The 55,308-nt window shown below is 69.6% G+C and carries 55 protein-coding genes (1 of these 55 cut by a window edge); 33 read left to right on the top strand and 22 right to left on the bottom strand.

All coding sequences use genetic code 11. The features are described from left to right. Positions 1-22: 22 nt before the first annotated feature. A complete protein-coding gene (gene fabG / locus ACFYVR_RS17235; protein WP_387475221.1) occupies positions 23-763 on the bottom strand; it encodes a 3-oxoacyl-ACP reductase FabG in 741 nt (246 codons plus the stop codon). Positions 764-987: 224 nt separating this feature from the next. On the opposite strand from fabG, the gene ACFYVR_RS17230 reads away from it, so the two are divergent. After that, positions 988-2,172, top strand: coding sequence for an acyl-CoA dehydrogenase family protein (locus ACFYVR_RS17230; protein WP_387475219.1), 1,185 nt, complete (start codon positions 988-990; stop codon positions 2,170-2,172). A gap of 119 nt (positions 2,173-2,291) precedes the next feature. On the opposite strand, the gene ACFYVR_RS17225 is transcribed toward ACFYVR_RS17230, so the two are convergent. Next, positions 2,292-2,873: a TetR/AcrR family transcriptional regulator gene (locus ACFYVR_RS17225; protein ID WP_387475217.1), complete on the bottom strand. Its 582-nt coding sequence runs from the start codon at positions 2,871-2,873 to the stop codon at positions 2,292-2,294. An 88-nt stretch (positions 2,874-2,961) separates the two neighbouring features. On the opposite strand from ACFYVR_RS17225, the gene ACFYVR_RS17220 reads away from it, so the two are divergent. From ACFYVR_RS17220 to ribA, 13 genes are all read left to right on the top strand, one after another. Then, a complete protein-coding gene (locus ACFYVR_RS17220; RefSeq protein ID WP_387475215.1) occupies positions 2,962-3,783 on the top strand; it encodes an acyl-CoA thioesterase in 822 nt (273 codons plus the stop codon). Between the two features lie 41 nt (positions 3,784-3,824). Then, the gene (locus tag ACFYVR_RS17215; RefSeq protein ID WP_387475213.1) at positions 3,825-4,850 is read left to right on the top strand and encodes a LacI family DNA-binding transcriptional regulator; all 1,026 of its coding nucleotides are present in this window, start codon (positions 3,825-3,827) and stop codon (positions 4,848-4,850) included. A 126-nt stretch (positions 4,851-4,976) separates the two neighbouring features. Then, positions 4,977-6,062, top strand: a complete 1,086-nt coding sequence (gene rutA, locus ACFYVR_RS17210; protein ID WP_387475211.1) for a pyrimidine utilization protein A — start codon at positions 4,977-4,979, stop codon at positions 6,060-6,062. A gap of 74 nt (positions 6,063-6,136) precedes the next feature. Continuing rightward, positions 6,137-7,099 carry a carbon-nitrogen hydrolase family protein gene (locus ACFYVR_RS17205; RefSeq protein ID WP_387475209.1) on the top strand — a complete coding sequence of 321 codons (963 nt, stop codon included), beginning with the start codon at positions 6,137-6,139 and terminating at the stop codon, positions 7,097-7,099. After that, on the top strand, positions 7,096-8,748 hold the full coding sequence (locus ACFYVR_RS17200) for an amidase (protein WP_387475207.1): 1,653 nt from the start codon (positions 7,096-7,098) through the stop codon (positions 8,746-8,748). Before ACFYVR_RS17205 ends, ACFYVR_RS17200 begins: the two co-directional genes overlap by 4 nt. Next, positions 8,741-10,231, top strand: a complete 1,491-nt coding sequence (locus ACFYVR_RS17195; RefSeq protein WP_387475205.1) for an MFS transporter — start codon at positions 8,741-8,743, stop codon at positions 10,229-10,231. Before ACFYVR_RS17200 ends, ACFYVR_RS17195 begins: the two co-directional genes overlap by 8 nt. Beyond that, entirely contained in the window at positions 10,228-10,866 is a 639-nt protein-coding gene (locus ACFYVR_RS17190) for an isochorismatase family protein (protein WP_387475203.1), read from the top strand. The genes ACFYVR_RS17195 and ACFYVR_RS17190 overlap by 4 nt, the downstream gene beginning before the upstream one ends. Before the next feature lie 169 nt (positions 10,867-11,035). Further along, on the top strand, positions 11,036-12,217 hold the full coding sequence (locus tag ACFYVR_RS17185; protein ID WP_387475201.1) for a sugar ABC transporter substrate-binding protein: 1,182 nt from the start codon (positions 11,036-11,038) through the stop codon (positions 12,215-12,217). Then, positions 12,204-13,742: a sugar ABC transporter ATP-binding protein gene (locus tag ACFYVR_RS17180; RefSeq protein ID WP_387475199.1), complete on the top strand. Its 1,539-nt coding sequence runs from the start codon at positions 12,204-12,206 to the stop codon at positions 13,740-13,742. Before ACFYVR_RS17185 ends, ACFYVR_RS17180 begins: the two co-directional genes overlap by 14 nt. After that, the gene (locus ACFYVR_RS17175) at positions 13,742-14,770 is read left to right on the top strand and encodes an ABC transporter permease (protein WP_387475197.1); all 1,029 of its coding nucleotides are present in this window, start codon (positions 13,742-13,744) and stop codon (positions 14,768-14,770) included. Before ACFYVR_RS17180 ends, ACFYVR_RS17175 begins: the two co-directional genes overlap by 1 nt. A 21-nt stretch (positions 14,771-14,791) precedes the next feature. Then, entirely contained in the window at positions 14,792-15,301 is a 510-nt protein-coding gene (locus tag ACFYVR_RS17170) for an NADPH-dependent FMN reductase (protein ID WP_387475195.1), read from the top strand. Next, positions 15,298-15,795, top strand: coding sequence for a flavin reductase family protein (locus ACFYVR_RS17165; RefSeq protein WP_387475193.1), 498 nt, complete (start codon positions 15,298-15,300; stop codon positions 15,793-15,795). The genes ACFYVR_RS17170 and ACFYVR_RS17165 overlap by 4 nt, the downstream gene beginning before the upstream one ends. Further along, positions 15,792-17,015: a GTP cyclohydrolase II gene (ribA, locus tag ACFYVR_RS17160; RefSeq protein ID WP_387475191.1), complete on the top strand. Its 1,224-nt coding sequence runs from the start codon at positions 15,792-15,794 to the stop codon at positions 17,013-17,015. Before ACFYVR_RS17165 ends, ribA begins: the two co-directional genes overlap by 4 nt. A gap of 75 nt (positions 17,016-17,090) precedes the next feature. On the opposite strand, the gene ACFYVR_RS17155 is transcribed toward ribA, so the two are convergent. From ACFYVR_RS17155 to ACFYVR_RS17125, 7 genes are all read right to left on the bottom strand, one after another. Beyond that, positions 17,091-17,837: a GTP pyrophosphokinase family protein gene (locus ACFYVR_RS17155; protein WP_387475189.1), complete on the bottom strand. Its 747-nt coding sequence runs from the start codon at positions 17,835-17,837 to the stop codon at positions 17,091-17,093. 9 nt (positions 17,838-17,846) lie between these two features. Next, a complete protein-coding gene (locus tag ACFYVR_RS17150) occupies positions 17,847-18,422 on the bottom strand; it encodes a DUF1990 family protein (RefSeq protein WP_387475187.1) in 576 nt (191 codons plus the stop codon). Between the two features lie 231 nt (positions 18,423-18,653). Beyond that, a complete protein-coding gene (gene dmpG / locus ACFYVR_RS17145; protein ID WP_387475185.1) occupies positions 18,654-19,685 on the bottom strand; it encodes a 4-hydroxy-2-oxovalerate aldolase in 1,032 nt (343 codons plus the stop codon). Beyond that, positions 19,682-20,632, bottom strand: a complete 951-nt coding sequence (locus ACFYVR_RS17140; RefSeq protein WP_387475183.1) for an acetaldehyde dehydrogenase (acetylating) — start codon at positions 20,630-20,632, stop codon at positions 19,682-19,684. Before ACFYVR_RS17140 ends, dmpG begins: the two co-directional genes overlap by 4 nt. Next, entirely contained in the window at positions 20,632-21,441 is an 810-nt protein-coding gene (locus ACFYVR_RS17135) for a 2-keto-4-pentenoate hydratase (protein WP_387475181.1), read from the bottom strand. Before ACFYVR_RS17135 ends, ACFYVR_RS17140 begins: the two co-directional genes overlap by 1 nt. A gap of 122 nt (positions 21,442-21,563) precedes the next feature. Continuing rightward, a complete protein-coding gene (locus tag ACFYVR_RS17130; protein ID WP_387475367.1) occupies positions 21,564-22,280 on the bottom strand; it encodes an IclR family transcriptional regulator in 717 nt (238 codons plus the stop codon). A gap of 49 nt (positions 22,281-22,329) precedes the next feature. Next, entirely contained in the window at positions 22,330-23,508 is a 1,179-nt protein-coding gene (locus tag ACFYVR_RS17125; protein WP_387475179.1) for a PucR family transcriptional regulator, read from the bottom strand. Between the two features lie 318 nt (positions 23,509-23,826). Between ACFYVR_RS17125 and ACFYVR_RS17120 the strand changes: the two genes are divergently transcribed. The 6 genes from ACFYVR_RS17120 to ACFYVR_RS17095 all read left to right on the top strand — a co-directional run bounded on the left by ACFYVR_RS17120 (position 23,827) and on the right by ACFYVR_RS17095 (position 33,128). Continuing rightward, positions 23,827-24,669 carry an alpha/beta fold hydrolase gene (locus ACFYVR_RS17120; RefSeq protein WP_387475177.1) on the top strand — a complete coding sequence of 281 codons (843 nt, stop codon included), beginning with the start codon at positions 23,827-23,829 and terminating at the stop codon, positions 24,667-24,669. A 41-nt stretch (positions 24,670-24,710) separates the two neighbouring features. Next, complete coding sequence (locus tag ACFYVR_RS17115; protein WP_387475175.1) at positions 24,711-25,571, top strand: VOC family protein; 861 nt, start codon at positions 24,711-24,713, stop codon at positions 25,569-25,571. 162 nt (positions 25,572-25,733) lie between these two features. Then, positions 25,734-27,545 carry an FAD-dependent oxidoreductase gene (locus ACFYVR_RS17110; RefSeq protein WP_387475173.1) on the top strand — a complete coding sequence of 604 codons (1,812 nt, stop codon included), beginning with the start codon at positions 25,734-25,736 and terminating at the stop codon, positions 27,543-27,545. Between the two features lie 128 nt (positions 27,546-27,673). Then, the gene (locus ACFYVR_RS17105) at positions 27,674-29,371 is read left to right on the top strand and encodes an FAD-dependent monooxygenase (RefSeq protein ID WP_387475171.1); all 1,698 of its coding nucleotides are present in this window, start codon (positions 27,674-27,676) and stop codon (positions 29,369-29,371) included. Beyond that, positions 29,368-31,467 (top strand): acetate--CoA ligase family protein, encoded by a 2,100-nt coding sequence (locus ACFYVR_RS17100; RefSeq protein WP_387475169.1) that lies wholly within the window; start codon positions 29,368-29,370, stop codon positions 31,465-31,467. The genes ACFYVR_RS17105 and ACFYVR_RS17100 overlap by 4 nt, the downstream gene beginning before the upstream one ends. Then, complete coding sequence (locus ACFYVR_RS17095) at positions 31,464-33,128, top strand: (2,3-dihydroxybenzoyl)adenylate synthase (RefSeq protein ID WP_387475167.1); 1,665 nt, start codon at positions 31,464-31,466, stop codon at positions 33,126-33,128. Before ACFYVR_RS17100 ends, ACFYVR_RS17095 begins: the two co-directional genes overlap by 4 nt. A gap of 62 nt (positions 33,129-33,190) precedes the next feature. Here the strand turns inward: ACFYVR_RS17095 and ACFYVR_RS17090 are convergent, their stop codons facing one another. The 3 genes from ACFYVR_RS17090 to ACFYVR_RS17080 all read right to left on the bottom strand — a co-directional run bounded on the left by ACFYVR_RS17090 (position 33,191) and on the right by ACFYVR_RS17080 (position 35,531). After that, positions 33,191-33,814: a hypothetical protein gene (locus ACFYVR_RS17090; RefSeq protein WP_387475165.1), complete on the bottom strand. Its 624-nt coding sequence runs from the start codon at positions 33,812-33,814 to the stop codon at positions 33,191-33,193. 202 nt (positions 33,815-34,016) lie between these two features. Continuing rightward, entirely contained in the window at positions 34,017-35,174 is a 1,158-nt protein-coding gene (locus tag ACFYVR_RS17085; protein WP_387475163.1) for an NADH:flavin oxidoreductase, read from the bottom strand. Positions 35,175-35,207: 33 nt separating this feature from the next. Beyond that, positions 35,208-35,531, bottom strand: a complete 324-nt coding sequence (locus ACFYVR_RS17080; RefSeq protein ID WP_387475161.1) for a transcriptional regulator — start codon at positions 35,529-35,531, stop codon at positions 35,208-35,210. A gap of 49 nt (positions 35,532-35,580) precedes the next feature. Here ACFYVR_RS17080 and ACFYVR_RS17075 point away from each other — a divergent pair, with 49 nt between their 5' ends. After that, a complete protein-coding gene (locus ACFYVR_RS17075) occupies positions 35,581-36,834 on the top strand; it encodes an MFS transporter (RefSeq protein WP_387475159.1) in 1,254 nt (417 codons plus the stop codon). 15 nt (positions 36,835-36,849) lie between these two features. Here the strand turns inward: ACFYVR_RS17075 and ACFYVR_RS17070 are convergent, their stop codons facing one another. Continuing rightward, entirely contained in the window at positions 36,850-37,686 is an 837-nt protein-coding gene (locus tag ACFYVR_RS17070) for an alpha/beta fold hydrolase (RefSeq protein WP_387475157.1), read from the bottom strand. 232 nt (positions 37,687-37,918) lie between these two features. Between ACFYVR_RS17070 and ACFYVR_RS17065 the strand changes: the two genes are divergently transcribed. Next, the gene (locus ACFYVR_RS17065; RefSeq protein ID WP_387475155.1) at positions 37,919-38,674 is read left to right on the top strand and encodes an SDR family NAD(P)-dependent oxidoreductase; all 756 of its coding nucleotides are present in this window, start codon (positions 37,919-37,921) and stop codon (positions 38,672-38,674) included. Positions 38,675-38,818: 144 nt separating this feature from the next. Here the strand turns inward: ACFYVR_RS17065 and ACFYVR_RS17060 are convergent, their stop codons facing one another. After that, positions 38,819-39,919 carry a CaiB/BaiF CoA transferase family protein gene (locus tag ACFYVR_RS17060; protein WP_387475153.1) on the bottom strand — a complete coding sequence of 367 codons (1,101 nt, stop codon included), beginning with the start codon at positions 39,917-39,919 and terminating at the stop codon, positions 38,819-38,821. Between the two features lie 213 nt (positions 39,920-40,132). On the opposite strand from ACFYVR_RS17060, the gene ACFYVR_RS17055 reads away from it, so the two are divergent. The 3 genes from ACFYVR_RS17055 to ACFYVR_RS17045 all read left to right on the top strand — a co-directional run bounded on the left by ACFYVR_RS17055 (position 40,133) and on the right by ACFYVR_RS17045 (position 41,644). Further along, on the top strand, positions 40,133-40,711 hold the full coding sequence (locus tag ACFYVR_RS17055; RefSeq protein WP_387475151.1) for a hypothetical protein: 579 nt from the start codon (positions 40,133-40,135) through the stop codon (positions 40,709-40,711). Positions 40,712-40,772: 61 nt separating this feature from the next. Beyond that, positions 40,773-41,210, top strand: a complete 438-nt coding sequence (locus ACFYVR_RS17050) for a MaoC family dehydratase N-terminal domain-containing protein (RefSeq protein WP_387475149.1) — start codon at positions 40,773-40,775, stop codon at positions 41,208-41,210. After that, the gene (locus ACFYVR_RS17045; RefSeq protein WP_387475147.1) at positions 41,207-41,644 is read left to right on the top strand and encodes a MaoC/PaaZ C-terminal domain-containing protein; all 438 of its coding nucleotides are present in this window, start codon (positions 41,207-41,209) and stop codon (positions 41,642-41,644) included. The genes ACFYVR_RS17050 and ACFYVR_RS17045 overlap by 4 nt, the downstream gene beginning before the upstream one ends. A gap of 69 nt (positions 41,645-41,713) precedes the next feature. On the opposite strand, the gene ACFYVR_RS17040 is transcribed toward ACFYVR_RS17045, so the two are convergent. After that, positions 41,714-42,100: a DUF1304 domain-containing protein gene (locus tag ACFYVR_RS17040; RefSeq protein WP_387475145.1), complete on the bottom strand. Its 387-nt coding sequence runs from the start codon at positions 42,098-42,100 to the stop codon at positions 41,714-41,716. Between the two features lie 199 nt (positions 42,101-42,299). Between ACFYVR_RS17040 and ACFYVR_RS17035 the strand changes: the two genes are divergently transcribed. Beyond that, the gene (locus ACFYVR_RS17035) at positions 42,300-43,097 is read left to right on the top strand and encodes an SDR family NAD(P)-dependent oxidoreductase (protein WP_387475143.1); all 798 of its coding nucleotides are present in this window, start codon (positions 42,300-42,302) and stop codon (positions 43,095-43,097) included. 97 nt (positions 43,098-43,194) lie between these two features. After that, positions 43,195-43,860: a class I SAM-dependent methyltransferase gene (locus tag ACFYVR_RS17030; protein WP_387475141.1), complete on the top strand. Its 666-nt coding sequence runs from the start codon at positions 43,195-43,197 to the stop codon at positions 43,858-43,860. 94 nt (positions 43,861-43,954) lie between these two features. Here ACFYVR_RS17030 and ACFYVR_RS17025 read toward each other — a convergent pair whose 3' ends face one another. After that, positions 43,955-44,128, bottom strand: a complete 174-nt coding sequence (locus tag ACFYVR_RS17025) for a CsbD family protein (RefSeq protein WP_387475139.1) — start codon at positions 44,126-44,128, stop codon at positions 43,955-43,957. 300 nt (positions 44,129-44,428) lie between these two features. Here ACFYVR_RS17025 and ACFYVR_RS17020 point away from each other — a divergent pair, with 300 nt between their 5' ends. The 3 genes from ACFYVR_RS17020 (at position 44,429) to ACFYVR_RS17010 (ending at position 46,958) form a co-directional block, all read left to right on the top strand. Then, on the top strand, positions 44,429-44,971 hold the full coding sequence (locus tag ACFYVR_RS17020; protein WP_387475137.1) for a hypothetical protein: 543 nt from the start codon (positions 44,429-44,431) through the stop codon (positions 44,969-44,971). Positions 44,972-45,047: 76 nt separating this feature from the next. Beyond that, a complete protein-coding gene (locus tag ACFYVR_RS17015) occupies positions 45,048-45,659 on the top strand; it encodes a vitamin K epoxide reductase family protein (protein WP_387475135.1) in 612 nt (203 codons plus the stop codon). Positions 45,660-45,683: 24 nt separating this feature from the next. After that, the gene (locus ACFYVR_RS17010) at positions 45,684-46,958 is read left to right on the top strand and encodes an APC family permease (protein WP_387475133.1); all 1,275 of its coding nucleotides are present in this window, start codon (positions 45,684-45,686) and stop codon (positions 46,956-46,958) included. A gap of 21 nt (positions 46,959-46,979) precedes the next feature. Here the strand turns inward: ACFYVR_RS17010 and ACFYVR_RS17005 are convergent, their stop codons facing one another. Then, entirely contained in the window at positions 46,980-47,642 is a 663-nt protein-coding gene (locus ACFYVR_RS17005; protein ID WP_387475131.1) for a TetR/AcrR family transcriptional regulator, read from the bottom strand. Positions 47,643-47,791: 149 nt separating this feature from the next. On the opposite strand from ACFYVR_RS17005, the gene ACFYVR_RS17000 reads away from it, so the two are divergent. Beyond that, positions 47,792-49,024, top strand: a complete 1,233-nt coding sequence (locus ACFYVR_RS17000; protein WP_387475129.1) for an oxygenase MpaB family protein — start codon at positions 47,792-47,794, stop codon at positions 49,022-49,024. Positions 49,025-49,174: 150 nt separating this feature from the next. Here the strand turns inward: ACFYVR_RS17000 and ACFYVR_RS16995 are convergent, their stop codons facing one another. Together ACFYVR_RS16995 and ACFYVR_RS16990 are read right to left on the bottom strand one after the other, a co-directional pair. Then, positions 49,175-50,065: a biotin-dependent carboxyltransferase family protein gene (locus ACFYVR_RS16995; protein WP_387475127.1), complete on the bottom strand. Its 891-nt coding sequence runs from the start codon at positions 50,063-50,065 to the stop codon at positions 49,175-49,177. Next, entirely contained in the window at positions 50,065-50,679 is a 615-nt protein-coding gene (locus tag ACFYVR_RS16990) for an allophanate hydrolase subunit 1 (RefSeq protein ID WP_387475125.1), read from the bottom strand. The genes ACFYVR_RS16995 and ACFYVR_RS16990 overlap by 1 nt, the downstream gene beginning before the upstream one ends. A gap of 315 nt (positions 50,680-50,994) precedes the next feature. On the opposite strand from ACFYVR_RS16990, the gene ACFYVR_RS16985 reads away from it, so the two are divergent. Next, positions 50,995-52,233, top strand: a complete 1,239-nt coding sequence (locus ACFYVR_RS16985; protein WP_387475123.1) for an MFS transporter — start codon at positions 50,995-50,997, stop codon at positions 52,231-52,233. A gap of 30 nt (positions 52,234-52,263) precedes the next feature. On the opposite strand, the gene ACFYVR_RS16980 is transcribed toward ACFYVR_RS16985, so the two are convergent. Continuing rightward, on the bottom strand, positions 52,264-53,133 hold the full coding sequence (locus ACFYVR_RS16980) for an oxygenase MpaB family protein (protein ID WP_387475121.1): 870 nt from the start codon (positions 53,131-53,133) through the stop codon (positions 52,264-52,266). 120 nt (positions 53,134-53,253) lie between these two features. On the opposite strand from ACFYVR_RS16980, the gene ACFYVR_RS16975 reads away from it, so the two are divergent. Then, the gene (locus ACFYVR_RS16975) at positions 53,254-53,841 is read left to right on the top strand and encodes a TetR/AcrR family transcriptional regulator (RefSeq protein ID WP_387475119.1); all 588 of its coding nucleotides are present in this window, start codon (positions 53,254-53,256) and stop codon (positions 53,839-53,841) included. Positions 53,842-53,854: 13 nt separating this feature from the next. Here the strand turns inward: ACFYVR_RS16975 and ACFYVR_RS16970 are convergent, their stop codons facing one another. After that, on the bottom strand, positions 53,855-54,604 hold the full coding sequence (locus ACFYVR_RS16970; RefSeq protein ID WP_387475117.1) for an MBL fold metallo-hydrolase: 750 nt from the start codon (positions 54,602-54,604) through the stop codon (positions 53,855-53,857). A gap of 127 nt (positions 54,605-54,731) precedes the next feature. Continuing rightward, positions 54,732-55,308 carry the 3' portion of a helix-turn-helix domain-containing protein gene (locus ACFYVR_RS16965; protein ID WP_387475365.1) on the bottom strand. Its footprint extends 158 nt past the window's final position, so only the last 577 of its 735 coding nucleotides appear in the window; its start codon lies off the right edge, out of view — the gene reads right to left on this strand; it ends in the stop codon at positions 54,732-54,734.

Genomic DNA, 55,308 nt, shown 5'->3' with positions numbered 1-55,308 from the left:
GCAGCTGAACAGGTTCAACGCGTCACATGAACCGTCCGCCGGTCACCTCGAGCAGCGTGCCGGTCATGTAGGACGACAGGTCGGACGCGAGGAACAGCGCGACACCGGCGACCTCGTCGACCTCACCGGCGCGGCCCATCGGGATCTCGGACATCTTCTGGTCCCACGCCTTCTGCGGCATCGCCTCGGTCATCGCGGACCGGATCAGGCCCGGCGCGATCGCGTTGACGCGGACGCCGTGGTGCGCAAGTTCCTTCGCGGCGGCCTTGCTCATGCCGACGATCCCGGCCTTCGCTGCGGAGTAGTTCGTCTGGCCGACCATGCCGACCTTCCCGGACAGCGAGGACAGGTTCACGATCGCGCCCGACTTGCGCTCACGCATGATCGGCGCGGCGAGGCGGATGCCGTTCCAGGTGCCCTTGAGGTGTACGGCGATGACCTGGTCGAACTGGTCCTCGGTCATGTTCCGCATGGTGGCGTCGCGGGTGATACCCGCGTTGTTGACGAGGACGTCGAGGCTGCCGAACGCTGCGAGGGCGGTGTCGAGCATCGCCTGCACCTCGTCGGCGGAGGTGACGTCGCACCGCACGCCGCGCGCGACGTCCTGCCCGCCGAGCTTCTCCGCCGCGTTCTGGACCGCGTCCTTGTCGACGTCGCCGAGCACGACACGGGCGCCTTCCGCGACGAACTTCTCGGCGATGGCGAAGCCGATTCCCTGTGCGGCACCGGTGATCACGGCAGTGCGGTCGGACAGCAGTGGCATGGAGAACTCCTCGTTCATCGTGGGTGTGGCGGGTGCGCGCAGGCGCGGGCGACCGGGTGGGCACGGGTGCCGACCGACTCCGGATCGCTGGGCGAATTCACCCTAACCAGAGGCCGCACCGGCGAGGAAGAGCTCACCGGCCCGATCCCGATTTGCTTTGACTAACGGAGGGGTAGGCGGATTCGTATTGGACGGGGCCGCGCACGCGGGTGAGGGTGGATGCCATGACGACCGTTATTCCCGCCGGCGCCGAGGTCGGTGCCGAGGACTTCGCCGAAATTCTTTCGCAGACCCGGCGCTTCATCCGCTCCGTCGTGGTCCCCCGCGAGCAGGAGATCGCCGACACCAACGCCATCCCCGACGACATCCGTGATGCCGCGAAGGAGATGGGCCTGTTCGGGTACGCGATCCCGCAGGAGTGGGGTGGACTCGGCCTGAACCTGATGCAGGACGCCGAGCTGGCGATGGAGTTCGGCTACACGACGCTGTCGCTGCGGTCGATGTTCGGCACCAACAACGGCATCGCCGGCCAGGTCCTGGTCGGGTTCGGCACCGACGAGCAGAAGCGGCGCTGGCTCGAGCCGATCGCCTCCGGCGAGGTGGTCGCGTCGTTCGCGCTCACCGAGCCCGGCGCCGGATCCAACCCGGCCGGCCTGCGCACCAAGGCTGTGCGCGACGGCGACGACTGGGTGATCAACGGCGACAAGTGCTTCATCACCAACGCCCCCGTCGCGAACCTGTTCGTCGTGTTCGCCCGCACCCGGCCCCGGGACGCGAACGGCGAGGGCATCGCGGTGTTCCTGGTGCCCGCGGAGACGCCGGGCGTCAACGTCGGAGAGAAGGACCGCAAGATGGGGCAGGAGGGTGCGTGGACGGCGAGCGTGAACCTCACCGACGTGCGGGTGCCCGCGGACGCGCTGATCGGTGGCAACGAGGACGCCGGATACAAGGCCGCGATGACCTCCCTCGCCCGCGGCCGCGTGCACATCGCGGCACTGTCGGTCGGCCAGGGGCAGCGTGCGCTCGACGAGTCCGTCGCCTACGCGGCGACCGCCACTCAGGGCGGCAAGCCGATCGGCGACTTCCAGCTGGTGCAGGCGATGATCGCGGATCAGCAGACCGGTGTGATGGCGGGTCGGGCGCTGGTGCGCGACGCCGCGCGGGCGTGGGTCGAGGGGACCGACCGTCGGATCGCGCCGTCGGTGGCGAAGCTGTACTGCACCGAGATGGTCGGCAAGGTCGCCGACCTGGCGGTGCAGATCCACGGTGGCACCGGCTACATGCGTGAGGTTCCGGTCGAGCGGATCTACCGTGACGTGCGGCTGCTGCGCCTGTACGAGGGGACCAGCGAGATCCAGCGCCTGATCATCGGCGGAGGTCTGGTCAAGGCCGCCAAGCAGGCCCTCTGATACTGCCGAGCCGGTGCATCCGGTAGCGGGGGGTCACCGAACGGTGGCCCCCCGCACCCCTTTCCCGCCCGTTCACCCGGGGTTGCGAATGGGTGTTGTACGGCAACAGGATTGGTGCGTCAGCGGGAGACGGCGGCGCGGCACACGAGTTCCAGCTCGGCGACCACGGTGTCCAGGGGAGTGGTGCTGCCCTGCGCCTGCGCGACGACGAGCGCGCCCTCGAGCGCGCTGACGATCAGCACGGACAGCGAGGACGCCCGCGCGGATCCGACGCCCTCCACGGTGAGTTTGGTGGCGATCAGCGAACACCAGGTGTCGAAGGTGGTTCCCGCGATCGACCGGGCGCCCGGTTCGGTGCCGAGCGCCGCCGCGACGATGGGGCATCCCGCCCGGTAACCGCTCGTCTCGAACCCGCGCCGCCACACGTCGGCGAGTGCACGCAGGGCGCCGACCGTGTCGGTGGCGTCGAGGACCCGCTCGACGCCGCGGCCCAGCCGGTCCGCAGCCGCCTGCGTCGCCTCCTCGACCAGTTGTGACTTGCCGCGCGGGAAGTGGTGGTAGATCGACCCGCGGGGCGCGCCGCTGTGCGCGAGGACGTCGGCGAACGACGTGGCCGCGACGCCGCGCTCCCGGATCAGATCGACCGCGCTGCCGATCATCGCGGCCCTCGGCCCGCTCGTCGGATCGTGCTTCGTCGCCATGTCGTCCTCGGTGTTCGTGGTCTTTCAGGATGCTGGTCAGGCTGCTATGTATATTGTCATACATAGTGTCGAGCTGCCAGGAGACGCCGTGACCACGACCATCACCCAGACGCACCCGTTCGACGACGCCGTCGACCTCGCTCCGCGGCCGGACGGCGGCGTCGACGGACGCACCACCGCGGCCTACGCGAACATGGTCGGACCGTTCGGCGGCATCACCGCCGCGACACTGCTTCGCGCGGTTCTCGACCACCCCGACCGGCTGGGCGACCCGGTCTCGCTGACGGTGAACTACGCGGGGCCGATCGCCGACGGACCGTTCGTCGTCTCCGCCCGTCCCGCCCGCACCAACCGCAGCACCCAGCACTGGACGATCGAGCTCGCGCAGGACGGTGGTGTCGCGACGACCGCCACCGCCGTGTTCGGCGTGCGCAGGCCGACCTGGTCGTCCACCGAACGGGTCCGCCCGGCTGCGCCCGCGGCCGAGGACGTCACGGCGACGCCGTTCCCCGACTTCATCGCGTGGGGGAAGAACTACGAGATGCGTTTCGTCGAAGGCGGATTCCCCGGTCCGGAGGCGGGGGAGTCGGACGACTCGACGACCACCCTGTGGGTCCGGGACACGCCGTCGCGGCCGCTCGACTTCCCGGCGCTGGCCGCGCTCTGCGACGTCTTCTATCCGCGAGTGTTCCTGCGGCGCGGGCAGTTCGCGCCCGCGGGCACCGTGTCGCTGACCGTGTACTTCCACGCCGGCGCCGAGGACCTGACCACCCAGGCGGACGAGGCCGTCCTCGCCACCGCGCGCGCCCAACGGTTCGGTGCCGGCTACTTCGACCAGTCCGCCGAGATCTGGGGCCGCGACGGCGTGCTGCTGGCGACCAGTCACCAGCTCGTCTACTTCAAGGCCTGAGCGAGGGGCGTTCGCGCGCCCGCTGCTCCTACAATCGCAGCGTGGGGAACAAGTCGGTCACCAGCTACGAGGTCGCGCGGCGGGCCGGCGTCTCGCAGTCCACGGTGTCGCGTGCCCTGCGCGGCGATCCCCGCGTCATCGAGTCGACCCGGGAGCGGATCCGGGAGCTGGCCCGGGAGATGGGCTACGTTCCGCACGTGACGGCGCGGAGCCTGATCACGCAGCGATCGTCGTCGATCGCGGTGGTCAGCGGCGACCTGCGCAACCCGTCGTATCCGACGCTGGTGAACACCCTGCAGGACAAGTTCGCCCAGCACGACTACCGGGTCCTGCTGATGAGCGACCGGACCGAGGGGACCCTGGAGAAGGACATCCTGGCGTTGCGGGGCGGCCTGGTCGACGGCGTCGTGTTCATCTCGTCGCGGCTGGACTCGCCGATGGTGTCGGAGATGATCGACTGGAAGATCCCCCTGGTGATCCTCAACCGGGACGTCGACGGCAGTCAGGCCGGTCGGGTGGACCGGGTGACCTCCGACAACGTGCGGGGTGGACGGCTCGTCGCCGATCACCTGGTCGAGATGGGTCATCGGCGGATCGGTCTGGTGTCGGGGCCGCTGGAGAACCCGAGTGTGAAGCTGCGCGAGTCGGGGCTCCGGGAACGCCTGGCCGAGCACGGCGTCACGATCGACGACTCCCTGGTGTACCGCGGAGCAGTCGATGCGAGCACCGGCTTCGAGGGCGGGATGGCACTGCTGGGCCGGTCCGAGCCGCCGACCGCGGTGTTCTGCGCGACCGACTTCATGGCGTACGGCACTCTCGATGCGGCCAAGCGGCTGGGCGTGCGGGTGCCCGAGGACGTGTCGGTCGTCGGCTACAACGACCTCGACGCGTCGGGATGGTCGATGTTCGACCTGACCACGGTCCGGCAGCCGCTCGAGGAGATGGCCGCGGCGGCGTCCGAACTGCTGCTCGCGCGCATCGACGGCGCCGCCGGTGCGCCGGTGCACCGAAACTTCGACGTGGAGTGGGTGCAGCGGGGCAGTGCGGGCCCCGTCAAAGATCGTTAACCGGCGCAACGAATCCGTTACCTCGGGGCACTTGCTCGGCAATAATGCCTGAATACATTCGAAGTCATAGCGCAAGGGCAACGGTGCCTCCGCTTCCCCATCCACCCGCAGTGTCAGGAGCGCGTCATGGAATTCGGTGTATTCATCCCGATCGGCAACAACGGCTGGCTCATCTCGAAGAGCGCCCCGCAGTACATGCCCTCGTTCGAGCTGAACAAGGCGGTCGTGCAGAAGGCGGAGGAGCACGGACTCGACTTCGCGCTGTCGATGATCAAGCTCAAGGGCTTCGGCGGGGAGACCGAGTTCTGGGACCACAACCTCGAGTCCTTCACGCTGATGGCCGGCCTCGCCGCCGCCACCGAGAAGATCAAGCTGTTCGCCTCCACCCCGATCCTCACGCTGCCGCCGGCGATGGTGGCCCGGATGGCCTCGACCATCGACTCCATCGCTCCCGGGCGCTTCGGGGTCAACATCGTGACGGGCTGGGCGCCGAACGAGTACACGCAGATGGGGCTGTGGCCGGGCGAGGAGTACTTCGGCTACCGCTACGAACAGGCCACCGAGTACGTCACCGTCATGCGCCAGCTGTGGGCGGACGGTGTCAGCAACTTCAAGGGCAAGCACTACACGATGGACGAGTGCGTGCTCTCTCCGAGCCCGACCGGCGGGGCGGTGCCGATCGTCGCCGCGGGCCAGTCCAAGAGCGGCATGAAGTTCGCGTCCGAGATGGCGGACTTCAACTTCATCATGGGCACCGGCATCAACACGCCGACAGCGATCTCCGACGCCACCGCGACCCTCGTCGACGCCGCCGAGAAGACCGGCCGCGACGTCGGTGCCCTGACCCTGTTCATGATCATTGCCGAGGAGACCGACGAAGCGGCGCAGGCGAAGTGGAAGGACTACCACGACAACGCGGACCTCGCGGCACTCGGCTACATGGCCGACCAGTCGGCGGCCGACGCCACCGCGGACGACGCCTCGACCGCCAAGACCATCTCCCTGCCCGAGGGCGCGGTGAACTTCAACATGGGCACCCTCGTCGGCTCCTACGAGACGGTCGCCACGATGCTCGACGAGGTCGCCGCGATTCAGGGCATCAAGGGCATCATGATGACCTTCGACGACTTCGTCGAGGGCATCGAGAAGTTCGGCACCCGCATCCAGCCGCTGCTCAAGTGCCGCGCCGACCTGGCCGCCGAAGCAGCCTGACCCGATCCGGCGGGTGAGGACGCGCGCTCCGCGCCGCGTCCCCACCCGCCTTCCATTCGCCCGCGGAGGTACCAGTGCAGCCCCGAACACTAGACGTCGCGATCATTCAGGCCGGCGAACTCACCGAGGACATCCCCGGGAACCTGGCACGCCTGGCCGGTCTCATTCGCGGCGCCGCCGAACCGGATTCGTCCGGAACCGGACCGGACCTGGTGGTCCTGCCCGAACTCGTCACCACGCCCTACTTCTGCACCAGCCACGAGGTCGACCGCACCGGCTGGGCCCAGACGATTCCAGGTCCGGCGACTGACCTGTTCGGGGACCTCGCCCGAGAGTTGGGGTGCGCCATCGCCTTCGGGATGTTCGAGCGCACCGGCCACGACCTCACCCACAACTCGGTGGTGCTGATCGACGGGGCCGGCGAGGTCGTCACATGGCGCACCCCCGACGGCGGTGCCGTCCCCGCGTACCGCAAACTCTCCCTGCCCGCCAGCATGGTCGGCGACGTGGACATCGACGAGAAGTACCACTTCGCCCCCGGTCAGTCGCCGGTGACCGCGGACCTGCTCGGCGCCCGGTTCGGCTGCGTCGTCTGCTACGACCGCACCTTCCCCGAGAACTGGGCCGTCGCCCGGGCACTCGGCGCCGACGTGGTGCTCGCGATCGTCTCCTCCCTCGGCAGCCGCGAGGACCTCTTCCTCTCCGAGCTGCAGACCCGTGCGCTGGAATCGCAGGTGTGGATCGTCGCCGCGAACCGAGCGGGGCCCGAGACACTGAACGGCACCACCGTCGACTACTTCGGTCTGTCCTGCGTGATCGCCCCGAACGGCGAGATCGTCGCACAGGCGCAGGCCCACACGGCGGGCGAGATCGTGCGGCTGACAATCGATCTCGACGCGGTTTCCGCGACCCGCGCATCCTTCCCACTGGCCCGGGACCGCCGGCCCGACGTGCTGCGGCTGCTGGCCGACCTCACGGCCGGCACAGTGCGCCCGGCGCCCCGTGCCACTGCCGCACCACTGCGGGTGGCCGGATGACCGCGACCGACTATCCCGACCTCACCGCCGCGGCGGCCACGACGGTCGAAGACCTGCTGGGGCAGGCCCGCGCCGACATGACGCCGCTGCTCGAGGCGTCCCGACTCGATCCCCTTCCCACGTCACCGGATTCGGGGAGCACGGAACCCGCTCACGCGGCAGCCTTCCTGTCCGCGGGCCCCGTCCCGCCCGCGCCCGTTGCCGCACCGCACGGTTCGGTGCGGGTGGGCGGCGCCCTGCACGAACTCGGCGTGCTCGACCTGCTCGCGGCGTACGCCGGGGGAGCGGTGTCGCCGACCGCGGTGCTGGCCGCGCTCCGCTGCCGATGGTCGGATCCGGAGTTGGTCGGCGGGGCGATCCTCGCGATCGTCGACGGAGCCGACGGGGCGGCCGCGGAGTCCGACCGCAGGTGGCGGGAGGGCGCCGCTCGCCCACTCGAAGGTGTCTTCTTCGCGGTCAAGGACATCATCGACGTCGCCGGGACCGCGATCACCGCGGGTTCGCACCTGACCGGTGACCGCGTCGCGTCCACCGACGCCACGGCGGTGGCCCGCCTGCGCGAGGCGGGTGCCATTCCGGTCCTGATCACCGCGACCACCGAGTTCGCCTGCGGCGCACCGCACAACGCGCGCTACGGCACGGTCACCAATCCGTGGGACCGCAGCCGGTGGACGGGAGGCTCGTCGACCGGTTCGGCCGGTGCGCTCGCCGCACGTCTGGTCCCGCTCGCCCTCGGCACCGACACCGGCGGCTCGATCCGGGTGCCCAGCGCGCTGTGCAACCTGACCGGCATCAAGCCCACCTACGGTCTCGTCCCGCGCACGGGCGTCGCCTCCCTGTCGTGGACTCTCGACCACATCGGGCCGATGGCGCGTTCCGCGGCCGACCTGCGCGCGGTTCTCGGGGTGCTCGCCGGTCCGGACGGCCTCGACCCGGCCGCCGTTCCCGCGCGGACGGCCGAGGGCGTGAGTGCCGGCCTCGCGGCACCGGCCGAGGCAGGTGCACCGACCCTGTCGGGGGTCCGGCTGGGAGTCCCGACGGCGTGGTTCACCGAACTGTGCGACGCCGGTGTCCTCGCCGCGTGGGAGGCGGCCGTCGACGCGTTCCGCGGGCTCGGCGCCGAGGTGGTTCCCGTCGACCTGCCCGGGCTGCACCGGATTCACGACGACGTCACGATCGTGCTCACCTGCGAGCTCGCCTCCAATCAGGAGGCCGCGCTGGACCGGTTCGGGCTGTACGACATCGGAACCCAGGTGCGCATCGCACGGGGGCTGGTGCCCCCGGCCGTCGACTACCTGCGGGCGGTGCGTCGGCGCGCCGTGGCGCAGCGGGAGGCCGTCGCCGCCCTCGACCTGGCCGGCGTCGACGCACTCGTCACACCGGGGATCGGGGCCACCGCCGCGCGCCTGTCGGACGTCACCGTCGACATCGACGGCGTCCGCCATCCGATGCAGTCCGTGATCGGACGCAACACCGGCCTGTTCGACTACCTCGGCCTGCCCGCGGTGATGGCACCGGCCGGGTTCACCGGCGGCATGCCCGTCGGCGTGCAACTGGTCGGCCGGCCGTGGGCGGACGACACCTGCCTGCGGCTCGCACAGGTTCTGCAGTGCGTCACGGACTTCCACGATCGCCGCTGCGATGGTTAGCGTCACCGCCCTGCCGCACCCACACCCGTGGCGCGTGTTCGCCGCCACCAGCGTGGGCGTGGTCGCGGTCTTTCTCGGCATCAGCGGGCTGACCGTCGCCCTGCCGACGGTCACGCGTGAACTGGGCGCCAGTGCCGCCCAGTCGACCTGGATCCTGCTGGGCTACATGCTGGTGACCACCGCGCTGATCCTCGTGTTCGGCCGGCTCGCCGACATCATCGGCCGGCGGCCGCTCTACCTCGCGGGACTGGTGGTGTTCGCGGCGGCGACCGGACTGTGCATGCTGGCGCCGTCGGCGAACTGGCTGATCGCGGCACGCCTGCTCCAGGGGGTCGGCGCGGCCGCCGTCGTCACGAACAACACGGCCCTGCTCACCGACACGTTTCCGCCGCATCTGCTGGGCCGGGCGCTCGGCTGGAACGCGACGGTGGCGGCGGTGGCCCAGGTCGTCGGACCCGTCATCGGCGGGGCCGCCACAGCGGCATTCGGGTGGCGCGGCCTGTTCGTGGTGTGCCTGCCGGTGGGGGTGATCGCGATCGTCGCGTCGGTGCCGGCCATCCCCCGGGGCCCGCGGATCCCGGCGCGGCGCGAGCCGTTCGACCTCGCGGGCTCGATCCTGTCGACGGCCCTGCTGACCGCGGTCGTGCTGGCCCTGACCCCGGGTGTGACGGCGTCGTGGTGGTTGCCGGGCGTGTGTGCCGTCGCCGCGATCGTCCTCGCCGTGGTGTTCACGCTCGTTCAGATCCACCGGGCCCATCCGCTCGTCGACGTGACCCTGTTCCGCAACCGCGGCATCACGCTGGTCCTTGTCGCGGTGCTCGTGAACGCCGTCGCGACCTATGCCGTGGCCCTGGTCGTCTCCCTGTACGCACAGGCGGTCGAGGGGGTGTCCGCGGTGTCGGCGGGTGTGCTCGTGGTGCCCGTCGCCGTCGGCACCGTCGTCGCGGCGGCGGCCGCCGGCTCGCTCGTGCTCCGGTTCGCCCCCCGCACCCTCACCGCGACGGGTATGGCGCTCAACGCGGTCGGACTGCTCGGGGTGACCCTGACGATGTCGGCGGGCGGGCCGATCGCGATGACGGCACCCTTCCTGTTCGTACTGGGCTGCGGGACCGGCCTTTTCATGACACCGAGTACCAGCGCGCTGATGCTCACCGCCCCCGCCGAGCGGCGCGGCATCGCCAACGGTCTGCGGTCCACCCTGCAGAACGTGGGCAACCTGCTCAGTACGGCACTGGCACTCGCGATCGCGACCGTCGGACTGAGCGGAGCCGCCCGCGAGGCCGCCTACGGCGGCACCCTCGGCACGCTCGGAAGCGACGAACTGACCACCTTCGTCGACAACATCCGCACCGTGGGCCTGGTGCTCACCGCCGTCGCCTGCGTGGGCGTCGTCGTCTGCCGGGCCTTCCCCCGTCGCCACGTCTCGCTCCCGGTGTCGGAACCCGACCTCGAATCCGACTCGACTCTCAAGGAATCCGCATGACCGACCGCACCGCCCAGGCCGCCGACTACGCCGCCGCCGGATTCGGGCAGGAGCTCGAGCCCGGGTCCCGTCCCGCACTGGTTCTCGTCGATCCCGCGCGGGCCTACATCGACCCGCAGTGCCCGCTCTATGCCGGAGTGGAGGAGAACGTTGAGGCGATGCGCGCGCTGCTCACCGCGGCCCGTGGCGCCGGGATCCCGGTGATCGTCACGGAGGTGCGGCTGCGGGCCGACGGCGCCGACGCCGGCATCTTCTTCAAGAAGTCGGGCACCCTGGTCGCGTTCTGCGAGGGCAGTCCCTACGGCGAGTTGATCGAGGGGCTCGAGCCGACTGCCGACGAACTGCTCGTGACCAAGAAGTACGCGAGCGCGTTCTTCGGCACCACCCTGAGCACGTACCTCACTGCGCTGGGGGTCGACACCGTGCTGATCGGTGGTCTGTCGACGAGCGGCTGCGTGCGCGCGACCACGCTCGACACGATGCAGCACGGCTTCGTCCCGATCGTGGTGGAAGAGGCCGTGGGGGATCGTGATCCGTCCATCCATGCGTCGAACCTCTTCGACATCCGGCAGAAGATGGCGGAGGTCTGGCCGCTGGTCCGGGTGGAGGAGTACCTCTCCCGAGACCGGTTGTAATGCAATCGAAACCGGCTGATCCGCGAACGTAACCGGGGCACGAACAGTCGCAACAACCGACCGATACATTCGAAGTCATCGGGTGGAAGTGCAGAGTCGCCACCCCGGCGATCACATCGCTCCCCCTTCTCTCAGGCATCTCGTCTCTTCCAGGTTCACAGGAGAATTCATGCGCACTTCCCTTCCCGGCCGCGCCGCGATCGCCGCGCTCACCCTCACCGCGACCCTCGGTCTCGCCGCCTGCAGCAGCTCCGACTCCGCGGGAAGCGACGCCTCCGACGCCGACGTCGCCGCGGGCATCGACTACGCGCGCGCCCAGCTCGCCAAGTACGAGTCGGACCCGGAATTCACCCTCGACGCGGCGCCGTTCCCGATGAAGGACATCGCGGGCAAGACCATCTTCGCGATCCCGACGAACAGCGAGAACCCGTACAACGTCGCGGTGGACGAGGAGTCCGAGAAGGTCGCCGAACGCTACGGCGCCACCTGGATCGAGTACACCAACCAGGGCAAGCCGGCCCAGTGGTCGACCGGTGTCGAGCAGGCCGTCAACCAGAACGTCGACCTGATCATCCTGTCCCAGGGCATCGACGCCTCCCTGATCAAGCCGGCACTCGAAAAGGCCGACGCGGCAGGTATTCCGGTGTTGCTGACCCACACCATCCTGCGCGGCGAGTCGCTCCCGGCCGACCTCACCGGTCTCGTGGACGCCATCACCGACGCACCGCTGGCGGAGGCGAACCGGCTCACGGTCGACTGGATGATCGACCGTACCGAGGGTGCCGGCAACGCGCTGATCATCAGCTCCAACGAGGTGCCGCCCGCCAAGGCCGAGGTCGAGGCGATGGAGGACGAGATCTCGGCGTCCTGCCCCAAGTGCACCTACAAGGTCGTCAACGTGCCTGTCGCCGAGTGGGCCACCAAGATCCAGTCGGAGGTGCAGTCCGCGCTGTCCGCCGACCCGAACATCGACTTCATCCTCCCGATCTACGATTCGATGTCCCTGTACGCGCAGTCGGGGATCACCGCGGCGGGCAAGACCGGCCAGGTCGAGATCTCCTCCGTCAACGGCACTCCCGCGGTCCTGAAGATCCAGCAGGACGACGGCATCGTGACCATGAACGTCGGCGAGTCGATCCCGTGGCTCGCGTGGGCGACGATGGACCAGGCGGGCCGGTTGCTGCTCGGTCTCGATCCCGTGCCGAACGGTGCCGAGGAGACCCCGCTCAAGCTCATCACCGCCGAGAACATCGACGAGACCGGCACCCCGCCGCAGCCCGACAAGGGGTACGGCACCGCGTACGTCACCGGCTACGAGGCGCTGTGGGGTGGTGGCAGTGGCCAGTCCTGATCCGATCGTCAACGTCGTCGGACTCTCCAAGACCTTCGGACCGAACACCGTACTGAAGAGTGTCGGCCTGACGGTGCACGCCGGCGAGGTGCACGGCCTGCTCGGCGAGAACGGATCCGGCAAGTCGACCCTGATCAAGGTGCTCGCCGGATTCCACGCACCGGATCCCGTTGCCGCGCTGCAGATCCGGGGACGCGACGTCCCGCTTCCCGTGCCGGCCGGCGGATTCCGTGACCTCGGCATCAGCTTCGTCCACCAGGACCTCGCGCTCGTGCCCGACCTGTCCGTGGTGGAGAACCTGCGGGTCGGTGAGGTCGTCGCCGGGTCGCGGCCGTGGATCTCGTGGCGGAAGGAAAGGCGCGCTGCCCGGGCGTTGTTCGAACGATTCGGTCTCGCGATCGACCCGGAGGCGCTGGTGTCGACGCTCAGCGAGACCGAGCGGGCCCTGGTCGCGATCCTGCGCGCGGTCGACGAACTCGGTGACCGCCGGACCCTGCTGGTGCTCGACGAACCCGCGGTGTTCCTGCCGCGCGAGGGCACCGACCTGCTGTTCTCCGTGGTCCGGGAGATCGTCGCGGACGGCAGGGCCGCGGTGCTGTTCGTCTCGCACGACCTCGACGAGGTGCTGGGCCAGACCGACCGGGTCACCGTGCTGCGCGACGGAGTGTCCCAGGGAACGCACCGCACCCGCGACCTCACCGCGTCGTCGCTGATCGACCTCATCGTCGGGCGCAGTCTGGCCTCCGCGGACCCCCGGGCGGCCGGACCGGTCCACGACTTCGACGGGGTCGCACCGGTGGCCCGCGTCGGTGAACTCGAGACGGCCACCGTCGACGGTGTCGGCTTCGATATCCGGGCAGGCGAGGTAGTCGGGTTGACCGGCATCGCCGGATCCGGCTACGACGACGTGCTGCCCGCGCTATACGGAGCCCGCCCGGCCCGCGGTGGCACCCTCACCGTCGGCACCGAGACGATGACGCTGGCGTCGATCACACCGATCCGGGCACTGGCCCGCAAGGTCGTCTACGTGCCACCGGACCGCAAAGTGGAGGGCAGCGCACCGGAACTCACCGTCGCCGAGAACGTGACCCTGCCCGTCCTCGGACGTGGGCTGCTCAACCCGAAGGTGTTGGGCACCACCGCCTCCGAACTCGCCGGACACTGCGACGTGCGGCCCCGCGATCCTCAGGCGGTGTACGGGTCACTGTCCGGCGGCAACCAGCAGAAGGCGCTGCTCGGCAAGTGGCTGCAGACCGATCCGCGACTGGTGCTGCTCGCCGAGCCCACCCAGGGCGTCGACGTCGGCGCCCGCGCACGCATCTTCGAGATGCTCCGGGACACCGCGTCCGGTGGGGCCGGAATCGTCGTCGCGAGTTCCGACTACGAGCAGTTGTCGGTGCTGTGCGATCGGGTGCTCGTGTTCTCGCACGGGCACGTGGTGGCCGAACTGACCGGCGACCACCTCTCCAAACACCACATCTCGGACAGCGTTCTCGGAATGACCAGACAGGAAGTGAAGGCCTGATGTCCGTCACCCTCGACCCGAAGTCGACCACCGACACCCCGACCCCACCTGCCCCCGCCCGCCCCCGGTTCGCAGTCGCTCCGCTACTCGAGAAGTACGCACTCGTCGTCGCGCTGGTCGCGGTGGTGATCGTGTTCAGCATCCTGCGACCCGAGACGTACCCGACCGCGGCGAACCTCCAGAACATCCTCGGATCGCAGGCGGTCCTGCTGATCCTCGCGCTCGGCCTGATCGTGCCGCTGACGGCGGGCGAGTTCGACCTGTCCGCGGTCTCGACGATGTCGCTGTCCGCGATGACCATCGCCGTCCTCAACGCCGCGCACGACTGGTCTCTGCTGCCCGCCATCGGCGTCGCCGTTCTCGCCGCCCTGTTCGTCGGATTCGTCAACGGCGTCCTCGTCGTTCGGCTCCAGATCGACTCGTTCATCGCCACCCTCGGCAGCGGAACCGTCGTCCTCGGTGTGGTGCAGTGGATCTCGGACTCAACCTCGGTCACCGGCATCGATTCCGCACTGGTCGACGCGACGGTCGGCACCCGGGTGTTCGGGGTCTCGCTGCAGTTCTACTACGCGCTCGCACTCGTGCTCGTGACGGCCGTGGTGTTCCAGTACACGCCGATCGGCCGACGACTCCTGTTCGTGGGGCGGGGTCCGCAGGTGGCCCGACTGAGCGGCCTGCACGTCGACCGGATCCGTGGCGGTGCCCTCGTCACCTCCGCCCTCGTGGCCGGTCTCGCCGGCATCGTCTACGCCGGCATGCTCAGCGGCGCCGACCCGTCCTCGGGACAGTCGTTCATGCTGCCCGCCTTCGCCGCCGCGTTCCTCGGCGCGACCGCGATCATCCCCGGCCGGTTCAACGCCGTCGGCACCCTGGTCGCCGTGTACTTCCTCGTCGCCGGTGTCGTCGGGCTGCAGATGCTCGGCGTCCCCAGCTTCGTCCAGCAACTGTTCTACGGCGGCGCCCTGGTGATCGCCGTCGCCCTGTCCGGTGCGGTACGCCGCCGTACCACCTCCCGATCCGCGCGATAGCGGCCGACGAAAGGAATCCTCGTGAAGACCACCATCGTTGCAGGCAACCCCAAGCCCGGTTCCCGCACTCTCGACGCCGCCGCCCTGCTGGCCCGCTCGCTCAGCGGGGCCGAACCCGACCACGTCGTCGATGTCGTGACGCTCGGTCCCGGGCTGTTGGGGTGGGGTGACGAGGCGGTGACGTCGGCGGTGGAGTCGGTGGCGTCGTCGGATCTGGTGGTGTTCGCGAGTCCGACGTTCAAGGCGACGTACACGGGGATCCTGAAGCTGTTCCTGGACCAGTTCGCCGGCGGTGATGGTCTGCGGGACGTCGTTGCGGTGCCGCTGATGTTGGGTGCGGGTCCGGCGCACGCGATGGCGCCGGATCTGTTGCTCAAGCCGGTGCTGGTGGAATTGGGTGCGACGACGCCGGCTCCGGGGCTGTACCTGATCGATTCGACATACACGACCGACACCCGCATCGCCGAGTACGCGGAGCGGTGGGGCGGGATCATCGCCGCGGCCGCCGCGGCCCGAACGGAGGCATCATGACACTCACCCACACCGAGCTGGACGCGTCGACCCTGCGAAACGCGTTCGGGCAGTTCCCCAGCGGAGTCGTCGCCATCTGCGCCACCATCGACGGCGAGCCCGTCGCGATGGCCGCGAGCAGCTTCGTCGGGGTGTCCTTCGAGCCCGCGCTCGTGGCGTTCTGCGTGCAGAACACGTCCACCACCTGGCCGCGGCTGCGCGGAGCGGAGAAGATCGGCATCAGTGTCCTCGGCGAGGCGCACGACACCGCGGCACGGACGCTGGCCGCGAAGACCGGCAACCGGTTCGAGGGGTTGAGCACCACCACCACCGACGAGGGCGCGGTCTTCCTCGACGGGGCGTGCGCATGGCTCGACGCCACCGTCACGCAGGAGGTTCCGGCCGGGGACCACGCCATCGTGTTGATGCGGGTGAACGAGCTCGAACTGCGGGACGAGATGCCGATCGTCTTCCACCGCAGCCGATTCAGCCGCCTCCAGGGCGTCGCGGGATGACCGCGATCGAGGCTGCACTCGGCGCTCTCCGGTCCGGTCGGCCGGTGCTCGTCGCCGACGACGCCGACCGCGAGAACGAAGGCGACGTGATTCTGGCGGCGCACGCGGTGTCGTCGGAGTGGGTGGCGTGGACGGTACGGCACACGTCGGGATTGCTGTGTGCGCCGATGACCGGTGCGCGTGCGGATGTGTTGGGGTTGCCCGCGATGGTGGCGGACAATCAGGATCCGAGGCAGACGGCGTACACGGTGACGGTGGACGCGGCGGTCGGCCTCACGACGGGCATCTCCGCGGCCGACCGTGCCCGGACGTTGCAGGTGCTGGCGGATCCGACGTCCACGGCGGGTGACCTGATCCGCCCCGGGCACGTGCTGCCGCTGCGGGCACGTCCCGGTGGGGTGCTCGAGCGTCGCGGTCACACCGAGGCGGCCGTGGACCTGTGCGCTCTGGCGGGACTGCCCGCGGTGGGCGTCATCGCGGAACTGGTCGCGGACGACGGGTCGATGATGCGGATGCCGGGCATCGAGGATCTCGGTGCGCGGCAGGATCTTCCGGTGCTGACGATCGCGGAGTTGGCCGCGTATCGGCGGGAGCACGCGCTGCCGGGCCCTGCGGGGCCGGAAGGCCGGGTGGAGCGTGCGGACGAATCGGTGATGCCGACCCGTTTCGGTGTCTTTCGTGCGATCGGGTACCGCGACCGCGTGACCGGTGCCGAGCACCTCGCACTGGTGTCGGGTGAGCTCGACCGTGATTCGCTGGTGCGGGTGCATTCGGAGTGTCTGACGGGGGAGTCGTTCTCGTCGCAGCGATGTGAGTGTGGCCCGCAGTTGGACGCGGCCTTGGAGCAGATCGCTGCCGAGGGTGGTGTGCTCGTGTATCTGCGTGGCCACGAGGGACGCGGCATCGGGCTGCTGAAGAAGATCGCGGCGTATCGGTTGCAGGATCAGGGACTGGACACTGTGCAGGCGAACCTGGAGCTGGACGAACCGGCGGACGGGCGTGAGTACGGAGGGGCTGCGGCCATTCTCCGTGACCTCGGCGTCGGGACGGTGCGGTTGCTCACCAACAACCCGGCGAAGATCGCAGGACTCGAGGAGAACGGGGTCGCGGTCCGGGACCGTGTCCCCCTCCACGTCGGCGTCGCTCCCGCGAACGTGCGCTACCTGGAGACCAAGCGCCGCAGCATGGGGCACCTCCTCCCGGCGTTGGGCCACCGCTAGGTTCACGCACGTTCTGCGGCGTGCACATCGGCGTTCCGCGCGCACACGGTGTGTGCGCGGGCGAGAAGGTGTGTGTCAGGGCCGGGTGGTGCGGTCGATCGCGGCGACCTCGTCGCGCAGCCGCGCCATCGTCCGGTCCAGTTCGGTGGCGGCGTCGGCGGCCTGCTTGAGTTCGTCGAGCAGGCGCGGCGGCACCGCACGGTCGAACTTGTAGTAGATCTTGTGTTCGAGGCTGGCCCAGAAATCCATTGCGATGGTGCGGATCTGGATCTCGACGTAGATCTGCTCGGTGCGGTCGGACAGGTACACCGGCACCTGCACGATCAGGTGCAGGCTCTGGTAGCCGTTCGGCTTCGGATTCGCGATGTAGTCCTTGACCTCGACGAGGGTCACGTCGGGCTGGCTGGTGAGCATCTCGGCGACCCAGTAGGCGTCGGAGACGAACGCGCACGTCACGCGGATGCCCGCGATGTCGCGGATCTGGTCCCGGATCGAGTCGACGTCCGGTGGGCAGCCGATCCGGACCGCCTTCCGCAACAGCGATTCCATCGACTTGAGCCGGGTGTTCACGTGCTCGATCGGGCTGTAGTCGTGCGCGTGCTCGAACTCCTCGCGCAGGATGGTGATCTTCGTCAGCGTCGCGTCGATGGCGAACTTGTAGTTCAGGCGGAACCGCACGAGCCGCTGCTGCAGATCCCGCAGCGCGTCCATCGTCGGCGGCTCCGTCGGCCCGCGTACGCCCGTGCCGGTCGCGTCGCGGACCAGGTCGCCGAGAATCACCAGTTCGGGCTCGGTGCCGTCACCGGAGAAGTGCGTGCTCACAGCTCGTCCTCACTGCGTGGTGTCGTCGCCGGTGACGGCACCGTTCTGTTCGTCCCCGTCCATTGTGCCGTTGTCGGGTCGGAGCGCGGTGAGGTACCGGTCGGTGATGTGCCGCTGCACGGCGCGCGCCACCGGCGCCCCGGCTCGTGACCACAACGTCGCGGAGCGGGAGAAGGCCCTGACGGTCAGCACGACGGTGTCGTCGTCACGCCATGCGACACAGAACAGTTCCTCGCCGCTCTCGGGGTGTCCGGTCAGGGTGCCGTAGGCGAAACCCCGGCGGCGTGGTTCGTCGACGACGTACACGACCTGACACGGGGCGTCGGTGTGCAGCGGTCCGACGCGTAGACGCACGGTGACCCGAGCGCCGGTCACCGCGGTCGGCGTGGCCGCCGCGACCTCGAGACCCGCCCGTCGCTGCAGGTCCCAGCTCATCAGCCGGGCGGCGGCGTCGTCGAAGGTGTCCCGGCCGCGTCCGATCGTCCGCGACCTCTCGACGTGGTGGTATCCGGGTGGAAGCGGGCCTGCCGTCGCCCCGACCTCGGCGTACGTCAACCGGGGATTCGGATCGCTTCGCCGCCACATGCCGTCCAGTGTGGCACCGGATCGTGCCCCGGAGCCCGTGGTGTGCACAAGGCCGTTGTCGCGTGCGCACGGGACTTCTCGGTGCAGTGGCGTGGTGACAGCGGGAAGAGGGGTGTGCACACGGGTTGTGCGCGCGCTCCAGGCCACAGACGACGAATCCCGCGTGCGCACCCCTGTTGGTTCGGTATTGGGGGTGCGCAACGCGGGATTCGGGTGATCCGTGCGACGGGCCTACTTCGCGGCGGCCTCGCGCTCGGCGACGATCGTCAGGGCGATGTCGATGAGCATGTCCTCCTGGCCGCCGACGAGACGACGCTTGCCGGCTTCGAGCAGCAGGGTGCGCACGTCGACGCCGTAGCGCTCCGACTGGATCTCCGCGTGCCGCAGGAAGGACGAGTACACGCCCGCGTAGCCGAGGGTCAGGGTCTCGCGGTCGACGCGGACCGGGCGGTCCTGCAGCGGGCGGACGATGTCGTCGGCCGCGTCCTGCAGCTTGAAGACGTCGCAGCCGTGCTTCCACTCGTAGAGGTCGGCGACCGCGATGAAGGGCTCGATCGGGCAGTTGCCCGCACCGGCGCCGTGCCCGGCGAGGGACGCGTCGACGCGGTAGACGCCCTCCTCCACGGCCACAACGGAGTTCGCGACCGACAGCGAGAGGTTCTCGTGGGCGTGGATGCCGATCTCGGTGCCCTCGTTCAGCACGTCCTTGTAGGCGCGGACCCGGTCGCGGACCCCACCCATGGTCAGGCGTCCGCCCGAGTCGGTGACGTAGACACAGTGCGCGCCATACGATTCCATCAGCTTTGCCTGCTTCGCGAGCTCCTCGGCGGGAGCCATGTGGCTCATCATGAGGAAGCCGGAGACGTCCATGCCGATCTCGCGGGCGGTCTCGATGTGCTGCGCGGAGACGTCGGCCTCGGTGCAGTGCGTGGCGATGCGCACCGACCGCACACCCAGCTTGTAGGCGTGCTTGAGCTCCTCGATGGTGCCGACACCGGGCAGCAGCAGGGTGGTCAGGCGGGCGTGCTCGAGCACCTCGGCGGCCGCCTCGATCCACTCCCAGTCGGTGTTCGAGCCCGGGCCGTAGTTCACGGAACCGCCGGCGAGGCCGTCACCGTGGGCGACCTCGATGGCGTCGACACCGGCGTCGTCGAGGGCCTTGACGATCCGCTTGACGTCCTCCGGGGAGATGCGGTGGCGCACCGCGTGCATGCCGTCGCGGAGGGTGACGTCCTGGACGAAGATGGTGGGATTGGTGCTCATCGGGCGGCTTCCTTCTTCTGGGCGATGCGCTCCGCGATCTGGAGGCCGGCGGAGGTCATGATGTCGAGGTTGCCCGCGTAGGCGGGGAGGTAGTGGCCTGCCCCCTCGACCTCGAGGAAGATCGACACCTGGTGGGTGGGCCGGTTGCCGTCGACGAGGAGGGTCTCGACCGGCTGATCGGCGGGGATCTCGGTGATCTGGACCTGCTGCTTGAGGCGGTAGCCCGGCACGTAGGCGGACACATCGCCGACCATCTTCTCGACGGACTGGCGGATCTCGTCGTGGGTGGCCGGGTCCGGCGCGTCGACGAGGCAGAAGACGGTGTCGCGCATCATCAGCGGCGGCTCGGCCGGGTTGAGGATGATGATGGCCTTGCCGCGCTTGGCGCCACCGACCGACACGATCGCGGCAGAGGTGGTCTCGGTGAACTCGTCGATGTTGGCGCGGGTGCCCGGACCGGCGGACTTCGACGCGATCGACGCGACGATCTCGGCGTAGGCGACGGGCACGACACGGGAGACGGCGGCGACCATCGGGATGGTGGCCTGGCCACCACACGTCACCATGTTCACGTTCGGCGCGTCGAGGTGGTCGTCACCGTTGACGGCGGGCACCACGTAGGGGCCGATCGCGGCGGGGGTGAGGTCGATCAGCCGCTTGCCGAGCGGGGCCAGGCGGTCGTTGTTCACCACGTGCGCCTTGGCGGACGTGGCGTCGAAGACGATCTCGATCTCGTCGAAGTTCGGCAGCTTCACCAGGCCCTCGACACCTTCGGCGGTGATCGGCACGCCGAGGTGCGCGGCGCGGGCCAGGCCGTCGGAGGCGGGGTCGATGCCGACCATCGCGCCCATCTCGAGGTTGTTGGAGTGGTTCAGCACCTTGATCATCAGGTCGGTGCCGATGTTGCCGGATCCGATGATCGCGACTTTGGTTCGCTTGTCAGTCATTACTTGTCCTTCGAGAAGGTGGCGGTGACGGTGCCGAGGGTGGACAGCTCGGCGCGGACGACCGAACCGGGCGGGGTGGAGGCCATCGGGCCGAGGGCGCCGGTGAGAACGACCTGTCCGGCGACGAGCGGCTGACCGTACTCGCGGGCGGTGCGGGCCAGCCAGCCGAGGGCGATGAGCGGGTCGCCCAGGCAGGCGGCGCCGTTGCCCTCGGAGACCAGTTCGTCGTCGATCCACATCTTCATCGTGACGTCGATGGGTTCGACTTCGTCGAGCGTCAGCCACCGGTCGGAGATCACGTACAGGCCGGACGACGCGTTGTCGGCGACGGTGTCGGTGATCTGGATGTCCCAGTTACTGACGCGGGAGTCGACGATCTCGATGGCGGCCGCGACACCGGACACGGCGGCACGGATCTGCGCGTCGTCGAGGTCGCCGTCGATCAGGTCGGCGCCGAGGCGCACGGCGATCTCGGCCTCCGCCTTCGGCTGCAGCAGGCGGCCACTGGGGACCTCGGGCAGCGCGGAGACGTCCATGTCGTCGAGCAGGACCCCGAAGTCGGGCTGGTTGACACCGAGCTGCCCCTGGACAGCGGGGGAGGTCAGCCCGATCTTGCGGCCTACGAGCACGGCGCCGCCGGCGATCCGGTCCGCGATCAACTGCTGCTGCACCGCGTACGCCGCGGCGATGTCGGTGGTGCCGAGCACGTCACGCACCGGCGTGCACGGCACACCCGTCGCGGCGGCCGCGGTCAACCGGGCCAGCGCATCCGCGTTCGCAGCAGGCGCCGAGCCGTCAAGTGGCGTCATCGAAGAAATCCTCGTCTTGTATCGGAAGGAGCGGGCGCCGCACTGGTCGGCGCTGCACACGACTGTGCCGGGTGCAGCCCCGACATGCGAGCACCTGGTTCCGGTGACTGGAACTCCGCTGTTCAGAGATGTGAACGTCGGGCGAGGGTCGCCGAGATTCCGGCCGCGGCGGCTCGGACCTGGGTGGCGTGCGACTCCGGGCGGAAGCGGGTGACGGGCCCCGTCGCGCTCACCGCGGCGACCGGCCGGTCGTCGGCGTCGAGCACCGGTGCCGCCACGCACACGATGCCGATCGCCGCCTCCTCGTACTCGAAGGACACACCGCTCTCGACGATGGAGTCGAGCTGCCGCGCCAGCAGCCCCGGCGCGGTGACGGTCCGCGGAGTGCGGCGCTGCAAGGGGCCGGTGAGCACCTGGGCGCGCAGCTCGTCGGACGTGTGCGCCAGCAGCGCCTTGCCGATCGCCGTGCAGTGCAACGGCATCCGGCCACCGATCCGGGACGGTGAACTCGCCTGCCGGTGCCCGCCGATCTTCGCGACGTACACGACCTCGGTGCCCTCGGGGACCCCGAGATGGACCGTCTCGTGGGTGCGTTCGTACAGGTCCTCCATGAACGGGGTCGCCACCTCGATCAGCCCGCGCTCGACCGATGCGCGCATGCCCAGCTCGAACAACTGCCTGCCGAGGTGGTACTCGGAGCCTGCGCGGTCCAGCAGCCGCAGCGCGACCAGCTCGCCGAGCAGACGGTGCAGGGTGGCCTTCGGGAGCCCGGTCCGCCGCAGGAGTTCCGCGAAACCCACCCCGTGGTCGTCGGCGGTGAAGGCGTAGAGCACCGTCATCGCCTTGCCCAGGACGGTGTTCGTGTCGGCGGCCACCCGCCCGGCCGGTTCAGTCACGGGGCGCCATGCCCGCCAGCCGCGCGATCCGCAGGCCCGCGTGCAGCTCGAGTCGTGTCGACCCGTCCGAGATGTCGGAGCCGGTGACTTCCCGAATCCGGTCCAGCCGGTGATAGAGGGTGCTGCGGTGGATGTTCAGCCGCTTTGCGGTGCCCTGGATTTCGCCGCCGCATTCGAGGAAGCCCTCCATCGTCGCGGTCAGCTCCGCGGCGTTCGGTGACGCGAGCAGCCGTCGCACGCCGTCGGGGAGATCACGCGGGGTCAGAGTCTCCAGGGGCAGGCGCAGCAGCACCCGGTCGAGGCCCAGGTCCTCCCAGAAGGCCCGCTGCCCGTACCGGTCGGGGTCGAGAGCCGATGCGCGGCACGCGATGGTGGCCTCGCGGTACGACTCGACGGCATCGGTCAGTGAGTCCTTCGCGCTCCCGACGCCGGCGCGGACCTTCTCGAGGCCGGGGCGGTGGAGGGACTTCTCGAGTCGGGTCCGGTTCACGGGCCGGGGGAACAGCACGATCCCCTCGTTGCCGACGACGGCTCCGACGATCTTGACGGTCGTCGACCGCGTCGTGAAGTCCAGGGTGGCGTCCACTGCGAGTCCGGTCGCCGCCGCGAGGCTCGAATCGGGGGAGCGGTACACAAGTACAGAGTAGTGGTCGGTCGACTCGATCAGTCCGTCCCGCAGCAGGGCGTCCGCCGCGCTCTGCCGCTCGGTCGGCGACTCGGACACCAGCGCGGCGAGCAGGCGACGCGAGCGGTCGGCGGTGTTGCGCAGATCGGACAGGCGCAGAGCCAGCAGGGTGCCGATCTCCGGACCGGACGCTTCCACGAGATGTGCTGTGCCCTGGTCTGATTCGATGTCGATGCCCGGGCGGTCCTCGACGAGGTACAGGTATCCGAACAGTTGCTTCTGGTGACGCAGCGGCATCACGAGCCGAGGCCCGTTCTGCCGGTCGGCCGGAATCCGGACCGCGGCGGTGGCCGCCTGCAGTCGATGCTGCCGGACGAGGGTTGCCGTCACCGGCTCCTGAGACCCGGCGAGCAGGCGTGCCAGACGATCGCGTCGCTCCGGGGTGTCGTGCATGCTGTACGCCGCGACCTTCAGATCCAGGTCGAGCACCACGAGCGGCGTCCCGAGCCGATCGGCCAGATCCTGCACCGTGTCATCGAGGCTCACCGTGCGTGCCTCCCTCCTCCGACACATCGTCGGATCTCGGCCCGGAAGCAGCGACAGATCGTCCGATGAAATTGCGTCCACCGTCCGGTTATGTTGAGACCGGCATCACAAAGCTAGACGTCAGTGGTGAATTCGACAACCGTCCACCAATTGCGGTGAGCGGACCCGTCCGGGTTCGCCGGTCATTTCCGCCTCGGTCGGATTTCTTCGGGAATTCGAGGCGGAAGCGCGCAGACATTTCGTGGCACTGCCGACGATTCCGGTCCGACGGTCGAATTGTGACCGCCGACATCGACCCATGACGAAAGGACGATTTCAATGAGCGAGATCGCCGAACGCACCATCGACACGAACGGGTATTCGACCTTCCTCCTGGACAGTGGGGGTGACGAGAGGGAAGCCGTGATCCTGCTGCACGGCGGCGGGCCGGGCGCCAACGCGTCGTCGAACTGGCGCGACTTCATCCCGGAACTGTCGGGCGACTACCGGGTGCTCGCACCCGACCTCGTCGGCTACGGCCGCACCGACCACCCGGAGAACATGCCGGGCAGCCTGACCGGGTGGATCCGGATGCGGGTCGACCAGGTACTGGCCGTCATGGACGGACTCGGCATCGGCACAGCGCACCTCGTCGGCAACTCGATGGGTGGCGCCCTCGCGATGCACCTGGTGATGACCGCACCGGACCGGTTCGGACGGATCTCCCTGATGGGCAGCGCCGGCGGGCACTCGCAGCCGACTCCGGAGGTGATCCGGATGGTGAGCTTCTACAAGGACCCCTCGATCAGCGCGCTGGAGAACCTCACGAAGTGGTTCGTCTACGACGAGGACGCGCTCGGCGAGTCGATCGAGGCGATCGTGAAGGTCCGGCACGAGGAGGTCATGCGTCCCGAGGTGCGCCGCTCCTACGAGTGCTTCTTCGCGTCCTCACCGGCCGAGATGGCGGTGCCGCCGTCGGCCCTGCGCCGGATGCCGCACCCCTTCCTCGTCGTGCACGGCCGGGAGGACCGGTTCGTCACCCCGGACTCGAGTGTCCACCTGCAGCAGCATCTGCCGAACGCGGAGCTGCACATCTTCAACCACTGCGGGCACTGGGTGCAGATCGAGCGGCGGGGCGCCTACGCCGCCCTGCTCCGTGACTTCCTCGCCGACGCGCACTGACGTCGACGCAGACCGCCTTCCAGCGAGACAGGACCCACGACATGGATATCAAGCAGCTCGGCTACCTCGGACTTGCCGCGCGTGAGCCGGAGGCCTTCGCGACCTACGCCACCGACATCCTCGGGATGCAGCGCGTCGCCGGTGAGGACGGCGTGACGCACTTCCGGATCGACGATCGGCACCATCGCGTCACCGTCGAGGAATCCGATCGCGACGGCGGCGCCCACTACGGCTGGGAACTCGACGACGCCGACGCTCTCGCCGCCGCGATGGACGAACTGAGCGACAACGGCGTGGAGCCGATCGAGGCGACACAGCGTGAACTCGAGATCCGCCGCGTGGGAGGGATGGCGCACTTCCTGGATCCGGCGGGCAACCGGGTCGAGCTTTACCACGGGGCCACCGCGGGCGACGGACAGTTCACCTCCGCCCGCGACGTCGAGCGATTCGTGACGGGCGATCTCGGGCTGGGCCACGTCGTGCTGGCCAGCCCCGACGTCGAGGCGCAGCAGCGCTTCTACACCGAGGTCCTCGGCTTCAAGATCAGTGACACCATGCGCGCACCGTTCCGCGCCACGTTCCTGCACACCAACCCGCGCCACCACAGCATCGCGTTCGTCGACGGGCCGTTCTTCGGCATCCACGATCCCTTCCTGCACCACTTCATGCTCGAGGTCCCCGACATGGACCAGGTGGGACGCACCTACGACCTGGTGCTCGATCGGGACGTCCCGGTCACCATGTCGCTCGGCAGGCACACCAACGACCAGGTCTTCTCCTTCTACGCGGAATCGCCGATCGGCGTGCACACCGAGTTCGGTTCGGGGGGCGTACTCATCGACGACAGCACGTGGGAGGTCACCGAGATCCCCGGCCCGGACCTGTGGGGACACCGGCACTGACCGAGTGGTCCGGCCGGAGCCGCGCACAACACCGACATGTGCGCGCAATTCTTCTCGAACGGCGATGGAAATTCGCCGAAACAGCCGCGCAATCGAAATCGACCGGTGTCGACCGCGCCGCACATGCACGTCAGGAATTATCTCAGCAAGGAGCCATTCGCAATGGACACTCACGCCACCCCGGTGGAAACCGAAGTTCTCGTCGTCGGCGCGGGACCCGCCGGCTCGGCCGCGGCCGCACTCCTGTCGACCTACGGCATCGACAATGTGATGCTCAACAAATATCCCTCGGTGTCGAATTCACCCCGCGCGCACATCACCAATCAGCGAGCGGTGGAGGTGTTCCGCGACCTCGGGCTCGAGGACGAGGTCCTGGCCCGGGCGACCCCGCAGCACCTGATGGGGGAGCACGTCTACGCGACGAGCCTCGCCGGCACCGAACTCGGGCGCCTGCGGACCTGGTACACCCATCCGCACTTCAAGGCCGAACACGACCTCGCCAGCCCGACCTCGGTGTGCGACCTGCCGCAGCATCTCCTCGAACCGATCCTGGTCAACGCCGCCGCGACCCGCGGCTCCTCGGTGCGGTTCAACACCGAACTCCTGACCTTCACCCAGGACGCGGACGGCGTCACGGCGCGGGTGCGGGACCGGTTCACCGGCGACGGGTACGACATCCGCAGCCGGTACCTCATCGGTGCGGACGGCGGAAACTCCACCGTCGTCAAGCAACTCGGCCTGCCGCTGGTGGGCAACATGGGTCTCGGCGGGTCGGTCAACATCGTGTTCGAGGCGGACCTGACCCGCTTCGTCGAGCACCGCCCCGGTGACATGTACTGGTTCGTGCAGCCCGGAGTCGGTCACGACGGCAACGGGATCGGTGTGCTGCGGATGGTGCGTCCGTGGAACCGCTGGATCGCGGTGTGGGGCTACGACGTCAGCGCAGGCACCCCGACGTTCGGGGAAGCGGACGGGATCCGGATCGCGCACCAGTTGATCGGCGACGACACCGTCCCCGTGAGGATCGAGTCGATCTCCACCTGGTCCGTCAACGACGTCCACGCCGCGGACAACATGTCCGGGCGCGTGATGTGTGTCGGTGACGCCGTCCACCGTCACTCGCCGATGAACGGCCTCGGCTCGAACACCTCGATCCAGGACAGCTACAACCTGTGCTGGAAGCTGGCGATGGTGTTGCGCGGGCAGGCGGATCCGTCGCTGCTCGAGACCTACCGTGACGAGCGGGTGCCCGTCGGTCGGCAGATCGTGGACCGGGCCAAGCGCAGCGAGGGTCTGATGCCACCGATCTTCCAGGCGCTGGCGCTGCCGACGACGCCGGACGCCGACACCATGCGCCGGGCACTGGACGCGCTGCAGGAGCCCTCCCCCGAGGGGCGTGCGCGCCGGCAGGCCTTCGACACGGCGCTGCAGAACACGATCATGTGCTTCAACACCCACGGTGTGGAGACCAACCAGCACTACCGGTCCGCCGCTGTCGTCTCCGACGGCACCCCGGAATGCGAGGCGCCCCGCGACGAGGAGATCTACCACTTCGCCACCACCCGGCCGGGTCGACACCTGCCGCACGTGTGGGTGACCAGGGACCAGCGCCGGGTCTCGACGTTCGACCTCTGCGGCAAGGGACATTTCACCCTGCTCACCGGGATCGGCGGCGACGCGTGGCGTGACGCCGCCAAGCGGGTCTCCGAACGGTTCGGCGTCCCGATCCGGGTCCACACGATCGGGCGGAACGCGGACTACGAGGACAGCTACGGCGACTACCGCGCGATGTCCGGGGTCGAGGAGGACGGGATGCTGCTGGTCCGTCCGGACCACATGGTCGCCTGGCGGTCCGCGTCACTGCCGCAGAATCCGGATGAGGCCCTGTGCGCGGTGTTCGAACAGATCCTCGGGCGATCGGGCGCCACGTCCGAAGCCGGCAGCCTCGCGGTATCGGCGCTCCTAGCGCCCTGATCGCCTGCGCGGAACCTGACCGGGCCACGCCTCACGTCGGGCGCGGCCCGGTGATCCGCGTGGGCGCTCGCCTCCACCGAAGTTGTACCGCCCGTATCCGGGCCACGTCACACGAAGGACCGACATCGATGTCCATCCCAGATCAGAGTCCGACACCAGAATCGCCGGCGCCGCGCGTCGCGTGCATCGGCGGCGGGCCGGGCGGCCTGTTCACCGCCATCGCGCTCGCCCAGGCCGTGCCGGGGGCGTCGATCGACGTCTTCGAACGCAACAGCGAGTCCGACGTGTTCGGGTTCGGAGTGGTGTTCTCCGACGCCACGCTCGACTGCGTCGACCGCACCGATCCGGTGTTGCGGGACGTGCTCGCCGAACACGGACGGCACTGGGACGCCATCGAGGTTCGCAGCAAGGGCGTGACCACCGCCGCGGGTGGCAACGGCATGGCGGCCGTGCACCGTCGCGTGCTTCTCGGCGCACTCCGCGATCGAGCCCTCGAACTCGGTGCACGACTGCACTACTCGTCGTTCGTGGACGCGGCCACTCTCGATGCCGGAGGCGACTACGACCTGATCGTGGCGGCGGACGGGGCGAACTCCGCCACTCGTGAGCGTTTCCTCCCCGAACTCGGGCACACCGTCGAGGTGGCCGCGGTCAAGTTCGTCTGGTTCGGCACCACGTACGGATTCGACGGGCTGACCTTCCTGCACAAGCGGTCCGAACACGGCAACTTCGCGGTGCACGCCTACCCGATCGGCTCCGGTCTGAGCACCTTCATCGTCGAGACCGACGAGGACACCTGGCGTCGCGCCGGACTCGACGGATTCGACACCTCCCTCCCTCCCGGCGAGAGCGACCTGGTCACCCAGCGCTACCTCGAGGAGCTGTTCGCGGACCAGATCGACGGACACCCGCTGGTGGCCAACAACTCCCGGTGGGCGAACTTCCGCACCCGCCGCACGCGGCGGTGGCACGCCACGGCCCCCGCGGGCACGCCGGTGGTGCTCCTGGGGGACGCGGTGCACACCGCGCACTTCTCGGTGGGGTCCGGCACCAAGATGGCGATGGAGGACGCCGCGGTTCTGGCACGAACCCTGGCAGACGACACCGACATCGCGTCGGCACTGGTGGCGTTCGAAGAGACCCGTCGCCCACAGGTGGCGAAGATCCAGGACTCGGCGAAGCCGAGCCTGTCCTGGTGGGACCACTTCGGTGAGTACCACCGGACACTCGATCCCTGGCAGTTCGGGTTCCATTTCTTCAGCCGCGCGATCTCGGCCGAGAAGATGCGTGTGCGCGACCCCGAGTTCGTCGCCGCGGCCGAGCGGGCGTGGGTCGCGCAGCACGGTGCGGCGCCGCTGGACACGCCGCTCACGATCGGTGCGCTGACGCTGAACACCCGGCTGCTGGCCGTCACCGAGAGGGCCGGCGGCGGATTCGACCTGGGCGACGGTACCTCCGTGCTGTCCGCGACCGACGCGGCAGGGAGCGCTGTGCGGCTGTTCGATGCACCGGACTCCGATGCCACCTCGCTGGACGACACGGTCAGCGCAGCACTGGACGAGCTGTGCCTGCGCGGGCCGGACGCCGTCGTCGTGCGGGGCGGTACCGAACTGTCGCGTGCGCTGTGCGCCGAGCGCATCCGCCTGGGCGACAGCATCCCCGCGGTGCTGGTGGATGGGCCGGCGTCCGTACGCACCCGTCGCGCGGTCGACGAGCGGGACTGCGCGGCGACGCTCGTGTTGTCCGGTCGGGCGGACGCCGTCGCCTTCGGGATCGGCCCGCGCACGGTCGAGCATGCTCTCTCATCCGTCGAGGTAGGAGAATGACAGTGACACAGCACGTTTCCGCGACGGTATCGTCGCCGCTCGACAGGCTTTTCGCGCCGTCGTCGATCGTGGTGGTCGGCGCATCGTCCTCCCCGGAGAAGTTGGGTTCGGTGATGCTGGACGCGATCACGCGGGGCGGGGACGGCACGGTGTCCGTCTTCGGCGTCAACTCGAAGGCCGACGGTTTCCACGTCTCCCTGCGCGCCGCCACCGAAGCCCACGGGTCGGCGATCGATCTTGCGGTGCTGTGTATTCCGGCGGCAGCAACTCCCGCGGCGCTGCGGGACGCCGCGGAGTGCGGCGTCGGTGCGGCGCTGATCTGCTCCGGTGGATTCGCCGAAGCAGGTCCCGAGGGTGTCGCCCTGCAGCGGGAACTCGCCGAGATCGTGCGGACCACCGGAATCCGGCTACTCGGCCCGAACACGTCCGGCTTCTTCCGCCCGGCCCGTACCGTCGTGAGCTTCGTTCCCACCGTCGAACACATCTCGGTCGGAACGGTGGCCGTCGTTGCCGCGAGCGGTGGCATGAACCATGCACTGTCGTTCCTGCTGTCCGACGCCGGTGTCGGCGTCGGCCTCGGCGTGGGGCTCGGCAACTGCGTCGACGTCACCAACGTCGCCGTCCTCGACCATCTCGCCGGGGATCCGACGATCACCGCGATCGCCTTGCACGTCGAGTCCGTGGACGACGGCGAGGCACTCCTGGACACCGTGCGACGGGTCAGCGCGCGCAAGCCGATCGTGGCCGTCGTCGTCGGACGCACTGATGTCTCGGCGTTCGCGGAGTCGCACACCGGTGCCCTCGCGACCTCGTGGAAGACCACGCGCGCGCTCCTGACGGAGGCCGGCGCGGTGGTCGTGGACTCCGAGCAGCAGCTCGTCGACGCCCTGGCCGTGCTCAGCCGCACGCGGCTCCCCGCGACGGCGAACCCCGGCATCGGCCTCGTCACCGCCCAGGCGGGGCCCGGGTTGATGATCCTCGACGACCTGCTCGCCGGTGACGTCCGCGTCCCCACCCTCGACGACAAGGTTCAGGAGTCCCTGTCAGAACTGCTGCCGCCGTTGACGTTTCAGGGCAATCCGGTCGACACCGGCCGTCCCGGCGCCACCTTCGGTGCGGTGTTGTCCGCGACCGCGTCCGACAGCGGCATCGACGCACTCGCCGTCTACGCGCTCGCCGAGCCGGACGTCATCGACCTCGCCGACGTGGTCCGCCGGTCGGGTGTGACCGACCAGGTCCCCGTCGTCCTCGGGATCGGTGGTCCCGCTGTCGCCGTCGCGGGGGCCGCGTCGACCGCGGCCGGCATCGGAGTTTCCGTGCTGCCCAGCCCGACCGCGCTGGCCACCGGTGTGCGGGCACTCGTTCAGGACTCGCGCGCCCGGGCGCTCGGCACCGACCGGGAGGCGCTCCCGTCGGCCGCCGCCGCGCCTCGGGTCGTGCTGCCCGCCGACGAGGCGACCGCGAAGGACTTGCTCGAGGCGCTCGGGATCGCCACCCCGCCGCGGCGCGTCTGCACCGACCGCGCCGCGGCGCACCGGGCGCTCGGAGAACTCGGACTCCCGGTGGCGGTGAAGATCCTCGACGCCACCGTCCTGCACAAGACGGAGATCGGCGGCGTTCACCTCGGAATCCGCACCCCGGGTGAACTGGATGCGGCGCTCGACGCACTCGACGCCATTCCCGCGTCCGCGTACCTCCTGGAGAGCATGGCGCCCTCCGGTGTCGACCTGTTCCTCGGTGCACGGCGTGATCCGGTGTTCGGTCCCATCGTCGTCGCCGGGTTCGGCGGCACCGCCGCCGAGGCGATCGGCGACGTGGCCATCCGCAGTCACCGGCTGACCCACGCGGCCGCGGCCGCGATGCTCGACGACCTGCAGGCGGCCGCCCTGCTCGACGGGTGGCGCGGCGGACCGGTCCTGGACCGCGACGAATTTGCCCGCATCGCAGTCGGGGTCGCCGGCTACCTCGCCGACCACCCCGAGATCAGCGACATCGAGATCAACCCACTCCGCTTGACCGCCGACGGGCTCATCGCGCTCGACGCGGTGATCGTTCCCACCGTCACCACCGCCACAGACGAAGGAGCGCTGCGATGAGCGTCCGTCGAGCCCGGATCGTCGAGGGCATCGTGCCCTGGCCCGAGGACCTGTCCGAGCACTATCGGAAGGCCGGCTACTGGCAGGGCACCTCGATCGGTTGCCGCATCGCCGAACAGGTTGCGCGGCGCCCGCACGACGAGGCGCTCGTCGACGGGCCGGTGCGGCTGACCTACCGGCAGGTGTGGGACCGAGCGGGCAGCCTCGCGCAGTACGTGCTCGACCTCGGGATCGCGCCCGGGGACCGGATCGTCCTGCAACTGCCCAACTCCTGGGAGTTCGTCGCGCTGACCCTGGCCTGCTTCCGGATCGGGGTCGTGCCCGTGATGGCGCTGCCCGCGCACCGTCGCCACGAACTGACCCACCTCGCCGCACTCGCCGAGGCCACCGCGATCGTCGTCGCCGACACCGACCGTGACGCCGACCTCCGCGTCGTCGCGCAGGAGGTGGCGGCGGACGTGCCCAGCATCCGCGTGGTGCTCGTCCACGGCGACCTGTCCACCGACAGGGTGGACACACCGGAGCACCGCCTCGCGGCGGGAGCCACCACCCCAATCCGATTCGGCGACGGCGACTACGAGCCGGCCGGTGCCGATGTGGCCTGTCTGCTCCTGTCCGGTGGTACCACCGGACTGCCCAAACTGATCGTCCGCACCCACGACGACTACGTCTACAACGTTCGACGGTGCAGCGATGTCAGCGAATTCGACGAGAAGACGGTGTACCTCGTCTCTCTTCCGGCGTCGCACAACTTCCCGCTGGCCTGCCCGGGCATCCTCGGGACACTGTTCGCCGGTGGTAGGACGATCATGCTGCCGTCGCCCTCTGCGGACCGGGCGCTGCGCACCATCGACGCCGAGGGCGTCACGGTGACCGCCGTCGTGCCCGCCGTCGCGCAGACCTGGATCGAACACCAGCGAGAGCATCACACGCTGCGCGGGAGCAGTCTGAAGGTGTTGCAGGTCGGTGGTTCCCGCATGCCCGACGAAGTCGCCACCCGGGTCGAGCCCGTGCTCGGCGCGCGGTTGCAGCAGGTGTTCGGCATGGCCGAGGGGCTGATCAACATGACCCGCCTCGACGACGACCCCGAGATCATCCACACCACCCAGGGGCGGCCGGTCAGCGAGGCCGACGAGATCGCCGTCGTCGACGAGATCGGGGACCCGGTGCCGGACGGCACGCCCGGCGCACTCCTCACTCGCGGTCCGTACACCCCGCGGGGCTACTTCCGGGCCCCCGAACACAACGCGCGGGCCTTCACCCCGGATGGGTGGTACGCCAGCGGCGACGTCGTCGTTCGCCGGCCCGACGGGAACCTCGTTGTCGCCGGCCGTGACAAGGACATGATCAACCGCGGCGGCGAGAAGATCTCCGCCGAGGAGGTGGAGAACTTCGCCTACCGGATCGACGGTGTCGAGATGGCGGCAGCTGTGGCCATGCCGGATCCGACACTCGGCGAAAAGCTCTGTCTCTACGTCACTCTCGCGCACGGCGTCGAGCTCGGCCTCGCCGATGTCGTCGACGTCATGAACCGCGCGGGCGTGGCCCGGTTCAAACTGCCGGAACTGCTGGTCACCATCGACGCGATGCCCCTGACGAAGGTGGGCAAGATCGACAAGAAGGCCATGCGCGAGGACATCCGCGCCCGACTGATGAGCTGACGCCAGTGGTGCACAAACGGACGGCGCAGCCTCCGTTTGTGCACCACTGCGCGAAGCGCAGCTCAGCGGCCTGCGAGCATCATCGCGTCAGCGTGGCTCGAGCGATACAGCTGTGTTCCGGTGCCGTACTGCAGCGTCTGGGCGTGATCGGGGTCGGCGGTGAGTAATTCCCGTGCGCCGGCCGCGTCTCCGTCGTGGAGGAGTTTCCGTACGCGCGTCGATGAACACACCGCGCCGTCGACCTCGACCAGGTCGACCGCGGTGACGGCGAAGCCGGACCGGGACCCGGCTTCGCGTAGCAGCGTGACGTCGCCACTGTTGCCGCGGCCGAAGCGGAAGTTCGCTCCCACGACCACGCTGCGCGCCCGAAGCCCTTCCACGAGAACGTCGTCCACGAAACGCTCGGCAGTGGTGTTCGCGAATCGGGGGGTGAAGGGCAGGACGACCGTTTCGTCGATCCCGGCGGCCTCCGCGGCGGCCAGCCTCTCCCGAAGCGTCATCAACAGGCGCGGCGCACGGTCGGATGCGACAACCCGCAGTGGGTGCGGATCGAACGTGACGAGGATGGAAGGGACGCCGAGTCGTCGGGCCTGCTCGACGGCGGCCCCGACGACGGCGCGGTGGCCCGCGTGAAACCCGTCGAACACGCCCAGGGTGACGACACTACCTCTGGATTCCGCCGACATTCTGTCCTCCCGCCCTCGTCCGATATCGACTCCTGCCGGCTTTGGCTGCCCTCCGCTTCGGCGTGAACTCGATGAGCCAAACGTATGACCCGGGCCACACCGCGTCGATCCGGTAAGCGAAGGCTCGATCCGCAACGCGCGGACGCTGCGTGCAGTGGTGCACAAACGGACGGCGCAGCCTCCGTTTGTGGACCACTGACCGCTAGCGCAGCTGTGATTCGAGTTCCTTGGTGTACGGGCGGATGGTGTCGAGTTCGCCGGCCGCGACCTTGCGCACCCAGTGGGGCTCGGCGAGGACGGCGCGGCCGAGGCCGACGAGGTCGAACTCGCCGCGGTGGTAGAGGTCGAGCAGGGGAGCGAGGGAGAGGCTGGCCTGGCCTTCGGACGCCTGCCCGAGGAACGGTGCGGACACGCCGACGGACCCGAGGGCGATGACGGGCAGGCCGGTGAGGTGCTTGGTCCAGCCGGCGAGAGTGCGTTCGGAGCCGTCGAATTCGGGGAGCCAGTAGCGTCGGGTCGAGACGTGCAGGACGCTGACGCCCGCGTCCACGAGCGGCGCGAGGTGCTGTTCGAGTTCGGTCGCGGTGTCGGCGATGCGGGCGTCGTAGTGTCCGCCCTTCCACTGCGAGAAGCGGTACACGACGGGGTAGTCGGCGCCGACGCGGTCGCGGATGGCGGCGACGATCTCGGCGCTCAGCCGCATCCGGTTGGCGATGGACCCGCCGTAGGTGTCGGTGCGTCGGTTGGTCTTCTCCCACGTGAACTGGTCGAGCAGGTACCCGTGGGCGCCGTGCAGTTCGACGCCGTCGAATCCGACGGCCTTCGCGTCGGCGGCGGCGCGGACGAACGCGTCGACGATGCCGTCGATGGTGGCGGCGTCGGCGGGGTCGCCGACCGGCTGTCCGTTCAGTCCGACACCGGACGGGCTGACGACGGGGGCGTCGGCGTTGGGGGCGGCGCCGGCGATGCGGGTGCCGCCGAGGTGCCACAGCTGCGGGATGATGCGTCCGCCTTCGGCATGCACGGCGTCGACGACCTTGCGCCACCCGGCGAGCGGCTCGTCACCGTAGAACGCCGGGACGCGGCTGCTGGCGCCCGAGGAGTACTCGTCGACGTAGGTGCCTTCGGTGACGATCAGTCCGAGGGAGGCCGCGCGGCGGGCGTAGTACTCGACGACGTCGTCACCGGGGGTGTTGCCCGGGGAGAACTTCCGGGTCATCGGTGCCATGACGAAGCGGTTCGACAACGCGAGGCCGGGGATCGCGGTGAAGGGTTCGAGCAGCGGCCCGATGTCGGCGCCGTCGAGGAGGGTCGTGATCGGGTTGGCGTCGGCGGTGGTCTCGTCGTGAAGGTCGCTCATGTTTCTCCCACTCGTAATGCGTCGGCGGTCGGATCAGGGGACGGGATGCTCGGCGAGGACTGCGTCGAGCAGTCCGGGGAACCGGGCGTCGAGGTCGGCGCGCCGCAGGGCGAGACGCCGGTTCCGGCCGCGCAGTTCGCTGTCGATGACGCCCGCTTCCCGAAGTACCTTCACCTGGTGCGACTTGGTGGATTTGGGCAGGTCCGGGCCGAGCGCCGAGCAGTCCACCATGTCCTGCGGTCCGTTCGACAGCTGGCGCACCAGGGCCAGTCGCGCCTCGTCGCTGAGGGCGAAGAGGACGGCCGTGAGTTCGATGTCCTCACGGCCGGGATGTGGCAGCTTCGAAACTTCGGGCATGGTTCGACAATAGTTGAACCGTCCCGGGTCCATGCCGTAAGTTGAGCTAATGGTTCCAAACAACTCGAACTATCTGGTCGAGGACGCGGTCCCGAACGCGCCGACCGCGGCTGTCGGGCGCGACCTCGGCCGTCGCGGACGCCTCGGCTTCCGGCTGATGCTGACCGCGGCCACCGCGATGATGGCCGGAGCGAGCGCGCCGTCGCCGTTCTACCCGGTCATCCAGGCGGAACTCGGCTTCTCGCCGGTCATGACGACTGCAGTGTTCGCCGTCTACGCGGTCGCCCTGCTCGGCACCCTGCTCGTCGTCGGATCGGTGTCCGACCACCTCGGCCGCCGGCCGGTGATCTCGCTCGGATTCGTCCTGCTCGCCGTCAGTGTCGTGCTGTTCTGGCACGCCGACAGCGCCACGGGGTTCGTCGCCGCCCGCGTGCTGCAGGGTGTCGCCAGCGGACTGCTGCTGTCGGCGTTGTCGGCGGTGGTCGTGGATCTCGAGCCACGCGACCGACCCGGATCGGCGGCGATCTGGAACGCCGTGACACCGATGGTCGGCCTGGCGGTCGGCGCGCTCGTCGCGGGCATCGTGCTCGACGGCGTCGGGCACTCCGCCGCCGCGGCCGTGTTCGGGTCGCTCACCGCGCTGTACCTGGTGCTCGCCGCCGGCGTGTGGACCGTTCCCGAGACCGCGCCGCGGCACGAGGGACTGCTCGCCTCGCTGCGGCCCCGCGTCGCGTTGCCCCCGGACGTCCGGGCCGTGTTCGTGCGCAGTGCACCTGCGGTCTTCGCCGGCTGGGCGACCGGTGGCCTGTACCTCTCGCTCGGCCCGGCGATCGTCGCCGGTGAACTCGGCGGAACCTCGCACCTGTCCCAGGGGCTGGCGGTGACGCTGCTGGCGGGCGCCGGCGCGGTGGCCGGATTCCTGGTCCGGCACCGCACGCCACGCTTCATCACCCTGTACGGCACGACGGCACTGGCGGTGGGCACCGCCTCGACGCTCGGCGCCCTCGCGCTCGGCTCGCTGCCCGCCTACTACGTGGCCGTGGTGGTCGCCGGAACCGGGTTCGGCACCGCCTTCTTCGGGGTCCTGCTGTCCATCACCCCGCTGACCCGTCCGGAGGATCGAGCCGAGGTGTTCGCCGCGATCTTCGTGGTCAGCTACACGGCGTTCGGGGTGCCCGCGGTGATCGCCGGACTGCTCGTTCCCCACCTCGGCCTCGCGACGACCGTGTACTGCTACGGGGCGGTCATCATCGTGCTCGCCACCTCCGCGGCACTCATGCGCCGGTTCGGGTCCCGCGACTGACGGGAAGTCCGCCCGTCAGTCGGCGGTGCCGGTCTGCAGGAAGGTCAGGAGATCGGCGTTGATCGTGTCGGCATGCGTGGTGGGCATGCCGTGCGGGAAGTCCTTGTACGTCTTGAGCGTTCCGTTCTTCAACAGTTCCGCGCTCTTCGGTCCGGAGGCGACGTAGGGAACGATCTGGTCGTCCTCGCTGTGCATCACGAGCACCGGCACGGTGATCTTCCGGAGGTCCTCGGTGAAATCGGTCTGGGAGAAGGCGACGATCCCGTCGTAGTGGGCCTTCGCTCCACCCATCATGCCCTGACGCCACCAGTTGTCGACGACGGCCTCCGACGACTCCGCCCCCGGCCGGTTGTAGCCGTAGAAGGGTCCCGAGGGCAGGGCCCGGTAGAAGTCGGAGCGACTTGCCGCCAGCTGCGCCTGCAGGTCGTCGAAGACCTCCTTGGGCAGGCCTTCCGGATTGGTGGCCGTCTTCACCATCAGCGGCGGCACCGCGGCGATGAGTACCGCGGCGGCCGCCCGGTCCTCGCCATGGCGTGCCAGGTAGTGCACCACTTCGCCGCCTCCGGTGGAGTGGCCGACGTGGATGGCGTCCGACAGGTCGAGGTGGTTCACCAACGCGGCGAGATCGTCGGCGTAGTGGTCCATGTCGTGGCCGTCGGCGACCTGCGTGGACCGACCGTGGCCGCGCCGGTCGTGGGCGATCACCCGGTAGCCCTGCTTCAGGAAGAACAGCATCTGGTTGTCCCAGTCGTCCGCTGACAGTGGCCAGCCGTGGCTGAAGACGATCGGCTGACCGCTGCCCCAGTCCTTGTAGAAGAGCTCGATACCGTCATTGGTCGTGATGGTGGGCACGATCGGTCTCCTGTCGGCGGGTGTCAATCCTGCTGGGGCGGAGCGTAGCCACCGGGCGGTCGGCGCGCCTCGACTGTGCATGCACGGTTGTTTCCCGACTGCGCGGTTCCCACGAGTGTATGGGACCGGCCACAGTACGGAAGATGTTTGAATCTTCAACTGTTGTGCGTGGTGAAGCCACCGTGACCCGTCAGGATCGGGCCCGGCGTCCTACGACAACGGAGGGAACACCATGACAGACTTCACCGGCAAGGTCGCACTCGTGACGGGAGCCGGATCCGGCATCGGGCGGGCCGTCGCGCTCCGACTCGCCAAGGACGGCGCGAAGGTGGTCCTCGGAGACATCAATCTCGATGCGGCGCAGTCGGTTGCCGACGAGATCACCGCCGCGGGCGGCACCGCCGCCGCGGTCGCCCAGGACACCTCCAAGCCCGCCGACCACGAGGCCGCCGTCGCGAAGGCTGTCGAGACCTACGGTGCCCTGCACCTCGCGGTCAACAATGCGGGCATCGGCCTGAGCCCCGGCCCGATCGGGGAACTCGACGTCGACAAGTGGCGCACCCTGATGTCCGTCAACAGCGACGGCGTCGTCTTCGGCATGAAGTACCAGATCCCCGCGATGCTCGCCGCCGGCGGCGAGGGCACCGCCATCGTCAACATGTCGTCCGTACACGGCAACGTCGCCACCGATTCGCCCGGATCCGCGTACACCGCGTCCAAGCACGCGGTGATCGGCATGACCAAGGCCGCTGCAGTCGAGTACGGCGAGGCCGGAATTCGGGTCAACGCCGTGCAGCCGGGCGTCATCGCCACCCCGCTCACCGAGATGCCCGACGACGCACGCGCCTTCCTCGAGCGCAAGCACGCGATGAAGCGATTCGGCCGGCCCGAGGAGGTCGCCGGGGTGGTCGCGTTCCTGCTGTCCGACGACGCCTCGTTCGTCACAGGCGCCGGATACCTCGTGGACGGCGGCTACACCGCCCTCTGACACCGCGCGCCATTCTGTGCCGCTCCCGGCAGGGAGCGGCACAGTCGCGTTCGGCGGACGGCAGTTTCGTCCGCGCCGGCCGGCGGCCCCGACGTCGTCGCCGGTGCGGTCGAGGAAGCCGGTGGCGACCGGTCCCGCGTGCCGTCAGCTCCGGCCGAGCCAGTCCGCGAGGACGGCGTCGGTGTCGGCTCCGCTCGGGCGCGGACCGGTCGGCGCGCCGGGCGCGGTCCGGGAGAACCGCGGCGCCGGGGCCGGCTGGGGGACGCCGTCGACGTCGGTGATGGTGCCGCGGTGCGCGAGGTGCGGGTGGGCCGCGACCTCGCCGAACGCGAGCACCGGCGTCACGCAGGCATCGGTATCGGCGAAGACCCGCGCCCAGTGGTCGCGATCGTGGCGGGAAATGGTGTCCGCGAACAGCTTCCGGAGTTCCGGCCAGCGCTCCCGGTCGAGTTGGTCGGGCAGGTCCGCCGCGTCCAGTCCCAGTCCGTCGAGGAGCTGTGCGTAGAACTGGGGTTCGATGGCGCCGACCGCGATCGCGCCGCCGTCGGCGCAGCGGTAGGTGTCGTAGAACGGGGCACCGCCGTCGAGCAGGTTGGTGCCGCGGTCGTCGCTCCACGCGCCGACGCCGCGCATCGCCCACATCATCTGCATCAGGGTGCTGGCGCCGTCGACCATCGCGGCGTCGACCACCTGACCGGTGCCGGACCGCTGCCGCTCCCACAGCGCGGACAGGATCCCGACGAGCAGGAACATCGATCCACCGCCGAAGTCGCCGACCAGATTCAGCGGCGGCACCGGCTTGCCGTCCGCGGTGCCGATCGCGTGCAGCGCGCCGGTCAGGGAGATGTAGTTGATGTCGTGGCCGGCCCGTGCGCTGAGCGGTCCGTCCTGGCCCCAGCCCGTCATCCGGGCGTAGACGAGTCGCGGGTTGATCGCCGCGCAGTCCTCGGGGCCGAGGCACAGCCGTTCCGCGGTGCCGGGCCGGAAGCCTTCGACGAGGACGTCGGCCGCGGCGACCAGGGCCAGCACCCGCGACCTGCCCTCCTCGGTCTTGAGGTCGGCGCTGACCGACCTCCGGTTGCGCAGCAGATGGTCGGGCTTGCCGTCCATGACGTCGAGTCCGCCGGACGGGCGCTCGACGCGAACCACGTCGGCCCCGAGATCGCCGAGGATCATCGCGGCGTGCGGGGCCGGGCCGATGCCGGCGAGTTCGAGCACCTTGAGTCCTGCGAGCGGGCCTGTCATCGAATGATCGCCTTTCCGATTCGTCTCGGTGCGCGGTGTCGACACACCGTCCACAGATTAGCGAACGTTAAATAGGCCTGCTCGTCAGGGGCGGGGCAGGAACGTCCGGGTCCGAGCGCCCCGACGGGCGGTGCGCACCGGGCCGGGTGCATCGGAGAGGATGAACACGGTCCGGCGTCGCGCCGGGTGCGGAGACGGCGTGCGGAGGCGGAGATGGCTGTGGCGGCGAGGGGAGTGTCGGTACGGGTGGCCGGGGTGGTCATCGGAGCGGTTCTCGCGTTCGCGACCGCGGCGTGCGGGTCGCAGACAGTGGAAGGCACTGCCGCGGCGCAGGTTTCGACGATCGTCGGCCAGGACGTCGGGGACGGCGGCGGTTCGACGGACTTCCGCGCCGACGTCGGCGACTGCGTGCGACTCGGCGGAACGGTGTCGGCGGCCGAGATCGAGCACGCGGCGTGCGGGAGCGCGGACTCGAACTACAAGGTGATCGGCAAGGCGTCCGAGAACGCGCAGTGCCCGTCCGATTCGGACCAGGTCTACTACGAGACGTTCGGGTCCGTCGAGCAGGGTGCGCTGTGCCTGGACATCGACTGGGTCATCGGCGGCTGCATGAGCGTGCCGGACGGCGACGAGGAACCGCTCCGCGTCGACTGCACGGATCCGACCGCGTCACAGGTCGAGCGGGCCACGGCGATCGTCGAGGGTGTCACCGGCGTCGACGAGTGCGACGAAGGTGGCTTCACGCACCCCGAGCGCCGGTTCACCGTGTGCACGGTGACGGTCACGGAGTAGCCGCGGTCGCCGGGGGCGGTCCTGCCCGACCGGAAATGGCGTCGATCGTTATGATCTTGTGATGCCAGTGCTCATCCCCGCCCTCGCCGGGAAGACGTTCCCGCCGAAGAACTACCTCGTCGGACGAGAGAAGGTCCGTGATTTCGCGCGGGCCCTCCGGTCCGGCAACCCGCTGCACGTCGACGTCGACGCCGCGCGGGCCGCCGGATTCGCCGATGTCGTCGCACCGACCACGTTCACGTCGGTGATGCAGGGACAGGCGATCCTCCAGCTGGTCGACTTCGGGCTCGAGCCGAGCCGCGTGGTGCACGGATCGGAGAAGATCGAGCACCACCGGCCGATCGTCGCCGGCGACGACCTGGCCACCACGTTGACCATCACGGACGTCACCGAACGGGCGGGCAACGCGATCCTGACGGCGGTCTTCGACATCCGCGACGAGGCGGGTCCGGTCGCCACCATCACCTCCACCCTGCTCGTCCGAGGAGAAGACGCGTGAGCGCCGCAGCAGCCCCGACCTTCGCCGGACTCGAACTCGGCGAGGTCGTCGCCAAGGCCGATCTGACCGTCACGCGTGAGGACCTGGTCCGCTACGCCGGTGCCTCCGGCGACACGAACCCGATCCACTACAACGACGCCGTCGCGGCCGCGGTCGGCCTGCCCGGCGTCCTCGCGCACGGCATGCTCACCGCGGGTCTGGCACTGCAGGTCGTGGTCGACTGGATCGGCGACCCCACCGCGGTGACCTCGTACGAGACCCGGTTCACGCGTCCGGTGGTCGTCGACGCGATCGACGGCGCCGACCTGTCGGTGTCGGTGAAGGTGGCCCGGCTCGACGCCGCGTCCCGCACGGCCCGGCTCGACGTCACCGTCACCCACGGCGGTCGGACGGTACTCGGGAAGACGCAGGCGCACGTCACCTTCGCCGCCTGAACCGCCCCACCGCCGCCGGCCGGCCCGGCTGCCGCTCGACCGTGCCGAGCCGTTGACCCGCGACGCCCTCTAGAACACCAGTCCGACCGCGAGCAGGGCGACCGCGAGCAGGGGCAGTGTGCCCTGGGTGATCGCGGCGCGGGCCTTGTCGGGGGACGAGACCAGCAGCACCAGGGCCGCGGCCAGCATGGACCCGGTACCCGCGAAGACCAGTGCGGCGCCGACCGCGGTCGCGTCGATCGCGGCCGCGACCACCCCGACGACCGTGACGATCGCCAGGAAGAGGTTGTAGAAGCCCTGGTTGAACGCGAGTTCCCTGGTGGCGAGCGCCTCGGCCTCGGTGGTCCCGAACGTCGCGCGGGTGCGCGGCGCCGTCCACCTGAGCGATTCGAGCACGAAGATGTAGACGTGCAGCGCGGCCGCGAGTGCGGCGAGGATCAGGCCTGCGGTCACCATGGTCACTCCTCCTTGTTGTGAACCGACCGTTCCAACACATAGTGGAATGACCGTTGCACAACGAGGAGAACAGTGTGGGAGTGGGCGCAGGCGTAGGGGTGTCGGCGGCGTTGCCCTCAGCTCGAGTTGAAGAAGTGACCTTCCGTCGGGGGTGCTCTACGTTCGGCGAGCAGGTATCGACGACGAGCAGGATGGGCACATGGATCTCGGATTGAGTGGCAAGCGGGCGATCGTGACGGGCGGCAGCCGCGGCATCGGGCGCGCGGTGGCGCGTGGTCTCGCGCTCGAAGGCGTGGACGTGGTACTCGCGGCCCGCGGCGCGGAAGCGCTCGCCCTCGCCGCGAAGGAGCTCTCGCAGGAGACCGGACGACGGGTGATCGGTGTCCCCACCGACACCGGCGACGAGGAGTCCGTGAACGCCCTCGTGCGGACGGCGGTCGACGAGCTCGGCGGCGTCGACATCCTGGTGAATTCCGCGGCGACGCCGTGGAGTTCGGGCAAGCCGCACGACTTCGCCTCGACCACGGACGATCTCGTTCGCGAGGAGGTGGAGATCAAGGTCCTCGGCTACCTGCGGACCGCGCGGGCCGTCGCGCCGCACTTCATCGACCAGGGCTGGGGACGCATCGTGAACATCAGCGGACTCGGTGCGCGGCAAGCGAATTCGATCGCACAGACCGTCCGGAACGTGAGTGTCGCGGCGCTGACGAAGAACCTCGCCGACGAACTGGGGCCGCACGGGATCAACGTGACGGTCGTGCACCCGGGTCTGACCCGCACCGAGCGCCTCGTCGAACGGCTCGACGCGCAGTCGGAGGCCGAGGGGGTGCCGGTGGCCGAACTCGAGGAGCGCCTCGTCGCGAACTCGATCGGACGCCTGCTCGACGCGTCCGAGGTCGCCGACGTGGTGACGTTCCTCGCGTCGCCGCGCGGCGTCGCGATCACCGGCGACGCCGTCGCCGCCGGCGGTGGCGTCCCGGGGCCCGTCTACTACTGACCGGCCGGGTTGTCGGTGCGGAGAACTTCCTCCGCGGGCGGCGGCATGGTGGCAGTGTGGTAGTCGTCCGGTACCCGGCGGGACGAAAGGGCTGAGCGTGGGCGAGGTCGACAACGACAAGGTCGAGCGGGTGTTCGACCGCCTCGCGCGACACTACGAGCGGCAGATGACGCGGGTCGAGAAGCTGGTCCTCGGCCCGGCCCGGGAGTGGGCGGTCTCGCACGCTCGGGGCCGGGTACTCGAGATCGCCGTCGGCTCCGGGCTGAACCTGGCGCTGTACGGGGACGACGTGACCAGTGTCGTGGGCGTCGACCTGTCGAGCGAGATGCTGGACCTCGCGCGTGCCAAGGTCGTCGACGCCGACCGGATCGAGTTGCGGCAGGGTGACGTGCAGGCGCTGGACCTGCCGGACGCCTCCGTCGACACCGTGGTCTCCACCTACACGTACTGCACGATCCCCGATCCGGGTCGGGCGAGCGCCGAGGCGTACCGGGTGCTCGTCCCGGGAGGTCGCATCGTCCTCGCCGAACACGGTCCGTCGACGAACAGCATTGTGCGCGTGGTGATGCGGGCCGTGGAACCGCTGGCCGTGCTGCTCGACGCGGATCACCTGACGCGGGATCCCGTCCCGTACCTGCGCGACGCCGGCTTCACCGTCGACGACGTGCAGCGGACGGGCCGCGGCGGGATCGTCTTCCGCGTCCTCGCCCACAAGCCGGTCGAGATCGCCGGCGGCTCGGCCGACTCGCTGCGCGCCGGCTGAGGTAGCGGGAGCGATCGGCGCTGCCGAACGGACTCGCCGCGGACAGGCGATCGGCACCAGCGCATGAGCCGGTGCCGATCGACCGCCGCGCGGGTCAGTCCTTGAAGGCGTCCTTGACCTTCTCGCCGGCCTGCTTCAGATTGCTCTTGGACTGGTCGGCATGCCCTTCGGCTTCCGTGTCCTTGTCCCCGGTCGCCTGACCGACCTTCTCCTTGGCCTTGCCTGCGACCTCTTCGGCCTTGTTCTTCGCCTTGTCGATGGCGCTCATTCTGCCTCCTCGGCTGTGTAGCGCGTGCTTCGTGCCGCGGGTTCGCGGACGAAAGAGCCAAGTGCGACGACCTGGCCACGCCTACTGGCATACCCAGCGCCGAGCGGTCCTACACGGACCGGTGATCGCGCTGGTCACAGGTGTCGACGGCATGACGGCGATCGGCGTGACGAGCCGGCGTCCGGCTCTCGCCGCGGCCGGGGCGCGTCGGTGATCGGTAACACAACGCGCTGCGCCGGGCGATGGTCAGGAGTGGGGAGGACGTCACGGTTCTCGCGGTATCAACCAAGAGGAGTGATCATGAGCAATCGGATGGTGAGTCGTGCATGCGCAACGGCATTCGCGGCCGGGGGTGTCGCCGTGGCGACGCTGACGGGAGGAGCCGCCGTCGCGAACGCGCAGCCGGCGCCGCCGACGTCGACGACCATGACGTGCGGGAGCGCGAACCCGCTCTTCTGGGCGCCACGTTTCACGTGGACCGTGACCGCGTCGTCGGGGGAGTCGCTGCCGCCGGGCGGGGCCGGGCTGGAGCCGGCGATCCTGCTCAGTGGCAACAACGAGCTTCCTGCACCGCCGGGTGGGCTCATCCCCAGCATCGGGCTCAACTGGTACGGGTCCCGGGTGCTCGTCGACTGGACCAACACCACGACCGGCGCGTCCGGTCACAGCGTCAGCGACGAGGCGGCGTGGCAGCAGAAGCCGGGCATCCCGATCAACCGCACCTGGACCGGGACCGGCGCCGTCTCGTTCACCGTCACCGTCGAGACCGGTGCCGGCTGGTGGTTCGTCAACACCCAGCGCGCCGTGTGCACGGGGACGATCTCCGTGGTGCCCGGGCGCTGACCCGCACCGGCACGGTTCCGCACCGGCACGGTTCCGGACCGGCATGGTTCCCCGCCGGCATGGCTACTGTGGTGACGTGGTCAGCTCCTCCGATTCACCCACCGTGACCGATGTCGGCGACAGCGCGCCGTTCGACCGGCTGCTGCCGTGGCTGCTGCTGGTCGGCGGCGCGGTCGGTCTGCTCGCCGCGTTCGTGCTCACAGTCGAGAAGTTCGAACTCGCCGCCGACGCGACGTACACGCCGTCCTGCAGCATCAACTCGGTCCTCAACTGCGGCTCGGTGATGTCCACGTGGCAGGCGGCGGTGTTCGGGTTCCCCAACTCGCTGCTGGGCATCGTGGGGTTCTCGGTGGTCACGGCCACCGGTGCCGGACTGCTCGCCGGTGCGCGCTTCGCCCGCTGGTACTGGACGGGCCTGCAGATCGGTGTGACGCTCGCGGTGGTGTTCATCCACTGGCTGATCGCGCAGAGCCTCTACGTGATCGGGGCCCTGTGCCCCTACTGCATGGTGGTGTGGGCCGTGACCATCCCGGTCTTCTGGTACGTCACCCTCCGAAATCTGCACCACGGCACCTTCTCTCGTCCCCTGCGGGCAGAAGTGGTGGCCGCCAGGGGAAATCACCTGGTGCCACTGATCGCGTGGTACGTCGCGGTCGGCGCGCTGGTGTACTTCCGGTTCTACGCGTAGCCATCGATCGACAGGGAGTTCCCCGTGCCCGGCACCGACCCCGCCGTCCCGAACGCAGGCGAACAGCCGCAACTCGCTCGGCGGCTCGGAACCGGCGATGCCGTCGTGATCGGGCTGGGAGCGATGATCGGCGCCGGCATCTTCGCCGTACTCGCCCCCGCCGCGCACGCCGCGGGATCCGGGTTGCTGATCGGTCTGGCGATCGCCGCGGTCGTGGCCTACTGCAACGCCGGTTCGTCCGCCCGGTTGGCGGCACGGTACCCGGCGTCCGGGGGGTCGTACGTCTACGGGCGGGAGCGGCTCGGCGAGTTCTGGGGTTACCTCGCGGGTTGGGCCTTCGTCGTCGGCAAGACCGCGTCCTGCGCCGCCATGGCGTTGACCGTCGGCCTGTACGCGTGGCCACAGCATGCGCACGCCGTCGCCGTTGCGGCCGTCGTGGCGCTGACGGCAGTCGACTACACGGGCGTGCAGAAGTCGGCGTGGCTGACCCGGGCGATCGTCGCGTTCGTCCTGGCGGTCCTCGCCGCCGTCGTCGTCGTGTCGTTGACGTCGGACGCCGCCGAGGTCGCGCGCCTGCAGTGGGGAGCGGACATCACCGGTGGCGGGGTGCTCCAGGCGGCCGGGCTGTTGTTCTTCGCCTTCGCGGGATATGCGCGGATCGCGACGCTGGGCGAGGAGGTGCGGGACCCGGCCCGCACCATTGCACGCGCGATCTTCTGGGCGCTCGGCGTCGCGCTCGTCGTGTACACGGCGGTCGCGGTGGCGACCCTCGTCGTCCTCGGCCCGCAGGAACTGGCATCGTCGAGTGCGCCGCTGTCGGACGCGGTTCGGGCCGCCGGCGCGGACTGGCTCGAGCCGGTCGTGCGAGTCGGTGCGGTGGCGGCCGCGCTGGGATCCCTGCTCGCGCTGATCCTCGGCGTCTCCCGGACCACCTTGGCGATGGCCCGGGACCGTCACCTGCCCGGCGTGCTGGCCGCCGTGCATCCCCGTTTCGGGGTCCCGTATCGGGCCGAGCTGGCCGTCGGGGCGGTCGTGGCGCTGGTCGCGGCGTTCGCCGATGTCCGCGCGGCCATCGGGTTCTCGTCGTTCGGGGTGCTGCTGTACTACGCCGTCGCCAACGCGTCGGCGTGGACCCTGGCTCCCGCCGAGGGGCGGCCGGCGCGCGTCGTCCCCGTGGTCGGTCTGTTCGGCTGCCTGGTGCTGGCGTTCGCCCTGCCGTTCGCGTCGGTGGCCGCCGGGCTCGCGGTGATCGCGGTCGGCGTAGCGCTCTTCGGACTCCGGCGGCTGCGCGTCTCGTGACGGGTGTCGGGACCGACCGGATCAGGTCGGCGTCCCCAACATCGGAACCAGGAACTGCCTTGCGACCGAAGCCAACTGGGCATCGTCGTCCAGGTCGACAATGTGGCTGGGGATGGTGAGGAACGACGCGGACACCCGCACCATCATCTCGGCCACCAGCTCGGTGTTCAGATCGCCCGAGATGGTGCCCGCCTGCTGTTCCCGGCGAAGCTGGCCGGTGACGAACTGACGCACGGCGGCGAGCATCCGGCCGTCGCTGCCGACGATGGACCCGGCGAGCAGCGTCGGCTCGGTATCCAGCAGCCCGCCGATCAGCGGGTTGGTGCGGATGGCGCGCAGCGAGCTCACGAAGCCGAGCACGACCCGATCGGCGGCGGTCTCGGCGTACGAGATGTCGTGGAGGAAACGCGTGAAGTACCGCCGGAATTCGCGCAGGATCACCTGATCGACCAGCGCGTCCTTGGTGTCGAACTTCCGGTACAGCGTGATCCGCGACAACTTGGCCCGGCGGGCCACTTCCTCCATCGACGAGCGTTGGATGCCCATCCGGCAGAACTGCTCGTACGCGGCATCGAGCACCCGTGCGCGAGTGGGGTCCTCGTCGGGTTGCTCGAGGGCGTCGAGGTACGCGCGTTCGAGCAGGGACGGACCGGACGGGGTGGCGTCGGGCGGCGCAGGTTCCACGGTTCCTCCTGAGGTGCTCGACTCTACCGTCGCACCCGTTTGCTTGTGACCGGCGCCACTTGTGTGCTCTGATGTTACAAGGGAACGGACATTGTTTCATTGCATCATCCGGTGTGTTACATCCGACGGACGTTGAGGGGAGCGACCAGATGGAGAAGCTGAGCAGGAGGGACGTGATGAAGGCCGGTGGCGTGTTGGGGGCGCTCGGTGCGGTTGCGCTCGCCGCACCCGCGACCGCCGCCGCGCAACCGTGGCGATGGTCGCCGGCCGGATCCGTGTCGGGCACCGGAAGCGGTGTGGACCCGACACAGGTGTGGGACACCGAGGCGGACCCGCTGGTGGCGTCGCTCCTCGACCGGGGTGACGTACCGAAGGTCAACGAGTTGCTGCGGACGTGGAAGACGAACGGGCAGCCCCTGCCGGACGGGCTTCCGGCGGATCTACGGGACTTCCTCGACCGAGCCCGGCAGCTCCCCGGGTGGGCCGATCGCGGCAAGCTCGAGGCGGCCGTGCGCTTCAACGAGAAGCGGGGAACGTATCTCGGTGTCCTGTACGGCTTCGCCAGCGGGATGATGAGCACCGTCATCCCGAAAGAGGCTCTCGCGGTGTACTACTCGAAGGGCGGCGCGAACATGAAGCGTCGCATCTCGCGCACCGCGAAGCTCGGCTACGACATCGGCTCCCGTGACGCCTACCGCGAGGACGGCGAGATGATCGTGACCGCCGTGAAGACGCGACTCGTGCACGCGGCGGTGCGTCACCTCCTGCAGAAGTCGTCACACTGGACTCACATGGCGCCGGAGGACGTGCCGATCAGCCAGCGGGACATGATGGTCACCTGGCACAGCCTGCCCACGACCGTCATGCGCACCCTGAAGGCGTGGGGCGTCCCGATCGCCGCCGACGAATCCGAAGGGTTCCTCCACTCGTGGCAGGTCAGCGCGCACATGCTCGGCATCGAGGACCAGTACATCCCGGCCTCGTGGGACGAGGCGGAATCCCAGGCCCGGGAGGTGCTGGACCCGATCCTGGCGCCGACGCCGGAGGGCATCAAGCTCGCCGACATCCTCCTCGACCTCGGGGCGGGCCTCGACTTCACGCTCCTGAGCCGGCCCATCCTCGGGGCGCTGACCCGGTTCACGCTCGGCGACGACATCGCCAACTGGCTGAACATCCCGCGGGAGCCGGTGTGGGGCACGCTGCTCGACGTCTCGTGGGGACCGTACGTCCAGGTTCGCGAGGGCCTGCTCCCGCTGCCGCTGGCCCCGGAGGCCTACTGGACCTTCGACGAGTTGCTGCGCCAGTTCGTCCTGCTCTACATGTCGGAGCTGCGGCCGATCAGCATCGAGATCCCGGAGAACAACAACCCGAACTATCCGTAGATCGTCGGCTCCGGGCCACCGAAGAGGCGCCGGGGCTGCGCATCCACCGGCCGTGCACGACCACCGCCGGTGCGAGACGGCCGATGTCGATCCCAACAGGGGGTGGATCGACATCGGCCGTTCTCGTGGGCGCACGGGTCGTGGAGGTGGTCAGGGGCGGTTTCCGGTCGACGGCAGCCGTGCTCGGACGAATCTGATTCGCTGCCCCGGCCGGATCTGCGCCGCCCGATCCATGTCGCCGCTGTCGACGACACCGATCACCGGGTATCCCCCCGTGACCGGATGATCGGGAAGGAAGAGGATCGGTTGGCCGGACGCGGGAACCTGCACGGCACCGTTCGCCATCCCCTCGCTGGGGAGTTCCTCGGTGCGGGAGCGTTTCAGTGTCGGCCCCGCCAGCCGCATTCCGACGCGGTTGCTGTCCGCCGTGACGTCCCAACTCGCCGAGAACAGCAACGCGAGCGCCTCGTCCTGGAACCACTCGTGGCGCGGACCGAGGTGCAGGAGCAGTGGAACGGTATCCGGGTCCATTTCGGCGACCGGTGCGAAGTCGACGTCCGGGAGGTCGTGGGTGTGGGGCCCGGCGGTGAGCAGGTCGCCGGCCGCCAACGGCCTCGGGCCCAGCCCGGAGAGGATGTCGGTCGCGCTCGAGCCCAGGACCTTCTCGGCCCGGATTCCGCCACGCACCGCCAGGTAGGTGCGCAGACCCGCCGTCGGAATGCCGAGGGCCAGAACGTCTCCCTTCGTCAGGTGGATCACGCAGTTGTGTCCGACTCGGACCCCGTTGCGGCGGCTGTCGCAGGGCGCCCCGGTGACAGCGACCGTCAGGTCGGCGACGGCTTCGACGGTCAGGCCCCCCAACGTCGCTTCGATGCCCGTGTCGTTCTCGGAGTTGCCGACCAGACGGTTCCCGAGCGTGAAACTCGCACGGTCGGCGGCGCCGGAGACACCGACACCCATTGCGATCATCCCGGGCCGACCGAGATCCTGCAGGGTCGCGAGCGGGCCGGCGGCGCGCACGAGGAACGACGGTGCGTGCATCAGGACACCTCGACGAATCGAACGTGATCGCCGGCGCTCAGCAGTGCGGGCGGAGTGCGCTCCAGGTCCCACATCCGGACCTCCGTTGTTCCGATCACCTGCCATCCGCCCGGTGACGACCGCGGATAGATTCCGGTGAAGGGTCCGGCCAGGGCGACGGCGCCCGCCGGAACCTCCAGCCGCGGCACCTCGAGTCGCGGCACGTCGAACGGTGCGTCCGCACCCACCAGATACGCGAACCCGGGTGCGAATCCGGTGAACGCGACCGTCCACAGCTGGGAGGTGTGGCGCCGGACGAGGTCGTTCGGTGTCAGACCCAGCAGGTCCGACAGTCCGCTGAGATCGGGACCGTCGTATCGGGTCGGAATGTCGACCACCTGCGTCTCTTCCGGCGTCGGTACCGGGGCCAGGTCCATGACCTGCACGGCGCCGACCACCTGGCGAAGGTCCGCCCGGTCGGGGTCGATCTGCACGAAGATGGTGCGGGCCGCGGGGACCAGATCGGTGATTCCGTCGATGTCCGCGGCCTGCAGGCTCGCGTGGTAACGGAGGACCTCGTCGACGTTCGCCAGCTCGATCAGGAAGGCTCGGTCGCCGCACGGTAGGACTTTCATGAGAGGAAGACTTGCACCGCCGTCCCCGGCTCGCCAACACCCGGGACTCGGCGACGACGCCGACCACGTCCATCTGCACCTCGGAGCGATTGCCCGACCGAGGCCCCCACTTGCCCGAAACCCCTCGTTGACATCGCTCGGCGCGGGACGTTCACTCAGTCGTACGTGCGTGACGCAGCGCCGACCCGAACGAGGGGAGCCGACGACGGAGAACCGGCGCCACAGGGCCTCGTTCACGCATCCCGCCTCGGGGACCGGATGCGATGCCGTGCACACCGACCTCGCGCTCGCACGGCCGTCAACCGGGAGTTTCCGATGTTGATCTCTCCGCAGAATCGCCAACGGGCACTGATCGCGCTGGTGCAGGTCCTCGGGCTGTGCGTCTGGTTCTCGGCGACGGCGGTGACACCGAGCCTGCGAGCGGAGTGGGGAATCGGATCGGGCGCCGCGGTGTGGTTGACGGCCTCGGTGCAGATCGGGTTCGTGGTGGGCGCGCTCACCTCGACCGTGCTCAACCTCGCAGATCGTCTGTCGCCCCACCGTCTGCTCGCGGTGAGCGCGTTCGGGGCCGCCGCGTGCACCGCGGTGCTCGCGGTGTTCGCCCACGGTCCCGCGGTCGCGGTCCCGCTGCGATTTCTCACCGGCGTCCTCCTCGCCGGTGTCTACCCGGTTGGCATGAAACTGATGGCGTCGTGGTCGACGGCGCGGGACCGGGGTCGGGCGTTCGGGGTGCTCATCGGTGCGCTCACGCTGGGTTCGGCGCTGCCGCATCTGATCAACGGGCTGGGCCCGCTGCCGTGGCGGGCGGTGCTGGCGGTCGCGGCGGCGCTCACCGCGATCGGTGCGCTGATCGCGCTCGTCGCTATCCGTCCGGGACCCCAGATCGATTTGCGGGCAATCACTCTCGACCCGAAGTACGTCGTCACCATGTTCCGCCGTCGCGGCCCCCGTCTGGTCAACATCGGGTACTACGGGCACATGTGGGAGCTCTACGCACTGTGGACGTGGCTGTCGATGTTCGTCCTCGCAGGGCGCGAGGGGAGGGGGGAGCCGTCGTCGGCGTCGGCGAGCGTGATCGTGTTCGCCGCAATCGGTCTCGCGGGTACGGTCGGGTGCCTGCTCGGCGGGTGGGCCTCGGATCGTGTCGGCCGGGCGCCCACCGCGGCGTCCGCGTTGGCCGTCAGCGGCACGTGCTGCGTGCTGTCCCCGCTGTTCTTCACTGCACCCACCGCCGCGCTGGTGCCGATCCTCCTCGTCTGGGGAGCGGCCGTCATCGCGGACTCGGGTGTCTTCTCCACCGCCCTCAGCGAGACCGCGGACCGGCAGTTCGTGGGGACGGCACTCACCGCGCAGACGGCGATCGGATTCCTGCTCACCGTCGTGACCATCCAACTCGTCCCGGTCGCCGCCGACGTGGTGGGCTGGCGCTACGCGTTCGTGATCCTCGTGCTGGGGCCGGTGTCCGGCGTCGCCGCCATGACCGCGCTCGGTGCGCGACCCGCCGAGCCGGGCCGGAGCGCGGCGAGCCGCGACGACGAGGTCGACTCGCGGTGAGCCGCCGCGTCAGCGGGCGGTGTCCGGGACCTAGGCGGGCCCGGCGGCGCGGTGCACCGGACACCCCGGCACGAACGTGCCCAGCTCCCTGATGTCGAAGCCGTTGGGGTAGGAACGGATTCGGGGCATGTCGAAGACATGGCGGGGCTTGCGTCGCGGCGGGAGGAGGGCGACCAGCCGGGCGCGCAGCTTCAGTGCCCTCTCCGAGACGGCACGAATCCGCGGGCCGGGATCACGCAGCCGGAACGCCGTGAGCAGCGCATCGTCCATCAGCGCGCGGCTGAAGACGTCGAGGACGGGCTTGGCGAAGGATGGATAGAACGAGGCGAGCAGGTCGAGCGTGGCGTCCGCGACGCGTCGGGCGTCGGGGTCGAAGGCGAAGTGCGCGTCCTCGTAGCCGTCCATCAGCGTTTCGAACTCGGCGTAGGTGGCGGGGATGTCCTTGATGCCCATGTGCCGGCCGAGGGCCTGGTAGTAGCGGACCGTGGCGAGCAGTTCCGCGTCGGTGAGGCGGCGCCAGCCGAACTGCTGGATCCAGCGGTTCGGCACCACGACGAAGGTGGACAGGACGTAGACGAAGTCCTCGTTGGAGATGTCGTACATCCGGTGCATCTGGTTGATGCGCCGCACCGCGGCCTTGCCGTTCTCGCTGTCGAACCCTTCGAGCAGCGGCACCTCGAGGAGGATCGCGGTGTCGTCGTAGCGTTTCTGGGTCTCCTCGGTGAATGCCCCGGTCCGGCCGAGCAGCCGGCCGATGCTCGGGACCGCGTAGGTGCGGAAGAGGGCAAAGCTCAACGCCTGGTTGATGTCCCACGGGAACTCGTAGGTGGCCAGGTTCCGGTTGATCTCGACGTACTGCGTTTCGGGATCCAGGCCGAGGTTGCGGTTGGACTTGCTCACGTCAGTCTCCTCCATCGATCGTGAAGCGAGCGTAAGTCGAGTTATTGTTTTGTGCAAGGGGTCACATTCCCGGTCTCCCGCGCCGGGCGCCACGGGGCCCGGACCTGGTAGAAGGGGAGCGTGGCCATCGAAGACGGGAAGAAGTCGGCGCCCTCGCGGGGCGCCCAGCTGCGCTACCTCGAGGCCGGGCTCGCGGTCCTCGGCAGGCAGGGACACGCCGGGCTGAAGCTGGCGTCCGTGTGCGACGCCGTCGGCGCGACCACCGGGTCCTTCTACCACGCCTTCCCGAACTGGGCCGAGTACACGTCGGCCCTGATCCGCTACTGGCGCGAGGAGCAGAGCGACCGGCTGATCCGGCAGGCCCGGGAGATCACCGACCCGGTGCAGCGGCTCGAGGCCCTCATCGACATCGGCCTGCACCTGCCGCACGAATCCGAGGCCGCCATCCGCGTGTGGGCCGCCCACGACCCGGAGGTCGAGGCGATCCAGGTCCAGGCCGACGAGGAACGCAGGCAGTTCATCGAGGACGCGTACTACGAGGCGATCGGCGACCGCGAGCAGTCCGAACGGTACGCGACGATCGCGATGTACCTGCTGGTCGGCTACGAGAGCGGCACCCGCCGATCCCACGACGCGCTGGCGTGGGCGTTCCGGAGCTTCGTCACGCAGGCCTTGAGCGGCGGCGGCTCGACCACGCGGGGACGCTGAGTCGCCGCAGCTCTCAGCGCCCGCCTGCCCGCTCGCGCGCCTCGTCGACGGCCGCGGAGATGGGCACGGACAACACCGGACCGTGCCCGGGGACGAGTGTCCGTGCATCGAGCGTCGCGAGCCGGTCGAGAGCGGCGAGGGTGTCGGTCTTTCCGTGGTCGAAGACGGGCGGAAGCAGCTGCGGGCCGCGCACCTTCGACAGCGGATGCGCCGTGACCAGGGCGTCGCCGGTGACGATCACGCCGTGCTGCGGCAGGTGGAAGGCCGCGTGTCCGGACGTGTGGCCGTGCGTCGCGACGGGGACCGGGGCGCCGGGTAGGTCGAGCGGACCCTCCGACGGGAACGCGTGCGGCTCCCGGACGGAGAGGTGCCTCGTCGCTCCGGCGCGGGCGACGCGCAGCAACCACGGCAGCACCCCGTGCCGGTGCAGCATCGGGAGGAAGTCCTTGGCCGTGGCCTGCTCGAGGTGCTCCCGCCGCGCGTGGGCGACCTCGGTCGGATCGGTGAACACCGGAATCCCGTAGCGCTCGTGGAACGAGACGATCGCACCCATGTGGTCGATGTGCGCGTGGGTGAGCAGCATGCCCTGCACGTCCTCGGGGCGGTGACCCAGCGACCGGATGGCACCTTCGACCGCGGCCACGTCACCGGGATAGCCGCCGTCGATCAGGGTCAGGGCATCCCCGTCCCGCAGGATCACCACGTTCACGTCCGTCCCGGCGGCGCAGAACACGTTCGGCGCCACTTCGTCCACTGGAGTCACGACACCACATTCTGCGGCACCGTGGACGAAGTTCGGCCGCCGCCGTGCCGTCCGGAGCGGGGTCGGTCGTTGCGGCGGCGAGCATCGGTGGTCGATACTCGCCGCGCAGGACCGTTCGAAAGGGGCGTCACCACGCGGGGCATCCGGTCGATTCCGCGAGGCGGTCGGTGAACGGCGTGCCGGGGCGTCGCCTCGTTCCGCCAGACTCCCCGGATGCCGAGGAGGTGCTGGCCCTCGCCGCGATCGCCGGGACCGTCTCCAGCAGCGATTCGCCGAGATCAACGACAGCATGGACGCCGCGATCGTCGACCTCGACGACCCCGAACTGACGAACATGCTGCGCGCCGGCGTGGAGGGCAACATCTCCACCATCCTGCACATGCTGCGCAACGACATCCCGCTCGAGCACGTCCAACCGACTACTGCGGCAACCGAGTACGCGATCCGACTCGCCCGGGCCGGTGTGCCCGCCGCGGCGCTGTGGCGGGCACACCACATCGGCTCCGACGACCTGCCGGCCAACGTCTTCGAGGAGATCCAGCAGCTGGACTGCCGGCCCGCGCTGCAACTGCAGTTGCTCCATCACCTCGCCGGCTGGATGCACCGCTACGTCGACTGGATCACCCGGGTCGTGCTGGAAGCGCACGAGCAGGAGCGGTGGGCCATGATCGAGAAGACCGCCAGCACCACGTCGACTCTCGTGC

The organism is Rhodococcus sp. NPDC003318 (genome assembly GCF_042879035.1).
In the GTDB taxonomy this organism is placed as follows: domain Bacteria; phylum Actinomycetota; class Actinomycetes; order Mycobacteriales; family Mycobacteriaceae; genus Rhodococcus_G.
The sequence above is the reverse complement of the archived record's forward strand: the minus strand, read 5'-3'. Positions and strand labels throughout refer to the sequence as shown.

Bases quoted from the DNA above. Each gene is read 5' to 3' on its own strand.
- fabG (WP_387475221.1), bottom strand. From the start codon at position 763: ATGCCACTGCTGTCCGACCGCACTGCCGTGATCACCGGTGCCGCACAG.
- ACFYVR_RS17230 (WP_387475219.1), top strand. From the start codon at position 988: ATGACGACCGTTATTCCCGCCGGCGCCGAGGTCGGTGCCGAGGACTTC.
- ACFYVR_RS17225 (WP_387475217.1), bottom strand. From the start codon at position 2,873: ATGGCGACGAAGCACGATCCGACGAGCGGGCCGAGGGCCGCGATGATC.
- rutA (WP_387475211.1), top strand. From the start codon at position 4,977: ATGGAATTCGGTGTATTCATCCCGATCGGCAACAACGGCTGGCTCATC.
- ACFYVR_RS17200 (WP_387475207.1), top strand. From the start codon at position 7,096: ATGACCGCGACCGACTATCCCGACCTCACCGCCGCGGCGGCCACGACG.
- ACFYVR_RS17195 (WP_387475205.1), top strand. From the start codon at position 8,741: ATGGTTAGCGTCACCGCCCTGCCGCACCCACACCCGTGGCGCGTGTTC.
- ACFYVR_RS17190 (WP_387475203.1), top strand. From the start codon at position 10,228: ATGACCGACCGCACCGCCCAGGCCGCCGACTACGCCGCCGCCGGATTC.
- ACFYVR_RS17185 (WP_387475201.1), top strand. From the start codon at position 11,036: ATGCGCACTTCCCTTCCCGGCCGCGCCGCGATCGCCGCGCTCACCCTC.
- ACFYVR_RS17175 (WP_387475197.1), top strand. From the start codon at position 13,742: ATGTCCGTCACCCTCGACCCGAAGTCGACCACCGACACCCCGACCCCA.
- ACFYVR_RS17165 (WP_387475193.1), top strand. From the start codon at position 15,298: ATGACACTCACCCACACCGAGCTGGACGCGTCGACCCTGCGAAACGCG.
- ribA (WP_387475191.1), top strand. From the start codon at position 15,792: ATGACCGCGATCGAGGCTGCACTCGGCGCTCTCCGGTCCGGTCGGCCG.
- ACFYVR_RS17150 (WP_387475187.1), bottom strand. From the start codon at position 18,422: ATGTGGCGGCGAAGCGATCCGAATCCCCGGTTGACGTACGCCGAGGTC.
- dmpG (WP_387475185.1), bottom strand. From the start codon at position 19,685: ATGAGCACCAATCCCACCATCTTCGTCCAGGACGTCACCCTCCGCGAC.
- ACFYVR_RS17140 (WP_387475183.1), bottom strand. From the start codon at position 20,632: ATGACTGACAAGCGAACCAAAGTCGCGATCATCGGATCCGGCAACATC.
- ACFYVR_RS17135 (WP_387475181.1), bottom strand. From the start codon at position 21,441: ATGACGCCACTTGACGGCTCGGCGCCTGCTGCGAACGCGGATGCGCTG.
- ACFYVR_RS17130 (WP_387475367.1), bottom strand. From the start codon at position 22,280: ATGACGGTGCTCTACGCCTTCACCGCCGACGACCACGGGGTGGGTTTC.
- ACFYVR_RS17120 (WP_387475177.1), top strand. From the start codon at position 23,827: ATGAGCGAGATCGCCGAACGCACCATCGACACGAACGGGTATTCGACC.
- ACFYVR_RS17115 (WP_387475175.1), top strand. From the start codon at position 24,711: ATGGATATCAAGCAGCTCGGCTACCTCGGACTTGCCGCGCGTGAGCCG.
- ACFYVR_RS17110 (WP_387475173.1), top strand. From the start codon at position 25,734: ATGGACACTCACGCCACCCCGGTGGAAACCGAAGTTCTCGTCGTCGGC.
- ACFYVR_RS17105 (WP_387475171.1), top strand. From the start codon at position 27,674: ATGTCCATCCCAGATCAGAGTCCGACACCAGAATCGCCGGCGCCGCGC.
- ACFYVR_RS17100 (WP_387475169.1), top strand. From the start codon at position 29,368: ATGACAGTGACACAGCACGTTTCCGCGACGGTATCGTCGCCGCTCGAC.
- ACFYVR_RS17095 (WP_387475167.1), top strand. From the start codon at position 31,464: ATGAGCGTCCGTCGAGCCCGGATCGTCGAGGGCATCGTGCCCTGGCCC.
- ACFYVR_RS17090 (WP_387475165.1), bottom strand. From the start codon at position 33,814: ATGTCGGCGGAATCCAGAGGTAGTGTCGTCACCCTGGGCGTGTTCGAC.
- ACFYVR_RS17085 (WP_387475163.1), bottom strand. From the start codon at position 35,174: ATGAGCGACCTTCACGACGAGACCACCGCCGACGCCAACCCGATCACG.
- ACFYVR_RS17080 (WP_387475161.1), bottom strand. From the start codon at position 35,531: ATGCCCGAAGTTTCGAAGCTGCCACATCCCGGCCGTGAGGACATCGAA.
- ACFYVR_RS17075 (WP_387475159.1), top strand. From the start codon at position 35,581: ATGGTTCCAAACAACTCGAACTATCTGGTCGAGGACGCGGTCCCGAAC.
- ACFYVR_RS17065 (WP_387475155.1), top strand. From the start codon at position 37,919: ATGACAGACTTCACCGGCAAGGTCGCACTCGTGACGGGAGCCGGATCC.
- ACFYVR_RS17060 (WP_387475153.1), bottom strand. From the start codon at position 39,919: ATGACAGGCCCGCTCGCAGGACTCAAGGTGCTCGAACTCGCCGGCATC.
- ACFYVR_RS17055 (WP_387475151.1), top strand. From the start codon at position 40,133: ATGGCTGTGGCGGCGAGGGGAGTGTCGGTACGGGTGGCCGGGGTGGTC.
- ACFYVR_RS17050 (WP_387475149.1), top strand. From the start codon at position 40,773: ATGCCAGTGCTCATCCCCGCCCTCGCCGGGAAGACGTTCCCGCCGAAG.
- ACFYVR_RS17040 (WP_387475145.1), bottom strand. From the start codon at position 42,100: ATGGTGACCGCAGGCCTGATCCTCGCCGCACTCGCGGCCGCGCTGCAC.
- ACFYVR_RS17035 (WP_387475143.1), top strand. From the start codon at position 42,300: ATGGATCTCGGATTGAGTGGCAAGCGGGCGATCGTGACGGGCGGCAGC.
- ACFYVR_RS17025 (WP_387475139.1), bottom strand. From the start codon at position 44,128: ATGAGCGCCATCGACAAGGCGAAGAACAAGGCCGAAGAGGTCGCAGGC.
- ACFYVR_RS17020 (WP_387475137.1), top strand. From the start codon at position 44,429: ATGAGCAATCGGATGGTGAGTCGTGCATGCGCAACGGCATTCGCGGCC.
- ACFYVR_RS17000 (WP_387475129.1), top strand. From the start codon at position 47,792: ATGGAGAAGCTGAGCAGGAGGGACGTGATGAAGGCCGGTGGCGTGTTG.
- ACFYVR_RS16995 (WP_387475127.1), bottom strand. From the start codon at position 50,065: ATGCACGCACCGTCGTTCCTCGTGCGCGCCGCCGGCCCGCTCGCGACC.
- ACFYVR_RS16990 (WP_387475125.1), bottom strand. From the start codon at position 50,679: ATGAAAGTCCTACCGTGCGGCGACCGAGCCTTCCTGATCGAGCTGGCG.
- ACFYVR_RS16985 (WP_387475123.1), top strand. From the start codon at position 50,995: ATGTTGATCTCTCCGCAGAATCGCCAACGGGCACTGATCGCGCTGGTG.